We start from the raw sequence: 41,819 nt of genomic DNA on the forward strand, positions 1-41,819 counted from the left end.
AAACATCTGCTGGCATCAATTTTGATGTCCAAAATTTTGTTTCTCTAAATTAATAGAAGAAACTATGTTTCATTAACGTTTTGTTGTTCAGTTTTCAAGGTTCATTTTTCAATCGTTTTTCAGCGACTTCTCTATATTAACATCTCACTCAATCTCTGTCAACAACTTTTTTAAAAAGTTTTTTCAACATTTGTTTGTTAAGATGTCTTTTTATTTCATCGCATCAGCGACGTTTATAATAATACAACGAGACTGATATGAAAGTCAACACTTTCTGCAAAAATTTTTCGAGGTGTATTAAACACCCCGAAACCACTTTATTCCTTCATCTGTAAATCACTCAATACTACACGAATCAATCATATGAAGAAGAGACAAAATCTTTATCTACTTTATAATGTCGATGATAGATCAAGCCGCTCTTTGAAAGCTTAGATGCTGCAATGATATATCCTTTATCGATCAAATACTCAACAAATACTTCCAAATCCTTCGAATAATATTGCAACTCGTTATGATTATGTAATTCCTGTGTAGTCCATGTATCTTTTGATAACATCGTCTCTAATATATGCTGCGCCCCGTCATGTGTTCTCGAATTGATTAGGAACTCGATGGCTAAAAATAGAAGCTCCAGTCTTTTCTCCAAGCTTTCATTACTCATCACAAGTTCTTCATATAGTTTATAAATAGATGGCTCTAACTTTTTCACTTGCGACCACACTGTTACTTCTGGATATAAACCATTTTCAATTACTGCTAAGCGAGCTAAATGATGCAAGGAATCCACGACATGGTGATAGGAATCAAAATAATTCCCTCGATTGAAAAACTCTTTCCCTTCCAAATAACGACGAATCAATTTAGAAAATTGAATGCCTGTCTTTAATTTACGCCCCAAGAAAGGAAACTCTTGAAGCTTCAATCTTAAATTAGATAGATACTCATTACGATCGAACTTGATTTTGCCATGGAAAATCCAATCTACAATTCTTCTATCTAATCCAACATTCAATCTTTTATTTAATAACTCTTCCGTAATTACGTGCATGGCCATTTTTTTATCTTCATGTAAATAATGTTTAGTAAAAATGGGAATGTCCGCTTCTTTTACAACAATTAATAATACTGCGTCAAATGTATCCGTAACACTCATTGTTTCTTCTCGTTTCGTCACAAGAATAACACCTAAAGTATCTGACTGGCTTGCACGTTCTTGGTAGATCGGGCGCAAAATATGCTCCATGATAATCCTCCTAAATTACAATTACGATAATTTGTTTTTTCGACATCCATAAAAAGAATCCTTCTTTTATATATCTATTACTATATAGAAGAACTTATTTTGTTATTCAAAGTTCCGGATTATCTAATATGAATCTTTCCTTAAAAATTTCTATACTTTCTTATCCTCAAATGAAAACGTTCTATGTTATAGTAGAATCTAGATTGGGAGGCTAAAGTATTATGGCAAAGACATATAAAAATAAAATAAATAAAATTCGCTCATTCGCCCTATCATTAATCTTCATTGGTTTTGTTATTATGTACGGGGCAATCTTCTTCCGTGAAAATCAAATTTTGGTTATCATCTTTATGACGCTAGGATTATTATGCATAATTGGCAGTACGGCCGTTTATGGCTGGATCGGTTTACTTTCAACAAAAGCTGTACAAGTAGTGTGCCCGAATTGCAATAGACATACTAAGGTACTCGGCCGTGTGGATATGTGTATGTACTGTAACGAACCTCTTACATTAGACCCAACATTGGAAGGCAAAGAGTTCGATCAAGATTATAATAAAAACCGATAGATACAAGTCGACTCCTATACTGGGTCGACTTTTTTCGTTCACTATCTTATAAACTATGATTGTATTAGCAAAATAAAAAACCTAGCAACATACCGTTACTAGGTTTAGCCTTGACTACAAAACTTGTTTTCCCGCATTTTCAAGACATTCCTGACAAGTACCGTATAATTCTAAGCGATGTGAATGTACTTTATAGCCTGTTACATGCGATGCAAATTGCTCCACTTCGTTTAAACCTGGATAATGGAAATCGACAATCTTTCCACAGGATTCACAAATCATGTGATAATGGTCATTTGTAACGAAATCAAATCGACTTGCTGCATCTCCATATGTTAGTTCCTTCACTAAACCTGATTCACGGAATACACGTAGGTTATTGTAAACAGTTGCTACACTCATATTGGGAAACTTACCTTCTAGAGCTTTATATATTTCATCTGCAGTTGGATGTGTCATTGATTCAATTAAATATTCCAAAATAGCATGACGCTGCGGAGTAATTCTTACACCAGTTGTCTTTAACGTGTCTAGGGCATCTTTTAAATGCATATCAGACATCGCCATGCACCTCTTTCTACTTAATTCTTAGTTAATAATAGTTATAATTAGTGTACCCAATTTATTGAATGTAGTCAACAATTCCATATCTTCTCCTGTTATTTAAACGAGATGTATAATAAAAAATTATCATTATTAATTATTTAGCATTATTAATATAAGAAATATTCAGTATATTATCTCTGCGAGGATTTTCAATATACCTATTTTATTCTCAATAACCACGTAAAATATTCATCTTATTCTCAATATCCATATCCCCATTTAGATATTTTTCCAGGCTTGGTATAAAGATCTCTAAGCTTCTTTCTAAATATCGAGATGAGTGACTTGAGCAATGAGGAGAAATCGTTACGTTATCCAATTCCCAAAGCCTACTATCAAGCGGTAAAGGCTCTTGTTCAAAGACATCGAGTACCGCATGTTGAATTTGATTTTCCTCAAGGGCACGAATCAATACATCTGTCTCTACTAAATTCCCTCTACCAAAATTCATAAAGATCGCATTGTCGCGCATTACTTGAAAATGTTCATACCCTATTAAATGCTCCGTTTCTTCCGTGCTAGGCAAAACCGATATGACAATATCTGCTTTAGGCAAGTGTTCAGCTATATCATCAATACGATAAGTTTCATTCATATAGTCTGCTGGATTCCCACTTCGGTTACAGCCAATTGTATAGACTTCGAAAGCCTGCAGCAGTCTTCCGATTTCACCGCCAATCGCCCCTGGACCAATGATTAATGCCGTGCTTCCATTAAGTTCTGTTGGATGACCGCCTCTTTTGTCCCATATTTTGTTTCGTTGGTTATTATAAATAGTTGGCAATACACGTTTTATGGACAAAATATGTGCGAGAATCGATTCAGTCATCGGCTTTTTATGAATTCCCCGTACATTGGATACTAGGATGTCTCGCTCGGCAATAGCATTTTTCGGCATTTTTTCAACTCCAGCAGAAGCAACGAATATCCATTTCAAATTTTGCGCTTTATCAATATGCTCATCCTTTAAATCTTCACCGTATGTAACAATGACTTCTGCTGTTTTTATTTCTTTCTCAAGAATTCCCTTACGAAAGGCAAACTCTACTTCAGGAAATTGTTCTACTAATTGCTTTTGTAAATCCGGTCTAGAATCAAAAGTAAAATATACTTTCATTTTTCCCCCTCCAAATTAGATAAATTGTACGGCAGTTTCTCAGCGCAGACTTTCCAGGACTTCCTCAATATGGTTTTTCACTTTTACTTTACGCCATTCCTTTTCAACAATTCCTTCTTCGCTTATTAGGAAAGTCGCACGTTCTATTCCCATGAATTCGCGGCCATACATTTTCTTTAATACCCAAACTCCATATTTTTCAGCTACCTCATGATTTTCATCAACTAATAATGAGAAAGGCAAACCATATTTTTCTATGAATTTTGTATGCTTGCTTGCTTCATCAAGACTGACACCAAGGATTACTGTATTTAAATCAGAAAACTCTTCATAACGATCTCGAAAATCACATGCTTCCGTAGTACAACCTGGCGTCATATCCTTTGGGTAAAAATAGAGCACAACCTTCTTGCCTCGAAAATCTCGTAAAGAAACGTTCTCTTCTTTTTCATTTAATAATGTAAAGTCCGGCGCTTCCATATTTACTAATGATTCCATATATATTCCTCCCTTTTCTCTATCCTACAAAAGAAGAGTATGAGTTTCAAATTCTTTGGCATTCGCTTTCGATTAGGTCTACAATAGGATGTGAAATAAATGAGGAGGCTTTACAAATGAATCATACAAAATCTGAAAAAATTCAAATAGAGGCATTAGAGCATATCGTTGGTGGGGTAAATAGTCCATCACGTTCTTATAAAGCAGTTGGTGGTGGCGCACCTGTTGTAATGGCTAAAGGGAATGGAGCTTATTTTTGGGATGTTGATGGCAATCGTTACATTGACTACTTAGCAGCTTACGGCCCGATTATCACTGGATTTGGTCACCCACATATCGCAAAAGCAATCACTCAGGCAGCAGAAACTGGCGTTTTGTATGGAACTCCTACAGAACATGAAGTGAAATTTGCCAAAATGTTAAAGGATGCGATTCCTTCATTAGATAAAGTCCGTTTCACGAATTCTGGTACAGAAGCAGTCATGACAACTGTACGAGTTGCCCGCGCTTATACTGGCCGTACGAAAATCATTAAGTTTGCGGGGTGCTATCATGGACATTTCGACCAAGTGCTAGTTGCTGCCGGATCTGGTCCTGCAACGCTGGGTTCTCCAGATTCTGCCGGTGTGCCTGTTGCAGTAGCTACAGAAGTAATAACAGTACCTTTTAATAATAAAGAACAATTCCAATTAGCGATGGATAAATGGGGCGAGGAGGTAGCTGCAATCCTAATCGAACCAATTGTAGGAAACTTCGGTATCGTTGAGCCTAAACCAGGATTTTTGGAATATGTTCATGAAAGTGCAAAAGAAAAAGGCGCTCTAACAATTCACGATGAAGTTATTACCGCTTTCCGATTCCATTATGGTGCGGCACAAGATTTACTTGGCTTAACACCGGACTTGACGGCAATGGGTAAAATTATTGGTGGCGGTCTGCCAATCGGTGCTTACGGTGGTCGAAAAGAAATTATGGAAACTGTTGCTCCCCTTGGCCCTGCCTATCAAGCTGGTACAATGGCCGGGAACCCTGCGTCAATGCTTGCGGGAATCGCATGTCTTGAAGTATTAAAACAGCCTGGTGTTTATGATGAAATGGATCGTCTAGGTGCATTATTAGAAAAAGGCATTTTAGAGGCAGCAGAAAAACACGATGTTACCATTTCAGTTAACCGCTTAAAAGGGGCATTAACTCTTTACTTCACAAATGAAAAAGTTGAAAACTATGAGCAAGCCGAAAACTCTGATGGCGAAATGTTCGGTCGCTTCTTTAAATTAATGCTCTCTAAAGGGGTAAATCTTGCGCCTTCTAAATATGAAGCATGGTTCTTAACAACTGAACATAAAGAAGAAGATATTGTAGAAACAATTGCAGCTGTGGATTATGCCTTTTCACGATTAAAATAATTGATCACAACATTTGCTAATAATTTTATTTCTATATCAATACACTAAACTAGTTGACCAGAATAAGAAAATTAGGTAAAGTAATGTGATTTCCTCATGTTTTGAGGGGTAAAGTATTTAAAAAAGAGAGGGCGTATTTTTACATGCAATTAGGTGCCCGTGTTTTAAAAACAGGTGTGGCAATTGTATTTGCACTTTTTCTAGCAGAATTACTAAATTTACCTTCGCCTGTTTTCGCTGGGATTGCGGCTATATTTGCCATTCAACCGTCTATTTACCGTTCTTATTTATCCATCCTTGAACAAATTCAAGGGAATATTATTGGTGCAACAGTTGCCGTACTATTTGGTTTAATTTTTGGCCATCATATTGTCGCAATCGGGATTGCCGCCATCATCGTGATTGGATTAATGAGAAGATTCAAGTTGGATAGTTCGATTTCTTTAGCACTTGTTACAGTAGTGGCAATTATGATCTTCGAAGGAGATGACTTCCTAGAATTCGGTGTCATTCGATTTCTGACGGTGATGGTTGGGGTATTTGCAGCATTTATCGTTAATTTAGTGTTTCTTCCACCTCGATATGAAATTAAATTATTTACAATGATTGATTCATTACAAGATGATATTATTCGCTGGACGCGACTTGCAGCAAGGCAAGCATCCGAGCATACCTCGACTAAAGCTGCATTGAATAAGTTTCAGGAACAACTTAGTGATGTTGAAAAAATGTATGATTTCTACAAAGAAGAACGACATTACTCGAAGAAGAAGCGTTTTGTACAAGCTCGTAAACTCGTCCTTTATCGTCAAATGATTACGACAACAAAAAAAAGTTTAGAGCTTTTGTACCGATTGCATAAGCATGAAAATGAAATTGCCAATTTACCTGGCCAGTTCCGTGGAATGGTACAGGAACGCCTGGACTTTCTTCTTACTTTCCATGAACAATTACTTTTAAAATTCACTGGAAAGCTAAAACCAGAGCATTCGAAATGGATTGATGAGCAAGACAAAAAATATGTAGATGTAATGCAGAAGCTAATCCAACAGATTGCATTTGAAGAAAAGAGAGAGGGCGAAGAGGAGTTTTCAAGTTATCACCTGTTCTATATCTTCTCTCGACTACTGGATTACGAGGAGAATCTAGAACATTTAGATACTTTAATCGTCTCTTATAGAAGCTACCATGGCAACGAAAAAAACTCAGATCTAGAGCAAAGCTTCTATTAGAAAAACACAACTCGACCAATAAGAACTTGAGCTGTTGTACTTCTTTGCAGATTTCCATCTCCTTTAATCGAACTCCCCATGAGGAAACGTCATGGGGAGTTTTATTTTTTTAGTGGAGCTTATCTACATCAATCAACTGAATAAATCCCCGGTCATATTGTATGGTCCCTTCTTTCTTCCATTTACTTAAATAAGTAGTTACTTTTTGCCGACTACATCCAACCATATAGGAAATTTCTTCATGTGTTAACGGCATACTGATTGTAGCAATCCCATTTTCCATCTTGGCCAGTTTTATCAAAAACCAGCTAATTCTCTCTGGCACTGTCATTTTCGAGTGAACATATACTAATTGTTTTGTTTCTGCTAATTGCCTGACTAACGAAAAAAATAATGCTCTTTCAATAGCCGAAAGCTTATCCAAATGTTTTAATACCACGTCAATTGGATATGCAAGGAGGCTGGAGTCTGTTAACGCAACCGCATACTGGGTATGCTCTGAATAATTATTTAGCCGATCTAAAAAACCAAACATTTCCCCTTCTTGCAGGAGTACGATTGTGACTGGCTGTCCATCCTCTCCATCTTCAGCTAATTTTATTAGTCCTTTGTTTAAAAAATAAACAGAGTTGATGGGGTCCCCTGTTTGATATATTACCTGCCCTTTATTTATAAAAATTTCCTTACTATATTGTTCAAGCTCTTTCATCATTTCACAAACACCCCTTTAAATTTACTTTGTATAAACATTATTCTGAATATTTGTAACAAAAGTGACAGAAAGAATATAACACAAAACATAAAATGGAAACTAATTAAATCTTAGTATAACACTATGTTTTATCAGAATGGAGGGTTTTGTTTTGGCTGACGAACATATTATTCTAAAAAATGTTCATAAGGAGTTTCAGAGAAAAGATCACACTCCTACAATTGCGTTAGATGATGTTTCATTAACTATTAAAAAAGGGGAATTTATATCCTTATTGGGCCCGTCCGGTTGTGGAAAATCCACACTTTTAAATATTGTTGCAGGTCTGGAAAAAGAATCTTCAGGCTGCCTGCTAGTCAATGATAAACCTATTAAAGGTCCAGGCAACGATCGGATAGTCGTTTTCCAGGAATCTGGTCTATTTCCATGGATGAGTGTTTTGGACAATGTTATGTACGGTCTTCTTATAAAAAAAGTACCTAAGGAAGAAGCAAAAAGTCGTGCACTTGATTGGCTGCAAAAGGTTCACCTTGGGAAATTCGCTCATGCCATGCCCCATGAATTATCTGGTGGAATGAAACAACGTGTTGCCATTGCCCGGGCATTAGTAACTGATCCAGAGATTCTGTTAATGGATGAACCATTCGCTGCATTAGATGAACAAACTCGAATGGTACTACATAAGGAGCTTGATAAGCTCTGGCGCGAAACAGGAAAAACAATCATTTTTGTAACTCATAATATTCGTGAAGCTGTTGTATTATCAGATCGAATTGTATTAATGAAAACACGGCCTGGAGGAATAAAAAACATATTCCCTGTGCAAGCAGCTCGCCCAAGAAATTCTTCAGACAGCATTTTAATACATTTAGAGAGTCGAATATTAACAGAGCTGGAACAAGAAATGGAAAAAGTGCTGAAGGAGGAATTAGGTAGTGATTACGCTCTTAAGACGGACCATCTTCGTGTTGATCCTAATAACAATATGGGAAGCGATATCTAAATTTGACGTCTTCCCTGCTTTTATGTGGCCGCCATTAATCATTCCTAATGACACGGGTGGCGTTACAGTTGTAAAAACATTAGTAAACGGAATTATAAGTGGTCAATTATTGGATGCTACAGGCTCTTCCCTTATCCGATTATTTATTGGCTTCATCATAGCTGTCATTATTGGATTTGTACTTGGTTTCTTAATTTATAAATATAAAATTGTCGATGATACACTAGGCTTTTTTGTCACAAGCCTACAGGCAATTCCAAATATCGTCTGGATGCCATTAGCAATTCTATGGTTTGGACTTGGTGTCGGCTCTGTTATTTTCATCGTAATTTTAGGGGCTGCCCTTTCAATTACCATTACATCAAGTACTGCTTTTAAAAGTGTCCCTCCCCTACTCATACGTGTAGCCAGTACAATGGGGTCATCTGGTTTCCACCTGTTTAGAACAGTCATCTTTAAATCAACAATCCCTCAGCAGATTGCTGGTTTGCGTTTGGCCTGGGCATTAGCCTGGCGTGCGGTTTTAGCCGGTGAATTACTGGGTGGCAGTGGTGGACTTGGAACATTGCTTGATTTAGGCCGTTCCATCCAGGCAATGGATTTAATCTTCAGTATCATGATCATTATTGGTGTTATTGGTTCTTTTATCGATAACTTTATCTTCGTAAGAATTGAACGATTTGTATTAAGAAAATGGGGTATTCAAACTACCCACTAAGGAGAAGAATATGAAAAAGAACATGTTATTTTTAACTATTTTAACCCTTGTAATTTCCGTTCTGGCTGCATGTGGTGGCGGCGAAGAATCAAGTGCCGAAAAAGACTCGGTAACTGAAATTCGTATCGGGTACTTTCCAAATATGACACATATTGCAACAATCGTTGCTCTTGAAAAAGGCTTCTATACTGAACAATTTGGTGAAGACATTAAAATTTCTACTAGTACATTCAATGATGGTTCAGCATTTATGGAAGCAATGTCAACAAACTCAATTGATATCGGTTCAGTTGGACCAACACCAGCTTTAAACACATATGTGAAAAATCCAGAGCATGAAATAATTGCCGGGGCTGTTAATGGCGGTGCTGTACTTGTTGTTGGAAAAGATTCAGGCATTAATAGTGTTGAAGATTTAAAAGGTAAAAAAGTTGCTGTACCTACATTTGGTAGTACACAGGACGTTGGTTTAATGAAATCACTTCAAGATGCCGGGCTAACAGCAAGTTCTACCGGCAATGGCGACATTACCACTATGAAGCTAGCACCTGCTGATACAGCGGCTTTAATGTTAAAAGGTGAAATTGATGCAGCAGCTACACAAGAACCATGGGGCGTTAATATCGAAACAAATGGCAATGCGAAACTATTATTGGATGCATCTGAATTTGCTTGGGGCAGTGAATCCACGAATACAGTAGTTGCTGCTAGAAAAGCTTTCACTTCTAACAATCCAGAACTAACGAAAAAGGCTTTAATTGCTTACAATCAAGCTGTTGACTTCATTAACGAAAATCCTGAAGAAGCAGTTCAGCTATTCCTTGATCACGTAAAGGAACTTACAGGCAAGGATTTATCAAAGGATGAAGTAACAAAAGCCTTCGCTCGCTTAACTCCTACAATCGATGTGAAAGAAGAAATTTTAAAAGAGATGGCGACAATTTCCAAGGATGCTGGCTATATCTCTACAGATAACATTGATGGCTTAGTAAATCTATCTTACTTAGAAGAAGCCTTAAAAGAATAGGTACCAGACATTTAAGATTATTAATTAGTCAAGTTGTTGGAAAAGTTCTATAATTAATGGAAAAGCTAAAGCTAGGCAGTAAATCTTGCCTAGCTTTTATCAATTTACTTAAAGAGGTGTTTTGATGATGAAATTACATAACAATATTCTCGAATTAGTTGGAAATACGCCTATCGTTAAACTGAATAAATTACCTTCCGAAAATGGCGCTGAAGTTTATATGAAATTAGAATCCTTTAATCCTGGTGGCAGTGTGAAGGACCGTGCTGCATTGAATATGATTGTCCAAGCTGAAAAAAAAGGTAAACTAATTCCTGGTGTAAGTACAGTAATCGAACCCACTTCCGGGAACACCGGCATTGGTCTTGCAATGGTTTGTGCGGTAAAAGGCTACCCTTGTATTATTACAATGCCGGACAATGCCACAAAAGAGCGGGTGCAGCTGATGCAAGCTTATGGGGCTGAAGTTCATTTAACACCTGCCAATCTACGTATGAAGGGATCTATTGACGAAGCAAAACGTATTGCAGATGGCATACCAGATAGCTTTATTCCCCTGCAATTTGATAACCAAGCAAATGCCGATGCCCATCGTACGACGACTGCAGTAGAAATTTTGGAAGCATTCGATGAACAGCTGGATGTTCTTGTTTTAACTGCGGGGACTGGCGGGACGGTGACCGGAACGGGAGAAGAGTTAAAAAAACGCCTTCCGAATTTAAGAATTTATGTAGTAGAACCTGCCGGGTCCCCGGTATTAGCCGGCGGTACTCCGGGACCTCATAAAATTCCCGGTACAGGACCAGGATTTATCCCGAAAATTTTAAACCGTGAAGTTTTTGATGAAATCCTTCATATTGATGATGATGATGCACAGATAATCGCAAGACGGCTTGCTTCAGAAGAAGGAATACTAGTCGGTGCTTCTGGTGCAGCTTCAGCCTACTTTGCCATCGAATTAGCAAAAAAGCTTCCTTTATCTGCAAAAGTTCTTTGTTTGGCACCTGACACGGGCGAACGATATTTATCATCTGATTTATTTCCAATCGAGTAAAGAAAGAAAAGGTGAGCCAGATTTAGCTCACCTTTTCTAATTTTTCATCTTCGGATCTAGCGCATCACGCAATCCATCCCCCATTAGGTTAAATCCTAGCACCGTTAACATAATAGCTAGTCCTGGAAAAATCATCGTCCATGGCGCGGTCATTAAGTGCACACGTGCATCCGAAAGCATTTTCCCCCACTCCGGCTGTGGTGCTTCCGCTCCTAATCCTAAAAAGCTTAAAGCTGCCGCTTCGATGATGGCAGTTGCAATCGCTAACGTCCCTTGAACAATAACCGGTGAAAATGAATTCGGTAAAATATGTCTCCACAATATTCGAGAATCCTTCATGCCGATTGCTCTTGCAGCAACGATGTATTCTTCTTCTTTCACACTTAACACTTTTGAACGGATTAAGCGGCCAAAGTTCGGAATATTGATAATGGCAATCGCTATTAATGCATTTTGCAGTGAAGGACCTAGGATGGATACAATTGCAATAGCTAATAAAATACTTGGGAAAGCTAGCATGATATCAAATATTCTTGAAATAATTGTATCAACAAAGCGTCCGTAGAAGCCTGCAATAACTCCTAAAAACGTTCCTGCAACTACAGACAATATAACGGATAAAAACCCGACTGCCAAAGAAATTCTCGCGCCATAAACGACTCGCGAAAAAATATCCCGCCCAAAATCATCTGTCCCTAGCCAGTATTCACTAGAAGGGGGGGCTAATCGCAAACTTGGATCCTGTAACTTCTGTTCATTTATTCCTTCTGGTGCAATCAATGGACCAAATATAGCAAGTAAAACGAAGAACACAACAATTCCTGTACCGACCAGGGCTGCTTTACTTTTTCTAAAGCTTCGCCATGCCACTTTCCATGGTCCAACTACTTTCTCTTCTTTAGACTTTAAGTCGACTGAATTAGAAACCAGCTCAGACATGAATCCAACTCCCTTCTAGTTATACTTAATTCTTGAATCTATAGCCGAATACAAAATATCGACAACAAGATTAATGATGACAAATATAAAAGCAACAATCAGAATTCCAGATTGAATTACCGTGTAATCTCTGTAGCCGATCGCCTCATAAATATAGCGGCCGATTCCTGGCCAACTAAAGATTGTTTCTGTTAAGATCGCGCCACCTAAAAGTAGACCTGTTTGTAATCCAATAATCGTGATTATCGGAATTAATGCATTTTTCAATGCATGTTTATAAACGACTTTGCCCATTCGTTGACCTTTCGCACGGGCAGTTCGAATATAGTCTGAACGTAGAACCTCCAACATTGAGGAACGCGTCATTCGTGCAATAATGGCCATCGGAATTGTTGCTAATGCAATTCCAGGTAAGATTAAATGTTTAATTGTGACCCAGAATTGATCAAAGCGACCTTGGATTAACGTATCAATTAAATAGAGATGGGTTATGGCCTGTACTGGATCGCGGACCTCTTCTCTACCTGAAGTTGGAAGCCATTTTAATTCAAGACTAAATGCCCATTGCTCCATCAAGCCAAGCCAAAAAATCGGCATTGATACACCAATTAACGCAATGACCATGGCAATATAGTCAAACCATGAATTTTGAAACCATGCGGAGATAATGCCTGCATTCATGCCGATTACTACCGCAATAATCATAGCAAAAACTGCTAGTTCAATCGTAGCAGCTAAATAAGGCCATACTTCCTGAGAGATAGGTTGGCTTGTACGAAGCGACTCGCCAAGATCCCCCGTTAGTAACCCCTTTAAGTAATCAAAATATTGAATATACCACGGCTGGTCAAGACCAAGCTTTTCCCGTAATGCTTTAGTCGCTTCTTCCGTTGCTTGCTGTCCTAATATCACTTGGGCTGGATCGCCTGGTATCGCACGGATAATCAAAAATACGATAAAAGTCATTCCCAATAACACAGGAATTAAATGAAAAATCCGCTTACCTATGTACCGAAGCATAACGTCACCTCTTTAAATTTTTTTGGTGCCTGGCACACAAACAAATCTGAATTGTTTATGTACCAGGCACTTATTTTTATTCCATTGATACGTTTATTAAACTTTCGGAGCCTGTTGGGTGCGGTAAGTAGCCAGTAACACCTTTTTTCCCGGCTAGTAATGGGATGGAGTGTGCTAAAGGAACCCACGGCGCATCTTCATGAATAATTTGTTGTGCTTGTTTATATAATTCAGTACGCTTTTCTTCGTCAATTTCAGATTGTGCTGCAATTAACAACTCGTGTACTTCATCGTTAGAATAGTATGCATAGTTGTTACTGCCAATCGTATCTTTGTCCAACAATGTGTAAATGAAGTTGTCTGCATCTCCATTATCGCCTGTCCATCCCAATAGGAATGCATCCGCTTCTCCATTCTTGGCTTTTTCTAGATATGTCGCCCATTCAAAAGTGACAATTTTTGAAGGGATGCCAACATCACTTAAGTTTTTCTGAATAGCTTCGGCTACCTTTTGTCCATCCGGCATATATGGACGTGGTACAGGCATTGCCCAAAGTTCAATTTCAGCACCATCATAACCAGCTTCTGCTAATAATTCCTTCGCTTTTTCAGGATCATATTCATATCCTGTAATTTCGTCATTATAGCCACTAATTGATGAAGGCATTGGGTTTACTGCCACTTCTGCACGGCCTTGGAAGAAGGCATCGACAATTGCTTGTTTGTCTATTGCATGATTCACTGCTTGTCGTACTAGCTTATTGTCAAATGGCGGACGTGTATTTGTTAAACCTAAATAACCAATATTCATAGATGGACGTTCAATCAACTGTAAATCCCCATTAGATTCTACGGACGCAGCATCTGAAGGATTAACGCCATCTGCCAAGTCAATTTCACCCGTCATTAGGGCATTCAGTCTTGCTGAGTTATCTGGAATTGCCCGGAAGATAATTGTATCTAATTTAGGTAAACCCTCTTGCCAGTATTCTGTATTCTTTTCAACTGTAATGGAATCATTGCGTTTCCATTCAACAAACTTAAACGGACCCGTTCCTACTGGATTGTCTCCAAATGTCTCGCCTGCTGCTTCAAATGCAGTTGGAGAAGCAATAGCAAATGGACTCATCGCTATATTCTTTAAGAATGGTGCTTGTGGGCGAGAAAGGGTGAAGACAACAGTTTTATCATCTACTGCTTCTACACTTGCAATAATATCTTCTCCTTCCGCTTTAAACATTGAGTGGAAGTAATAGAACTGTTCTTCAGCTCCACCTTTCCAGCGTTCCACGTTTTTCACAACAGCCTCTGCATTGAAGTCTGTTCCATCGTGGAATTTAACACCTTCTTGTAGATGGAAAGTATATGTTAGACCATCTTCACTAACTTCCCACTCTTTAGCTAAGCCAGGATTAATTGTTGTGTCTTGTTCTCCAAAGTTCAATAATGTCTCGTAAATATTTTCTGTTACTTTGAAAGATTCACCATCAGTCACAATTGCAGGGTCTAGAGATACTGAATCTCCACCACGACCAAATACTAAAGTTTGAGGAACTACTTCTTCTGTTTCTTCTGTTGTTGTTCCGTCAGTTGTTTCTTCATTTGTTTCTGTTGGCTCTTCAGTTGTTCCTTCATCGCCACTACACGCGGCTAGCATCACTGAAAGAGCAAGCAACAAAAATAGTCCTAGAGACCACAGCTTGCTTTTCTTCATAAATACCCTCCCTATTTCCCTTAATGTATATGTCATTGCTGCGCATCATTAGAAAATCATGATTGATTGCCTTTTAGCCATATCCATGTTTTCCTCACACTGATTTCGAAAAATAATAGACTTCTAATCAGTACTATATAAATGACACGCAACAGAGTGACCCGGTTTAACTTCTACCAATTCTGGTGTATTCATTTTGCAAGTAATCGTTGCATAAGGACATCTGGCTTGGAACTTACACCCGCTATCTGTTACTGAATTTGAAATATCACCTGTTATAATCATTTTTTCCCGCTCATAGGTAGGATCGGGAATCGGTACCGCAGATAATAATGCTTTTGTATATGGATGCAGCGGCTCGGCATATAAGGATTCACTTTCCGCTAACTCTACAACACTACCTAAATACATAACCGCCACTCGATCGCTGATATGGCGTACTACCCCTAAGTCATGGGCTATAAAAATATAAGTAAGCTTTAAATCTTCCTGAAGCCTTTGCATTAAATTAAGCACTTGCGCTTGGATAGAAACATCCAGTGCAGATACTGGTTCATCCGCAATAATAAGTTTCGGGTTTGTCATTAGGGCCCTTGCAATTCCAACTCGCTGTCTTTGTCCTCCACTAAATTGATGTGGATAGCGCTTCGCATGGTAGCTATCCAACCCAACAATGTCCAAGTATTCGGCGATCTTTTCTTTTCGTTCTTGTGCATTTCCAATCCCATGAACGATTAAAGGTTCCTCTAAAATTTTTTTCACTGTATGTCTAGGATTTAAGGAAGCGTAAGGATCCTGAAACACCATTTGAATATCGCGTCTTTTTTTCCTCATCACTTTTTTAGATAACTTAGAAAGATCTTCTCCATCAAACTCAATAGAACCTGAAGTTGGCTCAAGCAGTCGCATAATTGTTCGTCCAGTTGTTGATTTTCCACAACCGGATTCCCCCACAATACCGAGCGTTTCCCCTTCAAATACTTCAAAAGAGACATTATCTACTGCTTTGACGTGGGTTACTTTCTTTAAAGAAGCAGTACGTTTCGGAAAATATTTCTTCAGATTATCGACCTTCAACAACACGTTCTGCAATATCGATTCCCTCCGTTTCCTGTAGGAAGCATCTTGATTTATGGATGATTGCTTCGCTAACATCAAATAATGGTGGATTTTCTGTCATACACCGTTCCGTTGCATATTCACACCGCGGGGCAAATCGACATCCCATTTGTATAGATCCAGGCTTTGGAACGTTCCCCTTAATGGAATACAGGGATTCCTTCTTATAGCGCATATCTGGAACCGATTGAAGTAAGCCCTTTGTATATGGATGCTGAGGGTTTTTAAAGATTTCCTCTACGGGAGCCTCTTCTACTATTTGACCTGCATACATGACCACCACTCGTTCACAAACTTCCGCAACAACCCCCAAATCATGAGTAATCAGTAAGACTGCGGTTCTGAATTGATTATTTAGTTCTTTCATCAGTTTCAAAATTTGAGCTTGGATGGTAACATCAAGTGCCGTTGTTGGTTCATCGGCAATTAATAACTTCGGATTGCATAGTAAAGCCATCGCAATCATGACACGCTGTCTCATTCCACCTGATAATTGATGCGGATAATCTTTCATCAACTCTTCTGCTCTTGGTAACCCAACCAACTTCATCATTTCAATCGCTTTACTAGCCGCTTCCTTCTTTTTCATTTTTTTGTTGTGCAACAAAATTGCTTCGGTTAATTGGTTGCCAATTGTGTATAGCGGATTTAAGCATGTCATCGGTTCTTGGAAAATCATTGCCATTTCTTTCCCTCGAATTTTCCTCATCTGCTTTTCCGTTTGTTTTGTCAAATCTAGTTCGCCAAGAAGTATTTGACCTGACGTAATTTTTCCTGGAGGAGAAGGAACTAACCCCATAATCGATAATGAGGTTACACTCTTGCCGCACCCGGACTCTCCCACAATAGCTAATATCTCCCCTTCATTAATATGAAAGTTAATATGATCAACTGCTGGAACTCTCCCATCCTCTGTGAAAAAAGTTGTTTCTAAATCTTTTACTTGCAGTAGTACGTTTCTTTCCATCCTGTCCCTCCTTACTCGAAAATGACTTTGAAACTATTATCATTTTTCTTTTTCTATTACTTTTGTATAAATTGATAGATTGGAATCTAGTAATTCTTACTTTTTATGCTAAAAAAATTGAAACTATCACAAAATTATTTCGACAAAAAAAATACCTTTCAGCAATTTATCACACTAAATCGCTAAATTATTCTCGCTCATAACGAAGTAAATACGTAGAGAATAGTGAGGTCAAGACAGGATATTAGACAAAATAAAAATGCTCAGAAAAGTCGAAATTTGACTTTTCTGAGCATTTTTTGTCATAAACTTTTTAATAACCTCGCGAATAATATTAGTAATATTTTTTTAAGAAAAACCAAAAGCTTCTGTCACTTGGCAAAGAAATACTTTTTTAATCTAGTTTTTGAATTTGGAATAAATCATAATACACGCCTTGCTTTTTCATTAAAGTTTCATGATTGCCTTCTTCTACTAATTCACCATGATCAATTACGAAGATTTTGTCGGCATGAGTAATAGTAGATAATCGATGGGCAATAATGATTGTTGTTCGATTGCTTGCCAACCGATCTAAAGAATCCTGGATTAATGCTTCACTTTCTAAATCAAGGGCTGAGGTTGCCTCATCCAATACTAAAATAGGTGGATTTTTTAGGAACACACGAGCAATCGCAACACGTTGCTTCTGACCACCAGAAAGTTTAACCCCGCGTTCACCAACCTTGGTATCATAGCCATCTGGTAAAGTCATTATAAAGTCATGGGCATTCGCAGCCTTTGCAGCAGCAATTACTTCCTCGTCTGTTGCATCGGGTCTTCCCATTAATATATTCTGTTTAACAGAATCACTAAATAAGATATTATCCTGAAGCACGATCCCGATTTGTGCACGAAGGGAGTGAATAACAGCATCTTTTACATCGATGCCATCAATTTTGACTGCACCATCCGTCACATTATAAAATCGAGGGATTAAACTAACGATTGTCGATTTTCCTCCCCCACTCATTCCTACAAAGGCGGCTGTTTCACCAGGCTTGATATCTAAGTTAATATTTTTCAATATCATTTGCCCGTCTTGTTCATATTGAAAATTCACATCCACAAACGAAACTTGTCCCTTAACAGGTGGTAACTCACGAGCATTCATCTTATCTTGAACGTCATATTCTTCATCCATTAATTCAAACATTCGATCCATTGATGCAATCGATTGAGTTAAGGTTGTCGATGAGTTTACCAAACGGCGCAGTGGACTATATAAACGTTCAATGTAGGCGTAAAAAGCTGCCATTGTTCCGACCGTTAACTCTCCCTGTATTACTTGGTATCCTGCAAAACCAATTACAAGCAAAGGAGCAATGTCGGTAATGGTATTAACCACTGCAAAGGATTTTGCATTCCATTTCGTATGATCTAGAGCACGATCTAGAAACTCACCATTTTCTTTATCAAAGATTTGTTGTTCGTGCTTTTCTAATGTAAAACTTTTAATGATGCTCATTCCACTTACTCGTTCATGTAAATAGCTTTGAACATGCGCCAATGCCTGCGAGCGCTTTCTTGTTAGATCTCGCAGCTTCCCAAAGAAATACTTCACACTAAACCCAAAGAACGGGAGTGCAATGATTGCCACTAAAGTTAACTTAACATCCATTGTAAGCATAATCCCAATAGCTATTAAAATGGTTGCTACATCAAGCCATAGGTTCATTAACCCGATCATGATAAAGTTCTTTGTTTGTTCTACATCATTGATAACACGAGAGATGATTTCGCCTGCACGTGTATTCGCATAATATTTTAGGCTTAGCTTTTGTAAGTGACCGAATAGTTCCTGACGAATATCGAATAACACCTTGTTTCCAACGTGTTGAGCAAAATATTGACGATAATATTCAATTGGCGGACGAATGATAAAGAACAAAATCACCGTTCCACCTAACCAATAAATTAGTTGCCTAATTTTTTCACTATCCGTTAAGTCTGGTGCCCCAATAATATTATCGATGACGATTTTGATTAAGATTGGAATAAACAGTGGAATCGCAAATTTTAATATACCAATAGCAATAGTTAGTAGAATTTCCCAGCGGTAGGGCTTCACAAAGCGCATATAACGTTTAATACTACCCAAATATCTTCACTTCCTTTATAAGCAACACTAGTTGTCTGTAAATGTGCCCGGTTTTGGACACCTGTTTAACACTATACTCTAGTTTGGGGGCAATTACATCTAACGTGTTTACATCAATGCTATAGTTTTTCTAATAAAAATTCTTATTAAGAATTTTAGGTGGGTGGACTAAAGGCACGCGCTTATTGGTCCCGGGAGTGATGTCGCATGGACGCGGCGTTCTCGCTCCATCTTTTCCTATTTACCCATATTTAATTACGTTTATCCTAAGAGCTAGATATTAAATTTAATTATAATTGCATAGAGTTTTAAATTTTTTAGTACTAAAAAAGTCCACTGGCAGGCAGTAGACTTTAATCTTTATTTTTCTTTTGATTGCATTTCTTTATTAAATAAGTAGCGATTGGTCCAGACTTCAATAAAATCTGGCGCAAAGGGGCCTCTTTTTTGCTTGATCCAGCTAACAAGTTTATTGACATTTCGCTTTAGAATTTTATCGATTACTTCTGGGTAGCCCATTTCTTTTTTGTGTTGCTCATACTCATCTTCATCTAACAATGTATAGGACATATCAGGAAATACTTTTATATCTAAATCATAGTCGATATATTTTATCGCATTATTATCAAATACATAGGGCGAGCTCATATTACAGTAATAATACACGCCATCTTCACGAAGCATGCAAATGATATTGAACCAATGCTCGGCATGAAAATAACAAATAGACGGTTCTCTCGTCAGCCAAGTTCGCCCATCGGATTCCGTCACAAGAGTACGTTCATTTGCGCCTATAAATATGTTCTTCGTTCCTTTTAAAACCATCGTTTCTTGCCAGACACGGTGGATGCGACCATTATGTTTATAACTATGTATTTGTATCGTTTCTCCTTCTATAGGTATCGTCATTGTATTGCCCACCTTTTCGTCTCTATGTATGTATCAACATCGCTTGGTGAAATTTATGTCCCATGTAAAATTTCAATCTTCTAGCAACTATTAGGTTTATTATAGCAATGGTTATCAAAAACTTGTAGCTTGAAGAACATATTTTTCAAATAACTTTGGAAAAAACAGATTATTATGTAATTTGATATGTAATTTATACATTTGCTTATCTAAAAAATTAAGGTATAGACATTAAATGTCTATACCTAAAAGTGAATTCACTTTATTTATACTCGAGTTAGGGTGACTTTCTTAGAAGTCGTTGTTGTTATTGTTGTTATTGTTGTTATTGTTGTTGTTGCGTTGGTTGTTTTGTTGATTTTGTTTTTGGTTTTGTTGACGAGCTTGTTGGAAATCTTGGTCTACAGCAAACTCTTCATTGTTGTTGAAGTTGTTGTTGTTGTTATTGTTGTTGTTGTTGTTGTTGTTACGGTTATTACGGTTGTTGTTGTTATTGTTGTTGTTAGCCATTTGTTATCACCTCCGTGAAATTATTGTGGACGGAAGGAAACGAGTTTATTCGACATTTTAAAATTAAGTTAATTCAGAACATTCAAAATCTTCAACATTGGTACTGGCATAGGCAAAGTTTTTATTTGTTCAATTGTAAGAAAGACTACATCATCTGGCAGCTCCATTTTTTGTAGAACTTGTACCTGCATACATTCCATTTCCCATGTTAGATGTGAGAAGATATGCTTAAACCTGAGTAATTCTTTATCTTCATATTCAAGGATTTCAACATTATAATTTTGCTGGAAGGTTTCATCGCTAATGCCGTTTTCATTGATCTCAATCATCGGAAATTGCCACATATCCGCCAATAACCCTGTACTTGGGCGCTTTTCAACTAAGTATCGTCCTTCCTGGTCAACTGCTACGAAAACATTAAATTTTACTTTTTTTGTTTTTACTTTTTTCGATTTAATGGGCAATTGATCTGCATTTCCTTCATTAAAAGCAGTGCAATAATCTCTTACTGGGCACAGTAAACACTTTGGAGATGTTGGTGTACATATCATCGAACCCAAATCCATCAATGCTTGATTGAAATCGCCTGGATATTGTTCATCAATTAACATCTCCACTGCTTCTTCAAATACTTTTCTAGTTTTAGGCAAGGCAATATCCTCTTCAATATGCAATACCCGACTTAGTACACGCATAACATTACCGTCTACGGCATGCTCCGCCTTTTGATAGGCAATGCTTAAAATTGCACCTGCCGTATATGGTCCTACCCCTTTTAGCTTCGAGATGTCATGGCGATTATCAGGGACTATCGAGTTATATCTTTCCACGACTTCCTTCACACCTGCTTGTAAATTTCTTGCGCGGGAATAATAACCAAGACCTTCCCACATTTTTAATAATTCCTCCTGAGGTGCATAGGCAAGATCTTGTATAGTTGGATACTTCTCTAAAAAGCGATTGTAGTAAGGAATTACTGTATCGACTCTTGTTTGTTGGAGCATTACCTCTGAAACCCATATTTTATAAGGATCGGATGTGTGTCTCCATGGCAAATCACGTTTCTCATTGTTGAACCATTCCACTAAATGGTGTCGAAATTCTTTTTTATATTGATATTTCATTCTATCCTCCGATAAAATTCGATTTTAAATTATAAAATTCGGGTATATTAGTATTATCAAGTTAATGATATTGGGTATTCAATTTAAATAAACCTGGCAAATTTATGGCCAAATCCTCCAAATACGAGGAGTTGATAATTTTGGATTCGGGCACTCATCTAGTCATGGGCGTTGCTTTGGGCGGGTTAGCTTTAGCAGACCCAGTTGTAGCGAATAATACGATGGGATTCGCTGCCGTCATGGCAGGTACGATTATTGGTTCACAGGCGCCAGATATTGATACAGTATTAAAATTGCGAAATAATGCCGTTTATATTCGCCATCATCGCGGAATTACACATTCTATTCCAGCTGTCATTTTATGGCCTATAGCGATTACTGCCATATTAAGCTTCATATTCCAGGATGCGAACATCTTACACCTATGGCTCTGGACTTTCCTTGCCGTCTTTCTACATGTATTTGTAGATATTTTCAATGCCTATGGTACACAAGCCCTCAGACCATTTTCAAAGAAATGGGTGGCACTCGGTGTAATTAATACGTTTGACCCCATCATTTTCGGAATCCATTGTATTGGAATTTTACTTTGGGCATTTGGCTTCAATCCAGTAACAACATTCTCTTTCATGTATTTAATCATCTTTGGCTATTACATTTTACGTTTTGTATTGCAGGGGGCAGTAAAAAAAGCAGTTCATCATGCTATTCAAGACGAAGACTATGTAATCGTTGCACCAACAATGCGTTTTTTCAATTGGCGTGTTGCAGCTAAATCAAAAACCCATTATTACGTTGGTCGTGCATACGGTAGAACCATCAACATCTATGACAAATTTGAAATTCATCCGCTTCCTAATACACCACTTGTTGAAAAAGCACTCAAAGATTCAAATTTAAGTGCATTCCTATCATTCTCTCCACTATATCGATGGGAAATTTCAGAGCTTGAGAGCGGGTTAACTGAAGTTCGATTAATTGATCTAAGATATCGTAGTAATGATCATTATCCATTTGTTGCAGTAGCTCATCTTGATGAAGAACTTAACATTGTCAATTCTTACACTGGCTGGATCTTTAGCGAAGACAAACTACAACAAAAGCTCCAAATCGGCGCAAGTGACTAAAAGAAAAGCGGAAGGTGCTCGTTCAGCTCCGACAACAACTGGAAGAATCGATAAAAGGACGCTTTTGGTCCTTGCAGACGATTCTAGTTGCGCGAGGAGCTAGCACCTGCAGCTAGACAACGAAAAGCGGAAGGTGCTCGTTCAGCTAGCACCTTCAGCCACACTTTTTTTAAATTTATAAGGAGTTGTTCCATTTAGGAACAACTCCTCTTCTATTATATAGAGTGCGTCTATTGAAGCGTATCATCATTCTCTTCTAAAAGATGTGCATACTTTGGGTTTCTTCCGGCAAATTCATGTATTTTATCGCCATAACTTGTAATCCATTGCTGAATAATTTTTTCTGTATATTCTGCTCCTCGATAATCATAGCCTGCTTTAGCATAAGTAGATTCAAAATCGGACCACAACAACTCTATCCAAGTACGTGCCTTATGGACAGAAAGATTCGGATTTTTCTCAGCAAGAATCTGAGTTAATTGTTCTATTGAATGATTCGCGTTCATGTTATTTCCCTGCCTTCATTGGTAAAAGAATTGAAATCGGCAATGCTTCTTCAAAACGATTACCGCCTAATCGATAGCCCCAAGCAAAGCGGCCTTTCAGATATTCTACTTTAAAAAACTCCCCTGGCGCACCATCAATACGATACATTTCACCCTTAATGATTGTATTTGGATCAATCAGATAGGCTGCAGCCATAGTTGCTTTTCTTTCATAAACTGCATATTCATTTACGATGCCCAGCTGTTCTGCTTTTCTCGCTTTTTCTTTAAGCTTCGCAATTTCGTCTCTTAGTTCGTGTTCAGTCATTTCCGCGTAGCTTTTTTCAGTCATTATTTTCCGTCTCCTTTTCATCTAAAAAGCGGTCGATTACTTCTATTGGAAAACCTTTTTGATATAAGGCTTGTTTTGTTTTCATTCGAAGGTCATTCCCTGTAAGCTTTGAAGCATGTTTTTTCCAAAGCTTATCCCCTTGAATTTCAATCATTTCATACCAATCATCATCTTCTCGCTCCAACTTAATTTGGTCAAGTATTTCGTTTGCAATCGAAAAAGAATATCCTTTTCTAAGTAAGACATCCTGGATTTTTTGCTTTATTTGTATGGGGGTTTTATTTTGGTTTGCCCGTATCGCCTTTTGTGCGAGTTCCATTGCTATAGACAGCTGCTCTTTATGTGTAAATGAATTGAGTACTTTGTTTTGTGTATCTTTATTGATTCCCTTTTTAATTAAATCTTGCTTGATGGCTCTTGGCCCTTTTTTGGCGGTCTTCTTCTTTGTTTCCAAAAGTGCCTTTGAATAGGTTTCATCATTTAAAAAACCTAGCTTTTCCAGTTTTCTAATTGCCTCTAATACGACGGATTCGCCAAAACCTGCATCAAGCAGTTTTTTTTTCACTTCGAATTCACTACGCATTTGGTAGCTTAAAAAGTTCAATGCTCGATTAAATGCTTTTGAAATTTCATCTTCATAGGTAATTTCATCAATATCAAATTGTTCGAGTACTTTTCCTTTCGTTAAGCCAAACTTAATAAGTGTTGATTCATCTACTGCAAATGCATATGTATCATTCAAATATATATTATAACGCTCTGGATTGTTTTTTTGTCGTCCTATTTTAGAAATGACTTGCATACAAACACTCCTTCTAAAGCTAGTATACATGTTTTTTTCGTATGTTTCATTTGAGAAAATTTTAGATATTAATCGTTATACTATATCAACCGAAAATATTATTTTTTAGCATAAAGAAACTGATTTCGCACAATATAAGCATAAAGGAGGCTAAAATTCTTTATGTGGAAACATCACATTTTGGGTTTAACTTTGTGCTCAATTGTTTTTGCTATAGTTTTTATTTTGGTTAAACCAGATGTTGCAAATGCGAACGCGTATCATTGGGGCTTCACTAAATCCAAGGATGGAATGCCTGCAGATGCTGGAGCTCAATTCGAGACAATATTAAAAGAAAACGGTGCTTTTTATAGAGGAGATCCTAATAAAAAAATGATCTATTTAACCTTTGATAGCGGTTTTGAAAATGGATATACAGATTCTATATTAGACACTTTAAAGAAAGAAGAAGTACCAGCGGCCTTTTTCCTGGCTGGTCATTATTTGGAAAGTGCAGATGACTTAGTAAAGAGAATGATCGACGATGGCCATATAATTGGCAACCACTCTTATGGTCACCCCGATATGTCAAAACTGTCGGAAGAAGGCATGTTGAAAGAATGGCACAAATTCGATAAAACCCTAGAAGAAAAAACCGGATTAAAACGTACATATTACGTTCGTCCTCCCAAAGGGATTTTTAGCGAAAAAATGCTGCAACTGGGTAATGAATATGGCTATACCCATATTTTCTGGGATACTGCTTTTGTTGATTGGCATGCAGACGCAAAAGTTGGATGGCAATATGCATATGATGAATTAATGAATCAATTGCATCCAGGTGCACTGATTCTCATGCATACGGTTGCCGAGCATAATGCTGATGCACTTCCGAGGTTTATAAAAGCTGCCAAAAAAGAAGGGTACACATTTGGTTCGTTAGATGATCTAGTGATGGAACAAATGCTGAATTAAGTAAAGGGATTCTCGTTTCGAGAATCCCTTTGTTGTTATTTGAACATTTTTTTCAGGTTGGCCATTTCGATTGCAGATACTGCAGAATCATAACCTTTGTTACCCGCTTTTGTCCCCGCTCTTTCAATCGCTTGTTCGATGTTTTCTGTTGTTACGATTCCGAAGATTACCGGTACATTCGAATTTAAGGATACACTTGCTATCCCTTTTGCCGCTTCATTATTTACATAGTCATAATGAGTTGTTGCACCGCGAATGACAGTACCTAATCCGATAACAGCATCGTATTCACCAGTTTCCACCATTTGTTTTGCGATAAATGGCACTTCGAAAGCTCCGGGCACCCAAGCTAAATCAATGTTTTCTTCGTTAACACCGTGTCTTTTTAGACCATCTAGAGCTCCATCAACTAATTTTGAAGTGATAAAGTCATTAAATCGTCCCACTACAATTCCTATTTTTAAATCTGTCCCGATTAAATTTGCTTCAAATAATTTTCCCATTTTACAAACTCCTCCTAAGTAATACTTCTCTTTTTATTCACCTATTAGAATATTTCGATCTTGTTTTTCAAAGTAGCTGACCAAATCTTCGATGGATATGATTTTTAATTCGTGTTGAGCAGCAAAATTCATCAAACCGTCTAAACGTAGCATGTTCCCGTCATCGCCCATGATTTCACATATTACTCCAGCAGGATAACTACCACAAGCTTTTGCTAAATCAACTGCTGCTTCGGTATGGCCCCTTCTTTCCAGTACTCCATTTGCTTTTGCTATTAATGGGAATACATGACCAGGTCTTCTAAAATGATTCGCTGCACTATTTTCATTGATCATTTGAAGAATGGTAAAAGAACGTTCGTATGCACTGATGCCAGTTGTTGTATCAATATGATCTACACTTACTGTAAATGCAGTTTGATGATTATCCGTATTGTGTTCCACCATTGAAGGCAATTCTAACTTTTTTGCAAGTCCCTCTTCTATGGGTGTACAAATTAACCCACGTCCAAATGTAGCCATAAAGTTAATATTTTCGGGAGTTGCAAATTCCGCTAGAACTACTAAATCCCCTTCATTTTCACGATTTTCATCATCCACTACAATGACGATTTTTCCTGATTTTAAGTCGAGTAAAGCTTCTTCGATTGTATTTAGCATCTTGAACCACCACCTTTTTAGAATCCATTCTGTCTTAAAAAATCCATTGTTAAATTTGAACTTTGTTCAGTCTTATTTAAATGATGCAAAACATACTTTCCAAGCATGTCTGTTTCAATATTGACCATCTCTCCAACACCTTTTCGACCTAAAATTGTCTCTGTGAAAGTATGAGGTATGAGTGAAACCGTGATACTGCTATCTGTTACTTGAAAAATCGTAAGACTAGTTCCATCAATTGTAATTGAGCCCTTTAGAATGCAATTAGTTAAAAGCTGTTTTGCTAATTCAATTTCGATATAAACAGCATTGGAAACAGGTCTCTTACTTTTGATGGTTCCTACTCCATCCACATGGCCTGAAACAAGATGTCCTCCAAATCTGCCATTTGCACTCATTGCTCTCTCCAAATTAACAAAGTCACCCAATTTAAGCGTATGGATCGTTGTTGCCTTGACCGTTTCCGGCATGACATCCACTGTTATTTCTTCTTTGTTAAAACTGGTGATTGTTAGACATACACCATTTACCGCAATGCTATCGCCTAAATGTGCATCTGAAACAATTTTTGACGTTGCAATCGTTAGCTCCATGCTATTCACATCTTTTTTAATGCCCGTCACTTTTCCTTGATCTTCAATAATGCCCGTAAACATCTACTCACCTCTTTCAAACTGGAAAAATAAAAACTCCTTAGCATCCTAAGGAGTTTGGGAGTATTCATGGCATAGTTAAATAAACTCTTTGAAAGTACCATTTTCAAAAAGTGCCATAATTTATCCTTCTCCCATCCAGACTATACTGTCGGCTTTGGACTCTCACCAAATCCTGCTCAAAAGAGCTCACGGGCTTAGAAGATCTACTTCATCACCGTCGATTGGGAATTTCACCCGACCCCGAAGGACATTATTTACTTAAGCATTTTAAATTAAATAAAAAATCCCGTCATTTTGGTTGACGGGATTAGAAAGCACATGAAAAAGATTATAGGAAAATAGACCAATCAAAATTAAAATTTTTATGGTTTTTCTATAATAATGCTCCTTCTCCCATCCAGACTATACTGTCGGCTTTGGATTCACACCAAAATCCTGCTCATAAGAGCTCACGGGCTTAGAAGTTTTACTTCATCACCGTCGATTGGGAATTTCACCCGACCCCGAAGGAATTATTTATTTAATTTGTAACAACGATATCACGAATCCAAAATTTTATCCACTCTACAATATCGCGGACAATTTTTGAGTTCCTTATATCACTTGGCACTATATGAAATATTTATCCATTGGCTTTAGATTTCTCCTTCGCTATAATGGTTAGATGAACTTATTAAAGGACGTGAACGCTTTTGAGCGATAAAGTAATGATGGAAATCGGACAAAAATTTCCTTTAACCATAAAAAGATTAGGAATTAATGGCGAAGGAGTTGGCTTTTATAAACGCAATGTCGTGTTTGTAAAAGGTGCACTGCCAGGCGAAGAAGTAACCGTAAAAGTGTCAAAGGTGCAACGCAATTTTGCCGAAGCTGATATTTTAAATGTTCGGAAAGCTTCAAAAGAGCGACAAGAACCAAGCTGCCCTGTTTATAACGAATGTGGCGGCTGTCAGCTACAGCATCTAACATATGATGGGCAACTAAAAGAAAAACGCGATATGGTCGTACAATCACTAGAAAAGTACGTAAAATCCGTAGCAGAAACGACTGACATTCGACCAACAATTGGAATGGACAATCCTTGGCATTATCGAAACAAAAGCTCCTTCCAAGTACGTAAAGAAGGTAAACGTGTTTATGCAGGACTTTATGCAGAAGGAACAAACAAACTGTTGAATATCAATGACTGTGCTGTTCAGCATCCTTTAACATCGAAAATAACTGTAGCAACACGAAAAATATTGCAAAAACTAAATATCTCCATTTATGATGGAAAAACTTTAGACGGATTAGTAAGAACAATCGTTGTTCGTACTGCTATCCACACTAACGAAACACAAGTATGTTTAGTTACGACAAGAAAAGATATACCGCATAAAGATGAACTAATCGAGCGTATGCTAAAAATCGATCCAAGTATTGTTTCTATTACACAGAATATTAATCGTGAGAAAACATCACTTATTTTTGGTGATGAAACAATTACTCTTTCTGGAAAAGAAACAATTCACGAAAATCTTGGTGAACTAGCATTTGATTTATCTTCTCGTGCTTTCTTCCAGCTAAACCCGGAGCAAACTGTACATTTATATGATGAAATCAAAAAAGCTGCACAGTTAACTGGTAAAGAAAAAGTAGTAGACGCTTATTGTGGTGTAGGAACAATCGGTTTATGGTTGGCACATCAGGCAAAAGAAGTACGTGGTATGGATGTAGTTCCTGAAAGTGTTGATGACGCTAAGAAAAATGCACGCAATCATGGATTTAAGCATGCACGTTATTATACTGGAACAGCAGAAGAGTGGTTAGCAAAATGGAAACATGAAGGATTTATTCCCGATGTTGTAACGGTAGATCCTCCGCGTACAGGACTTGCTCCAAGCTTTATCAAAACAGTAATGAAAATCAAACCTAAACGTTTTGTCTATACCTCTTGTAACCCTTCTACCTTCGCAAAAGACTTACAAGAACTAACGAAAATTTATAATGTGGACTATGTCCAACCTGTTGATATGTTCCCTCAAACAGCACGAGTTGAAATTGTAGCGAAATTAACTCTGAAGAATAAATAATGAACAAAAAGGAACCGTCTTATTTGTAATTGAGGCGGTTCCTTTACTTTTGTGTATGTTAATAAAAAAGCGGAGTAATTAATAATTGTAAAGAAATATGTGTGAACATATGGGCTATTACCGCATACTCGAATCCCTTTTTCCAATAAAGATAACCAAAGAATATGCCACCGATTCCATTAAGTAAAAAACAGCGCACAATTAATAAAGGTGTTAGTTCCCCAAACATCATTTTCGTAGCAGGTAAATGACCCGCTGCAAACATGAAGGAAGCAATCATAAGAGCAATCCAATAATAAATATCCGGCAATCTTTTTTTATTGCGTTTAAAGAGCTTCATCATAATCCATACGAGCATGCTCATGAAGAATAATCTCAGCATGATTTCCTCAAATACGCCGCCATAGAAAATCCCTGCTAGTAAACCCATTAAAGAAAATCCAGTTTGGAGCTCACCAAGGATTTCTATTTTGTTTTGGAAGTAAAATCGGTCCATCACGACTAAAACAAACGCCGCAATTAATCCCAATAAAACTGATAGTAAAACAATTCTAGCCTCTACCTTGATCTTTTCTTTTTGAAAAAATGCGTCCAGGAGTTTTAACGAAAAGCCTGTTTTTCTAGCCAGTTTAATCCCTATAAAGGATAAGACAAATGCAATAACCGATATTTGTACTGAACTTGCTACTAATAATAAGGAATAAGGTATAGGCATAGTCTCCAGCAATCTCTCGTATTCTTGTGGCAATGTGTCTTGCAAGATTTCTATTTGGTAAGGTAATACAAATAACCCGCCAATCAAACAGATGACCGCCAAAAACAGCGATATTTTTAAATCAACCTTTTTCATTTACCACACCCCTTTTCTCACGTACAACACTATAAAAAAGAGATAAATAAAATAACTATCAATGGTAAAAAAACAATAATATATCCGAGCGGATTGGCGAAGTTGAGGGTCCAGCCCACACCAAATCGCTTTTCAACGAAGATAGAAGGGTCATTTTTGTTAAAATAGAACATTCCACCCCTCCAGTATTGATCTTCATTATGATCCATAATCCGAGCTTCAACTGCAGTCTCCACTTCTTTATCCGAACGTCCTACTTTGATTGCAAAGATTAGGGTTCCTATCAATACTAATAGCAAGAAACCAAATGGAATAAAAATCTTCACAGTTCCTTCTCCGATTTCTGGGTGAATCATCATTAATTGGAAATAGCTCATTAACATCGTAATGCCCAATAGGACAATATATAATAACCAACTTGAATATTTTCTTAGAGATAATTGTCTATTACGAGACGATTGCAGTGAAGTTGCACTAAGCTTTATGCCTGATTTTTTAGTTGCTATGTGGATGCCTAAAAACATTAGCTGCATCGTCAATAACACCAGTGACAACTGCATTACTGAAAGTGGCGTTTTGTCTGTAAATGCATCCGCTTCTCCACCTGGCCCCCAGTGTGTCGGAATTCGATCAGGCAAAATGCCATAGTTCATGAATGTGTAGATCATCAATCCAATAGTCGAAAGTATTGGTAATAGATAAACATACCAAGATAACATCTCATCCTGTTTACGAACCGATAAATCGGTAACTTTCATCGGTTTTAAATTCTCCAACCATTTATTTTGCTGTTTTAGCTGTTTCGTTTTCCCGTGATAATATAGATAGAAGGATAAACTTATAAAAATTAGTGAAAATTCGATAATCGCACCGGCTAGCGCAATTTGGTTATCCGGTCGTTCATTACTCAATATCCAAGCAATATAAGATCCTAAAATGATAATTGATAAAAATGCCACACTCATTGAGTAGTGTTTTCTATATTTCTTAATCGTTTTGTCCGCAATATATTGCTCTGGTATCGAGACACCGAACGCGACAGTTCGGTTAACTAGATAAGGGATCAATGTCTGAATAACTGCAATAAATAACGTAATGATGAAAAAAATTAAAAAAGACATGCCAATTCCTCCTTTACCTTTCTTTCATTTCTTCTAATATTGTGCTGACAAGTTCTTGCACTTCCTTTTTATTCACACCCAACACTAAAGCTTCAGCTATAACTGGTTTTAGTTCAGTAATAATTTGTTGCATTTTTTCTTCGGTTATCTGCTCCATTGGTGAAATAATGGCACCGGATTTAGGGATAATACTGATAATTCCTTTTTTCTCCAGCTCATGATAGCTTTTATTGACTGTGTGCATATTCACACCAAGATCGGCGGCAAACGCCCTTACTGATGGCAATGAATCGCCTGGAACAATCTCTCCTCGTGCAATACCTTCTATTATTTGGTTTGTAAGTTGTGTATAGATTGGTATATCTGATTCCGCTTCAATTCGGATAATCACTTTATCCCCTCCAATCTGTTATATGTTCATTATAACAAAACTGTTCTACAATCAATATAACACAACTGTTCTATAATTCATAGAACAAATTAAAATTTATTGCTTACAAATAAAAAAGGAGGAGAGCTTAAAAGCCCCTCCTCCGATTTACTATATTAACTTGAAATATTTCTAACTAACGTACTCCTCCAAGTTATTTATATGTTCTCGTGCTTGCAACGGCTTTCTCCCAGCCATCAACTAGTTCCTGTCTCTTCTTTTCTTCCATTTTAGGTTTATAGGATTGATCTATCGCCCATTGGGATGCAATTTCATCCTGATTTTCCCAGAATCCAACAGCTAATCCCGCTAAATATGCAGCACCAAGCGCAGTTGTTTCATTCACCTTTGGTACTTCTACTGGAACATTTAAAATGTCACTTTGGAATTCCATTAAGAAGCTATTCTTCACAGCTCCCCCATCCGCACGTAAAGTTTTTAAGGAAATACCAGAATCCTTTTCCATCGCATCCAGCACAGCTTTTGTTTGATAAGCCAGTGATTCCACCGTAGCACGGACAAAGTGATCTTTTGTCGTTCCTCGAGTTAACCCAAATATCGCTCCCCTAGCTTCACTATCCCAATAAGGTGTTCCTAATCCAACGAAGGCCGGAACAACATAAACTCCATCTGTTGAGTCAACATTTCTGCAATACTTCTCACTCTCAGCAGCATCATTAAACATTCTCAAACCATCCCGTAACCATTGAATTGCCGAACCAGCTACAAAGATACTTCCTTCAAGTGCATATTCTACCTTGCCATTTAAGCCCCAAGCCAAAGTAGTTAATAGGCCATGTTCTGATTTTACCGGTTTTTCCCCCGTATTCATTAACATAAAGCAACCAGTACCATACGTGTTTTTGACCATACCTTTTTCGAAACACGCCTGACCGAATAAAGCTGCTTGCTGATCTCCAGCCACTCCTGCGATAGGTACCTCTTGACCAAAGAAATGCTCTTTATCAGTTGTTGCATATACCATGGATGAAGCACAAACTTCAGGCAGCATCGATTGAGGTATATCCAGAATTGATAATAACTCATCATCCCATTTTAAATCATAGATATTGTACATTAGTGTACGTGACGCATTGGAATAATCGGTAACATGTGCTTTGCCGCCAGACAGTTTCCAGATCAACCATGTATCAATTGTACCGAATAGCAATTTGCCTTCGTCGGCTAATTGTCGTGCTCCTTCTACATTGTCTAAAATCCATTTTACCTTTGTTCCTGAAAAATAAGCATCTATTAATAATCCAGTTTTTGAACGGAAAAGTTCGTTATATCCCTTGTTTTTTAACTCTTCGCAAATCTCGTTTGTTTGACGTGATTGCCAAACGATTGCATTGTATATAGGAGTGCCTGTTTCTTTATTCCAAACAACCGCTGTTTCCCTTTGGTTTGTTATTCCTATTGATGCAACGTCCCCCGCATTAATATTGGCTTCAGATAAACAAGTGGCAATCACGGCTAAAACAGAACCTAAAATTTCGTTTGCATTATGCTCTACCCAGCCAGGATTCGGGAAAATCTGCGTAAATTCTTTTTGGGCGCTATGGACAATTTCTCCCTGTTTATTAAAAAGGATTGCTCGTGAACTAGTTGTTCCCTGATCAATTGACAAAATATATTTTCCCATCTTTTCTCCCCCACATAATAAATCTATTTATCAAGACATTTTATTTTATTTTTCTAAGATGCAAATTAGCTTATTACTTTTTTCGGACTAACAAAGAAGGCAACTCCAAATACAAGTACTGAAACAACTAAGACAATCCAAAATTCGGTTGTCAATGAATTATTAAATACTGCTTTATGGAATAGTGCACCTAGTGAGCCACCAAGAAGTGGGCCAACAACTGGTATCCACGAGTACTTCCAATTTGACGAACCTTTCCCTGCAATTGGAAGTACTGCATGGGCGATACGTGGCCCTAAATCACGGGCAGGGTTAATTGCATACCCTGTCGTCCCCCCAAACGCCATACCGATTGCCACGATTAAAAGACCTACCGCAATTGGATTTAACCCCTCTGTAAATGCTCCTGCTCCAATAAATTGAAGTCCAAGCAACAAGACAAAAGTTCCAAGAAACTCACTTAAAAGATTAGAAAAAGTGTGCGGAATTGCTGGCCCTGTTGAGAAAACCCCTAATTTCGCGCCCGGATCATTTGTTGCTTTCCAATGAGGTAAATATTGAAGGAATATAATACACGCTCCTATAAATGCCCCGATTAATTGTCCCAGGATATATAAAGGGACATCACTCCAAGCAAAATCGCCAACCCATGCCAATGCAACCGTTACAGCCGGATTTAAATGCGCACCACTAATGGTTCCAACCGCGAAAATCCCTAACGTAACACCTAACCCCCAGGCAAGAGTAATAACAACCCAACCAGCATCCTTTGCATAGGACTTTGTTAGATTTGCTCCCGCACAAACTCCCGCACCAAACAAAATTAAAATCATTGTTCCTAACACTTCTCCCCAGAACGGCGTCATCCCAACATCTCCTTTGTTTAAATTAAAAAAGAAACACAAATTTTATATCGAGATTTATAAGGGCAATAAGTGTTTCTTTTTATGTACTTAAAAAAATTCAAATGCCTTGCAATGGTGGAAGCGTTGTCATTTTCACTAATAATTACGCTGTATCAATTTTATTTATTCATAAAGAAAAAAAATAAAGTTTAGGAAGGTTTAACGCTTATTATTTTATTGAAAGAATCATATCTCCTTAAAAATTAAGGAAAAGGTATACGAAGATTAACAACAAAACTTTTGTGATACTGAAATAGTTTTATCTACTAAAATTGATAATATTCCAATATACTCTACCTTTAATCCGTACAGATTCCTCCAATTTTCTGCTAGATTCCTTTTTTTCCTTATAGTTAATTGAACAATCGACAACGATTTTTAATTGATACCCTTATCATTATTGTGTATAATCGTTTTGTTTTAATAAATTAAATATTTTGGGGGTTATAAAGAATTGGGTAAAGCATTGATTATTGGTGCTGGCGGTGTTGCTAGCGTTGTGGTGCACAAATGTGTACAGAATTCAGAAGTATTCGAAGAGATTATGATCGCGAGTCGAACAAAATCTAAGTGTGATGCTTTAAAGGAAAAATTAGACGGTGGAAAAACGATTATCCATACTGCACAAGTTGATGCGGATAATACTGACGAACTAATTGAATTAATCAATGGATTTAAACCAGATGTGGTAATTAATGTAGCTTTACCATATCAAGACTTAACAATTATGGATGCATGTTTAGCTACAGGTGTGCATTACGTTGATACAGCTAACTATGAGCCACCTGAAACAGCTAAGTTTGAATATAAATGGCAATGGGCTTACAAAGAGAAGTTTGAAAAAGCTGGCTTAACTGCACTTTTAGGTAGTGGATTTGATCCAGGTGTAACAGGCGTATTCTCTGCATATGCATTAAAACATTACTTCGATGAAATTCATTACATCGATATTTTAGATGCAAACGCTGGTGATCACGGCTATCCTTTCGCAACAAACTTCAACCCAGAAATCAACATCCGCGAAATTACAGCAAACGGACGTTACTGGAAAGAAGGCGAGTGGGTAGAAACAGCACCACTTGAACATAAAGAAGTTTATAACTTCCCAGAAATCGGTCCTAAAGATATGTACCTTCTATATCATGAAGAACTAGAATCTTTAGCGAAAAACATTACCGGAATTAAACAAATTCGTTTCTGGATGACATTCTCGCAAAAATATATCACTCACTTAAATGTTTTAGAAAACGTGGGCATGACTTCAATTGAACCAATCGAATATGAAGGTCAAATGATTCAACCACTACAATTCTTAAAAGCTGTTTTACCAGATCCAGCTTCACTTGGACCACGTACAAAAGGTAAAACAAATATCGGGATCATCGCTCGTGGTATTAAAGATGGCGAAGAGAAAACTTACTACGTTTATAACGTTTGTGATCATGAAGAGTGCTATCGCGAAGTTGGCTCTCAAGCTATTTCATACACAACAGGTGTTCCAGCCATGATTGGTGCAATGCTTGTAATGAATGGAACATGGCAAAAACCAGGTGTATATAATGTAGAAGAGTTCGATCCAGACCCATTCATGGAAGCTTTAAATAAATGGGGACTTCCATGGCAAGAAAGCTTTAACCCTGAACTGATCGATCTTAACTTTGATGAAAAAGAGGCAAAGTAAATGAAAGCTATCGATTGGAAAGCAGCGCCGTCTCCTAGTTATGTAGTGGATGAACGTTTGCTCTTACGTAATTTTGAAATATTAAAATCTGTACAAGATCGTACAGGCTGTGATATTTTACTTGCACTTAAAGGGTTCTCAATGTTTTCAACATTCCCTATGGCACGTAATTATCTAAAAGGCATTACTTCAAGTTCTTTATTTGAAGCTCGTCTTGGTTACGAGGAATTCGGTAAAGAAGTTCATGCATATGCACCGGCATACGCTGAATATGAGATCGATGAGTATTTAAAATATGTAGATCACATCGTTTTCAACTCATTCGATCAATTTCACAAGTATAAAGAAAAAGTACAAAGTGTAGAGGGTAAACATGTATCGATTGGTCTACGTGTAAATCCTGGTTACTCAGAAGTAGAAACACCTTTATATGACCCATGCTATATCAACTCACGCTTAGGAATTCCTGTGGATTCTTTCCGCCCAGATGAGCTTGATGGAGTAGAAGGTATTCACTTCCACGCGATGTGCGAACAGGGTTCAGATGTGCTTGAACGTATTTTAGTTCACTTTGAAGAAAAATACGGTGAGTACTTACACCAAATGAAATGGATTAACTTCGGTGGCGGTCACCATATCACTCGTGAGGATTACGACGTAGATAAGCTTGTTTCATTGATTAACTACATGCAAGACAAATACGACGTAAAAGTTATCTTAGAGCCAGGTGAAGCAATCGCTTTAAATACTGGTTACTTAGTAACAACGGTACTTGATGTTGTGAAAAACGGTATGGAGATCGCTATTCTTGATACTTCTGCGACATGTCATATGCCAGACGTTCTAGAAATGCCTTACCGCCCACAAATTATCGGTGCAAGCACGCCAAACGACAAACCGCACACATATCGCCTAGGTGGTATGACGTGTCTAGCTGGAGATGTAATCGGTGACTACTCATTTGATGAACCTCTTAAAGCTGGAGACAAAATAGTATTTACAGATATGGCGCACTACACAATGGTAAAGACCCACATGTTCAACGGGGTAAACCTACCAAGCATCTGTTTATACAACGAAGAAGAAGGCGTAAAAGTCATTCGCCAATTCGGCTACGAAGACTACCGAAACAGATTATCTTAATTGCTTGGGTGCCATTCCTTTGTATGAGGAAGAATCTATATAGAGAATTGCGTCCATGCAACGGAAATCAATTTAGCAAAAGCAAAAAAAATCAAATTTCTCATTGAGAAATTTGATTTTTTTATTTTTCCCTACCTCTTTATTAATTCAACTCTACTTTTAATTTCTTGCCGAAGAAGAGAATAATGAAATAAATAATAAATAGCATTATAGATATAAACAATAAAAAGCTTACAGTATCTACTAATTGTAAGTAAAGACCCCCAATAAATGGGCCAGCTAAACTACCTAGACTGAAGAATATTCCACATAATAGGTTGCCTGTTGGCAGCAATTCTTTCGGTGTTAAATCTGCCATGTACGTAATCCCTAAAGAGAACAACGAGCCAAGGAACATTCCTGACACCAAGAATGTACACATTACTAAAATTTCGGAATGCTCTACTTGACTGCCAAAACCGAATAATACTGCACCACTTAAAATGCCGATTAATATCACTTTTCTTCTGCCAATTTTATCCCCAATTACCCCAATAGGAATTTGCGTAATAATAGCACCTATCGAGAAGGCTGCCAAAATAACGGAAACCATTGTTACATCAAAATCCTTGCGAAGTGCGTATACCGGAAACAGAGCGTTTAAGGATGTCTCCAATACTCCATAAACAAATGGTGGCAAAAAAGCTACCCATGCATATTTAAAAGATAATTTATAGCGTGTGAAGCTATTCGATCCAACACTATCCCCTTTTAAAACTTCGGGCTTTTCATTGTGAATAAAGAAAACAAATGACCAAGCAATTAAACAAAGTAATGACGAAACTATAAACGGTAGCGTTTCCGAAATCTTAACTAAATTAACCATCAATGGCCCCACAGCAAAGCCTACACCAAAGGACAGCCCGTAGATGGACATGCTTTTCCCCAGGTTACCTTCTGGTGCAGAGGTAGTCAGCCACGTTTGTGTCGCAAAATGAAGACAGTGATCTCCAATACCAATAAGCAAACGCAATATAAACCAAAACATTACATTTTGCCAAAATGGAAATAATAACAGTGAAATAAAAACGACAGCTCCACCGACAATTATAATCGGTTTATAGCCGAACTTCCTTAGCGGTTGTTCAATAAATGGTGAAATCAATAAAGTACCTATGTATAATCCCGTCGCATTTAAACCATTCAGTGTAGACGAGACTCCATCCGTTTCAAAGATAACCGATATGAGGGGCAATAACATTCCCTGCGAGAATCCTGAAATTGAAACGATGATGATTAGTGTCCAAAACCTTCGTCTTTCATAATTATTTGTTGCTATCATGATATCCTCCACCTTAAAACTCATCGCGTAATAATACCGTAATATATTATCACACCAATTTGGAAATGGCTTCAATATTTTGCAAATTAAAAACCCTAGCATCCCAACCATTGTTGGACGCTAGGGTTTAAAGTTCAGTTTCCTCCATATTTGCTTGTATAAACATTATATCGGCTTACCTGACAGCCGAAAACTTGTTTAAACTCCCTCCTTCTTTTTTTAGAGTGAGTATCATTTTTTCGACCATCTCCCTTCGATGTGATATATTTAATTTATCACATTGTTTTAATATTGTAAATATTCAGAATTAAGTTTTTTTTACAATTGAACCCTTTGTCCTATCCGCAACATTTTTCTTATATTGTTTGAACTCTATTTATAAATTCGCTATGATGGTCATGATGAAAGAGGTGGAATTATGTCGAACTCTATTACAGATAAAAACAAACAAGTGAATTACTTAAAAGAACGTCTTCAAATTTTTGTGGAAGTACTAGATGCCATTGATCCAGAAACTGCTGATATTGAAGATATCGATAAACTGATTCAAATGCTTGATGATGTTGAAGATAAAATGGATCAATTCAATAACCGCAATGATTTTACAAAAGAGTAAAATTTCAAAGGAGATGTCCCCGAACAAAAATGGGGGCGTCTCTTTTTCTTTAATTTCATGACCATTATAAACTTCGCCTATTTTTTGTTTAATTTCTATGACTCTTTTTTTCATGAATCGAACAAGGTATAATAAGTGTTGGAAATCAAAATATTCTGGGGGGAATATCCATGTCTCAAGTTGCAACTTCTTATTTACAAACACTAGAGAAAAGTCTTTATGACTTAGTAAGCGAAACTTCAACAAACTTACCGAAAGATGTTCGTCGAGCGATTAAAAAAGCAAAAGATGCTGAAAATTCTGGTACACGTGCAGCAATGAGCTTAGACACAATCGCGAACAATATCGTGATGGCAGAAGATAATGTATCACCCATCTGCCAAGACACTGGGCTACCTACTTTTAAAGTAAAGACTCCAGTAGGCGTAAACCAGCTAGAGATTAAAGCTGCAATTAAAAATGCAGTTGTACAAGCTACAAGCGATGCGAAATTACGTCCAAACTCTGTTGATTCATTGACTGGCAAAAACAGTGGAGATAACTTAGGTGACGGTCTTCCAGTTGTGAAATTTGAGCAATGGGAAAAAGACTACATCGAAGTAAAATTAATTCTTAAAGGTGGCGGCTGTGAGAACAAAAATATCCAATACAGCTTACCTTGTGAATTAGAAGGTCTTGGCCGTGCTGGTCGTGACCTAGATGGTATCCGTAAATGTATCTTACATTCAGTATGGCAATCACAAGGACAAGGCTGTTCTGCAGGATTCATCGGTGTAGGTATTGGTGGAGACCGTTCTTCAGGCTACGATCTTGCGAAAGAGCAGTTATTCCGCCATGTTGATGACGTAAACCCAAATGGAGATTTAGCAAAACTAGAAGATTACATCGTAGAGAAAGCGAATACATTTGGTATTGGTACAATGGGCTTCGGTGGTGAAGCGACTTTACTTGGTTGTAAAATTGGCGTTATGCACCGCATTCCAGCTTCATTCTACGTTTCAGTAGCTTATAACTGCTGGGCTTACCGTCGTATGGCAATCGACATCAATGCAACTTCAGGTGAAATCACAAATTGGCATTACCAAGAAGGTGAAAAAATCACTTTCCGTGATGAGCCAAAAACTGAGCAACAATCAGAAAACAAAGTAGTCGAACTTACTGCTCCGATTACCGAAGAACAAATCCGCGAACTTAAAGTGGGTGACGTTGTTAAAATCAATGGCCGTATGTATACTGGTCGTGACGCAATTCACCATCACTTAATGAGTCACGATGCACCAGTAGATTTAAATGGACAAGTGATCTACCACTGCGGTCCTGTAATGGCAAAAGACGAAGAAGGAAATTGGACAGTAAAAGCAGCTGGACCAACTACTTCTATTCGTGAGGAACCCTACCAAGGCGATATCATGAAAAAATTCGGTATCCGTGCTGTAATTGGTAAAGGTGGCATGGGTCCTAAAACTCTTGCAGCGTTACAAGAACACGGTGGCGTATATTTAAATGCAATTGGTGGAGCTGCACAATACTATGCTGATTGTATTAAGAGTGTAGATGGTGTTGATTTGCAAGAGTTCGGAATTCCTGAAGCAATGTGGCATTTAAATGTTGAAGGATTCACTGCTGTTGTCACAATGGACTCACATGGCAACTCTTTACATGCTGATGTTGAGAAATCATCATTAGAAAAACTTGCTCAATTCGCAGAACGTGTTTATTAATTAAACCCATAATCGAGTAGGAGGGAGTGATTAACTCCCGACCTCTCACACCACCGTACGTACGGTTCCGTATACGGCGGTTCAATTAAGATGAATAACGCAATGATTCATAACGAACTTGCAGACTTTCCAGCCCTTGGCTTCCCCAGTAGGAATTGCCAAGGGTTTTGTGTAATACGGGGCTATTTGAAATGCGCCAATACCCTTTTCGGGTATTTCCCCATTCGTAGGCTTTTCCGTATGGAACCTTTTGTCGAATGAGGTTTCTGACTCTTGTTCGGGGATTCTTCCAATTCTTCCAAATACACATACGTAGCCTTCTCCTAATCCAACTATCTAGCAGTTTAAAGATTGTAGGTGTATCTGCAAGCGCAAAATAACCACACCATCCTATTAAATATTGATTTAGCTTCTGGATACGATATTCTATTGGAAATGGCATCTTTCTGGAGGTAACTTCTCGTATTTTCTTCTTCATTCGTTGTAGGCTTGCTTTTGCGATACGAACCTTTGGTTCTTTATGATTAGTAAAACTGAATCCTAAGAACTTTCGATTCCATGGGCGGTCAACTGCCGACTTCTTTTCATTTACTTTTAATCGAAGTTTTCCTTCTATAAATCGCTGTACACTCATCATTGTACGTTCTCCTGCACGTTTACTCTTCACATAAATGTTACAGTCATCTGCGTACCGAACAAACTTATGTCCACGTTTCTCCAGTTCCTTATCGAGTTCGTCTAATACAATATTTGAAAGAAGTGGACTTAAAGGTCCACCTTGTGGCGTACCTTCTTCCGTACGTGAAACGACTCCGTTCATCATGACACCTGCTGTGAGATATTTGCGGATGAGTTTTAATAATCGTTTATTTTCAATTCGTTTTGCTAATGTTGCCATTAGCCGGTCATGATTGACCTTATCAAAGAATTTCTCTAAATCCATATCCACAACCCAACGACATCCCTCTTTTAAATAACCCTTTGCTTTACGGACTGCATCATGGGCGCTCCGATTTGGACGGAATCCATAACTGTGGTCTGAAAATGTTTTGTCATATTCCTTCGATAAAATCTGCGAGATAGCTTGTTGAATCAAACGGTCTGTCACGGTTGGGATACCTAGTAAACGCACACCACCATCTGGT

The 41,819-nt window shown here is 37.7% G+C and carries 41 protein-coding genes and 2 riboswitches; of the genes, 14 read left to right on the forward strand and 27 right to left on the reverse strand.

The features are described 5' to 3' along the window. Positions 1 to 355: 355 nt before the first annotated feature. On the reverse strand, positions 356 to 1,246 hold the full coding sequence (locus tag ACFQU5_RS16135; RefSeq protein ID WP_390290011.1) for a nucleotidyltransferase-like protein: 891 nt from the start codon (positions 1,244 to 1,246) through the stop codon (positions 356 to 358). Positions 1,247 to 1,467: 221 nt separating this feature from the next. On the opposite strand from ACFQU5_RS16135, the gene ACFQU5_RS16140 reads away from it, so the two are divergent. Further along, entirely contained in the window at positions 1,468 to 1,815 is a 348-nt protein-coding gene (locus tag ACFQU5_RS16140; RefSeq protein WP_390290014.1) for a YgzB family protein, read from the forward strand. Between the two features lie 114 nt (positions 1,816 to 1,929). Here the strand turns inward: ACFQU5_RS16140 and perR are convergent, their stop codons facing one another. From perR to bcp, 3 genes are all read right to left on the reverse strand, one after another. Next, complete coding sequence (gene perR / locus ACFQU5_RS16145; protein ID WP_390290017.1) at positions 1,930 to 2,376, reverse strand: peroxide-responsive transcriptional repressor PerR; 447 nt, start codon at positions 2,374 to 2,376, stop codon at positions 1,930 to 1,932. A 214-nt stretch (positions 2,377 to 2,590) separates the two neighbouring features. Continuing rightward, entirely contained in the window at positions 2,591 to 3,538 is a 948-nt protein-coding gene (locus ACFQU5_RS16150; protein ID WP_390290020.1) for a D-2-hydroxyacid dehydrogenase, read from the reverse strand. A gap of 39 nt (positions 3,539 to 3,577) precedes the next feature. Beyond that, a complete protein-coding gene (gene bcp, locus ACFQU5_RS16155) occupies positions 3,578 to 4,036 on the reverse strand; it encodes a thioredoxin-dependent thiol peroxidase (protein ID WP_390290024.1) in 459 nt (152 codons plus the stop codon). Positions 4,037 to 4,152: 116 nt separating this feature from the next. Between bcp and ACFQU5_RS16160 the strand changes: the two genes are divergently transcribed. Continuing rightward, positions 4,153 to 5,442, forward strand: a complete 1,290-nt coding sequence (locus tag ACFQU5_RS16160; RefSeq protein ID WP_390290027.1) for a glutamate-1-semialdehyde 2,1-aminomutase — start codon at positions 4,153 to 4,155, stop codon at positions 5,440 to 5,442. Between the two features lie 143 nt (positions 5,443 to 5,585). Then, on the forward strand, positions 5,586 to 6,674 hold the full coding sequence (locus tag ACFQU5_RS16165; protein WP_390290030.1) for an FUSC family protein: 1,089 nt from the start codon (positions 5,586 to 5,588) through the stop codon (positions 6,672 to 6,674). Positions 6,675 to 6,783: 109 nt separating this feature from the next. Here the strand turns inward: ACFQU5_RS16165 and ACFQU5_RS16170 are convergent, their stop codons facing one another. After that, complete coding sequence (locus tag ACFQU5_RS16170) at positions 6,784 to 7,386, reverse strand: Crp/Fnr family transcriptional regulator (protein ID WP_390290033.1); 603 nt, start codon at positions 7,384 to 7,386, stop codon at positions 6,784 to 6,786. 136 nt (positions 7,387 to 7,522) lie between these two features. Here ACFQU5_RS16170 and ACFQU5_RS16175 point away from each other — a divergent pair, with 136 nt between their 5' ends. The 4 genes from ACFQU5_RS16175 (at position 7,523) to cysK (ending at position 11,188) form a co-directional block, all read left to right on the forward strand. After that, positions 7,523 to 8,389, forward strand: a complete 867-nt coding sequence (locus ACFQU5_RS16175) for an ABC transporter ATP-binding protein (RefSeq protein WP_390290036.1) — start codon at positions 7,523 to 7,525, stop codon at positions 8,387 to 8,389. After that, a complete protein-coding gene (locus ACFQU5_RS16180; RefSeq protein ID WP_390290039.1) occupies positions 8,322 to 9,107 on the forward strand; it encodes an ABC transporter permease in 786 nt (261 codons plus the stop codon). The genes ACFQU5_RS16175 and ACFQU5_RS16180 overlap by 68 nt, the downstream gene beginning before the upstream one ends. Before the next feature lie 10 nt (positions 9,108 to 9,117). Beyond that, on the forward strand, positions 9,118 to 10,134 hold the full coding sequence (locus tag ACFQU5_RS16185) for an aliphatic sulfonate ABC transporter substrate-binding protein (RefSeq protein WP_390290042.1): 1,017 nt from the start codon (positions 9,118 to 9,120) through the stop codon (positions 10,132 to 10,134). 127 nt (positions 10,135 to 10,261) lie between these two features. Then, positions 10,262 to 11,188, forward strand: coding sequence for a cysteine synthase A (gene cysK / locus ACFQU5_RS16190; protein WP_390290121.1), 927 nt, complete (start codon positions 10,262 to 10,264; stop codon positions 11,186 to 11,188). Between the two features lie 36 nt (positions 11,189 to 11,224). Here cysK and ACFQU5_RS16195 read toward each other — a convergent pair whose 3' ends face one another. From ACFQU5_RS16195 to mutY, 9 genes are all read right to left on the reverse strand, one after another. After that, complete coding sequence (locus ACFQU5_RS16195) at positions 11,225 to 12,127, reverse strand: ABC transporter permease (RefSeq protein ID WP_390290045.1); 903 nt, start codon at positions 12,125 to 12,127, stop codon at positions 11,225 to 11,227. Positions 12,128 to 12,142: 15 nt separating this feature from the next. Then, positions 12,143 to 13,147 (reverse strand): ABC transporter permease, encoded by a 1,005-nt coding sequence (locus tag ACFQU5_RS16200; protein WP_390290048.1) that lies wholly within the window; start codon positions 13,145 to 13,147, stop codon positions 12,143 to 12,145. Between the two features lie 76 nt (positions 13,148 to 13,223). After that, positions 13,224 to 14,861: an ABC transporter substrate-binding protein gene (locus ACFQU5_RS16205; protein ID WP_390290051.1), complete on the reverse strand. Its 1,638-nt coding sequence runs from the start codon at positions 14,859 to 14,861 to the stop codon at positions 13,224 to 13,226. Between the two features lie 123 nt (positions 14,862 to 14,984). Further along, positions 14,985 to 15,953, reverse strand: a complete 969-nt coding sequence (locus tag ACFQU5_RS16210; protein WP_390290054.1) for an ABC transporter ATP-binding protein — start codon at positions 15,951 to 15,953, stop codon at positions 14,985 to 14,987. After that, complete coding sequence (locus ACFQU5_RS16215; RefSeq protein WP_390290057.1) at positions 15,925 to 16,947, reverse strand: ABC transporter ATP-binding protein; 1,023 nt, start codon at positions 16,945 to 16,947, stop codon at positions 15,925 to 15,927. Before ACFQU5_RS16215 ends, ACFQU5_RS16210 begins: the two co-directional genes overlap by 29 nt. Positions 16,948 to 17,341: 394 nt before the next feature. Then, positions 17,342 to 19,087 carry an ABC transporter ATP-binding protein gene (locus ACFQU5_RS16220; protein ID WP_390290061.1) on the reverse strand — a complete coding sequence of 582 codons (1,746 nt, stop codon included), beginning with the start codon at positions 19,085 to 19,087 and terminating at the stop codon, positions 17,342 to 17,344. 360 nt (positions 19,088 to 19,447) lie between these two features. Further along, on the reverse strand, positions 19,448 to 19,996 hold the full coding sequence (ntdP, locus tag ACFQU5_RS16225) for a nucleoside tri-diphosphate phosphatase (protein WP_137729923.1): 549 nt from the start codon (positions 19,994 to 19,996) through the stop codon (positions 19,448 to 19,450). Positions 19,997 to 20,287: 291 nt separating this feature from the next. Further along, positions 20,288 to 20,506, reverse strand: coding sequence for a hypothetical protein (locus tag ACFQU5_RS16230; protein ID WP_390290065.1), 219 nt, complete (start codon positions 20,504 to 20,506; stop codon positions 20,288 to 20,290). Between the two features lie 68 nt (positions 20,507 to 20,574). After that, entirely contained in the window at positions 20,575 to 21,630 is a 1,056-nt protein-coding gene (gene mutY / locus ACFQU5_RS16235) for an A/G-specific adenine glycosylase (protein ID WP_390290068.1), read from the reverse strand. Between the two features lie 140 nt (positions 21,631 to 21,770). On the opposite strand from mutY, the gene ACFQU5_RS16240 reads away from it, so the two are divergent. After that, positions 21,771 to 22,757 (forward strand): metal-dependent hydrolase, encoded by a 987-nt coding sequence (locus ACFQU5_RS16240; RefSeq protein WP_390290071.1) that lies wholly within the window; start codon positions 21,771 to 21,773, stop codon positions 22,755 to 22,757. Between the two features lie 230 nt (positions 22,758 to 22,987). Here ACFQU5_RS16240 and ACFQU5_RS16245 read toward each other — a convergent pair whose 3' ends face one another. The 3 genes from ACFQU5_RS16245 to recX are packed head-to-tail and all read right to left on the reverse strand — an operon-like array spanning position 22,988 to position 24,396. Then, a complete protein-coding gene (locus tag ACFQU5_RS16245) occupies positions 22,988 to 23,263 on the reverse strand; it encodes a YfhJ family protein (protein ID WP_390290074.1) in 276 nt (91 codons plus the stop codon). Between the two features lies 1 nt (position 23,264). Next, a complete protein-coding gene (locus ACFQU5_RS16250) occupies positions 23,265 to 23,594 on the reverse strand; it encodes a YfhH family protein (protein ID WP_390290077.1) in 330 nt (109 codons plus the stop codon). Further along, a complete protein-coding gene (gene recX / locus ACFQU5_RS16255; protein WP_390290079.1) occupies positions 23,587 to 24,396 on the reverse strand; it encodes a recombination regulator RecX in 810 nt (269 codons plus the stop codon). The genes ACFQU5_RS16250 and recX overlap by 8 nt, the downstream gene beginning before the upstream one ends. Positions 24,397 to 24,558: 162 nt before the next feature. On the opposite strand from recX, the gene ACFQU5_RS16260 reads away from it, so the two are divergent. After that, a complete protein-coding gene (locus tag ACFQU5_RS16260) occupies positions 24,559 to 25,350 on the forward strand; it encodes a polysaccharide deacetylase family protein (RefSeq protein WP_390290082.1) in 792 nt (263 codons plus the stop codon). Positions 25,351 to 25,385: 35 nt separating this feature from the next. Here the strand turns inward: ACFQU5_RS16260 and ribH are convergent, their stop codons facing one another. From ribH to ribE, 3 genes are read right to left on the reverse strand one after another with little or no spacing between them, the layout of a single operon-like run. Then, entirely contained in the window at positions 25,386 to 25,853 is a 468-nt protein-coding gene (gene ribH / locus ACFQU5_RS16265; protein ID WP_390290085.1) for a 6,7-dimethyl-8-ribityllumazine synthase, read from the reverse strand. Between the two features lie 33 nt (positions 25,854 to 25,886). Further along, the gene (ribB, locus tag ACFQU5_RS16270; RefSeq protein ID WP_408063439.1) at positions 25,887 to 26,513 is read right to left on the reverse strand and encodes a 3,4-dihydroxy-2-butanone-4-phosphate synthase; all 627 of its coding nucleotides are present in this window, start codon (positions 26,511 to 26,513) and stop codon (positions 25,887 to 25,889) included. Positions 26,514 to 26,530: 17 nt separating this feature from the next. Continuing rightward, entirely contained in the window at positions 26,531 to 27,169 is a 639-nt protein-coding gene (gene ribE, locus ACFQU5_RS16275; protein ID WP_390290088.1) for a riboflavin synthase, read from the reverse strand. A gap of 119 nt (positions 27,170 to 27,288) precedes the next feature. Next, a riboswitch (FMN riboswitch) is annotated at positions 27,289 to 27,421 on the reverse strand. Between the two features lie 129 nt (positions 27,422 to 27,550). Next, a riboswitch (FMN riboswitch) is annotated at positions 27,551 to 27,684 on the reverse strand. Between the two features lie 195 nt (positions 27,685 to 27,879). On the opposite strand from ribE, the gene rlmD reads away from it, so the two are divergent. Continuing rightward, positions 27,880 to 29,241, forward strand: coding sequence for a 23S rRNA (uracil(1939)-C(5))-methyltransferase RlmD (gene rlmD, locus ACFQU5_RS16280; RefSeq protein WP_390290124.1), 1,362 nt, complete (start codon positions 27,880 to 27,882; stop codon positions 29,239 to 29,241). A gap of 58 nt (positions 29,242 to 29,299) precedes the next feature. On the opposite strand, the gene ACFQU5_RS16285 is transcribed toward rlmD, so the two are convergent. The 5 genes from ACFQU5_RS16285 to ACFQU5_RS16305 all read right to left on the reverse strand — a co-directional run bounded on the left by ACFQU5_RS16285 (position 29,300) and on the right by ACFQU5_RS16305 (position 34,153). Beyond that, positions 29,300 to 30,091: a CPBP family glutamic-type intramembrane protease gene (locus ACFQU5_RS16285; protein WP_390290091.1), complete on the reverse strand. Its 792-nt coding sequence runs from the start codon at positions 30,089 to 30,091 to the stop codon at positions 29,300 to 29,302. A gap of 29 nt (positions 30,092 to 30,120) precedes the next feature. Next, positions 30,121 to 31,212 carry a DUF1648 domain-containing protein gene (locus tag ACFQU5_RS16290; RefSeq protein ID WP_390290094.1) on the reverse strand — a complete coding sequence of 364 codons (1,092 nt, stop codon included), beginning with the start codon at positions 31,210 to 31,212 and terminating at the stop codon, positions 30,121 to 30,123. A 13-nt stretch (positions 31,213 to 31,225) separates the two neighbouring features. After that, a complete protein-coding gene (locus tag ACFQU5_RS16295; protein ID WP_390290097.1) occupies positions 31,226 to 31,603 on the reverse strand; it encodes a GntR family transcriptional regulator in 378 nt (125 codons plus the stop codon). A gap of 193 nt (positions 31,604 to 31,796) precedes the next feature. Then, on the reverse strand, positions 31,797 to 33,287 hold the full coding sequence (gene glpK / locus ACFQU5_RS16300; RefSeq protein WP_390290100.1) for a glycerol kinase GlpK: 1,491 nt from the start codon (positions 33,285 to 33,287) through the stop codon (positions 31,797 to 31,799). Between the two features lie 65 nt (positions 33,288 to 33,352). Then, positions 33,353 to 34,153 (reverse strand): MIP/aquaporin family protein, encoded by an 801-nt coding sequence (locus tag ACFQU5_RS16305; protein WP_390290103.1) that lies wholly within the window; start codon positions 34,151 to 34,153, stop codon positions 33,353 to 33,355. A 493-nt stretch (positions 34,154 to 34,646) separates the two neighbouring features. Here ACFQU5_RS16305 and ACFQU5_RS16310 point away from each other — a divergent pair, with 493 nt between their 5' ends. Beyond that, the gene (locus ACFQU5_RS16310; RefSeq protein ID WP_390290105.1) at positions 34,647 to 35,873 is read left to right on the forward strand and encodes a saccharopine dehydrogenase family protein; all 1,227 of its coding nucleotides are present in this window, start codon (positions 34,647 to 34,649) and stop codon (positions 35,871 to 35,873) included. Next, positions 35,874 to 37,016: a carboxynorspermidine decarboxylase gene (nspC, locus tag ACFQU5_RS16315; protein WP_390290108.1), complete on the forward strand. Its 1,143-nt coding sequence runs from the start codon at positions 35,874 to 35,876 to the stop codon at positions 37,014 to 37,016. Between the two features lie 142 nt (positions 37,017 to 37,158). Here the strand turns inward: nspC and ACFQU5_RS16320 are convergent, their stop codons facing one another. Then, a complete protein-coding gene (locus tag ACFQU5_RS16320) occupies positions 37,159 to 38,337 on the reverse strand; it encodes an MFS transporter (RefSeq protein WP_390290111.1) in 1,179 nt (392 codons plus the stop codon). Positions 38,338 to 38,755: 418 nt separating this feature from the next. Here ACFQU5_RS16320 and ACFQU5_RS16325 point away from each other — a divergent pair, with 418 nt between their 5' ends. After that, positions 38,756 to 38,953, forward strand: coding sequence for an SE1561 family protein (locus ACFQU5_RS16325; protein WP_137729942.1), 198 nt, complete (start codon positions 38,756 to 38,758; stop codon positions 38,951 to 38,953). A gap of 170 nt (positions 38,954 to 39,123) precedes the next feature. Continuing rightward, the gene (locus ACFQU5_RS16330) at positions 39,124 to 40,674 is read left to right on the forward strand and encodes a fumarate hydratase (RefSeq protein WP_390290115.1); all 1,551 of its coding nucleotides are present in this window, start codon (positions 39,124 to 39,126) and stop codon (positions 40,672 to 40,674) included. An 85-nt stretch (positions 40,675 to 40,759) separates the two neighbouring features. On the opposite strand, the gene ltrA is transcribed toward ACFQU5_RS16330, so the two are convergent. Then, positions 40,760 to 41,819, reverse strand: a 1,060-nt coding sequence (ltrA, locus tag ACFQU5_RS16335; RefSeq protein WP_390290118.1) for a group II intron reverse transcriptase/maturase, incomplete at its 5' end; no start/stop codon positions are given.

The organism is Ureibacillus sp. GCM10028918 (assembly GCF_042666115.1).
Taxonomy (GTDB): domain Bacteria; phylum Bacillota; class Bacilli; order Bacillales_A; family Planococcaceae; genus Ureibacillus.

What these genes read in the sequence shown, in the direction of transcription:
- ACFQU5_RS16135 (WP_390290011.1), bottom strand. Translation starts at nt 1,246, where the DNA reads ATGGAGCATATTTTGCGCCCGATCTACCAAGAACGTGCAAGCCAGTCA.
- ACFQU5_RS16140 (WP_390290014.1), top strand. Translation starts at nt 1,468, where the DNA reads ATGGCAAAGACATATAAAAATAAAATAAATAAAATTCGCTCATTCGCC.
- perR (WP_390290017.1), bottom strand. Translation starts at nt 2,376, where the DNA reads ATGTCTGATATGCATTTAAAAGATGCCCTAGACACGTTAAAGACAACT.
- ACFQU5_RS16150 (WP_390290020.1), bottom strand. Translation starts at nt 3,538, where the DNA reads ATGAAAGTATATTTTACTTTTGATTCTAGACCGGATTTACAAAAGCAA.
- bcp (WP_390290024.1), bottom strand. Translation starts at nt 4,036, where the DNA reads ATGGAATCATTAGTAAATATGGAAGCGCCGGACTTTACATTATTAAAT.
- ACFQU5_RS16160 (WP_390290027.1), top strand. Translation starts at nt 4,153, where the DNA reads ATGAATCATACAAAATCTGAAAAAATTCAAATAGAGGCATTAGAGCAT.
- ACFQU5_RS16165 (WP_390290030.1), top strand. Translation starts at nt 5,586, where the DNA reads ATGCAATTAGGTGCCCGTGTTTTAAAAACAGGTGTGGCAATTGTATTT.
- ACFQU5_RS16170 (WP_390290033.1), bottom strand. Translation starts at nt 7,386, where the DNA reads ATGATGAAAGAGCTTGAACAATATAGTAAGGAAATTTTTATAAATAAA.
- ACFQU5_RS16175 (WP_390290036.1), top strand. Translation starts at nt 7,523, where the DNA reads ATGGAGGGTTTTGTTTTGGCTGACGAACATATTATTCTAAAAAATGTT.
- ACFQU5_RS16185 (WP_390290042.1), top strand. Translation starts at nt 9,118, where the DNA reads ATGAAAAAGAACATGTTATTTTTAACTATTTTAACCCTTGTAATTTCC.
- cysK (WP_390290121.1), top strand. Translation starts at nt 10,262, where the DNA reads ATGAAATTACATAACAATATTCTCGAATTAGTTGGAAATACGCCTATC.
- ACFQU5_RS16195 (WP_390290045.1), bottom strand. Translation starts at nt 12,127, where the DNA reads ATGTCTGAGCTGGTTTCTAATTCAGTCGACTTAAAGTCTAAAGAAGAG.
- ACFQU5_RS16200 (WP_390290048.1), bottom strand. Translation starts at nt 13,147, where the DNA reads ATGCTTCGGTACATAGGTAAGCGGATTTTTCATTTAATTCCTGTGTTA.
- ACFQU5_RS16205 (WP_390290051.1), bottom strand. Translation starts at nt 14,861, where the DNA reads ATGAAGAAAAGCAAGCTGTGGTCTCTAGGACTATTTTTGTTGCTTGCT.
- ACFQU5_RS16215 (WP_390290057.1), bottom strand. Translation starts at nt 16,947, where the DNA reads ATGGAAAGAAACGTACTACTGCAAGTAAAAGATTTAGAAACAACTTTT.
- ntdP (WP_137729923.1), bottom strand. Translation starts at nt 19,996, where the DNA reads ATGACGATACCTATAGAAGGAGAAACGATACAAATACATAGTTATAAA.
- ACFQU5_RS16230 (WP_390290065.1), bottom strand. Translation starts at nt 20,506, where the DNA reads ATGGCTAACAACAACAATAACAACAACAACCGTAATAACCGTAACAAC.
- mutY (WP_390290068.1), bottom strand. Translation starts at nt 21,630, where the DNA reads ATGAAATATCAATATAAAAAAGAATTTCGACACCATTTAGTGGAATGG.
- ACFQU5_RS16245 (WP_390290074.1), bottom strand. Translation starts at nt 23,263, where the DNA reads ATGAACGCGAATCATTCAATAGAACAATTAACTCAGATTCTTGCTGAG.
- ACFQU5_RS16250 (WP_390290077.1), bottom strand. Translation starts at nt 23,594, where the DNA reads ATGACTGAAAAAAGCTACGCGGAAATGACTGAACACGAACTAAGAGAC.
- recX (WP_390290079.1), bottom strand. Translation starts at nt 24,396, where the DNA reads ATGCAAGTCATTTCTAAAATAGGACGACAAAAAAACAATCCAGAGCGT.
- ACFQU5_RS16260 (WP_390290082.1), top strand. Translation starts at nt 24,559, where the DNA reads ATGTGGAAACATCACATTTTGGGTTTAACTTTGTGCTCAATTGTTTTT.
- ribH (WP_390290085.1), bottom strand. Translation starts at nt 25,853, where the DNA reads ATGGGAAAATTATTTGAAGCAAATTTAATCGGGACAGATTTAAAAATA.
- ribB (WP_408063439.1), bottom strand. Translation starts at nt 26,513, where the DNA reads ATGCTAAATACAATCGAAGAAGCTTTACTCGACTTAAAATCAGGAAAA.
- ribE (WP_390290088.1), bottom strand. Translation starts at nt 27,169, where the DNA reads ATGTTTACGGGCATTATTGAAGATCAAGGAAAAGTGACGGGCATTAAA.
- rlmD (WP_390290124.1), top strand. Translation starts at nt 27,880, where the DNA reads ATGGAAATCGGACAAAAATTTCCTTTAACCATAAAAAGATTAGGAATT.
- ACFQU5_RS16285 (WP_390290091.1), bottom strand. Translation starts at nt 30,091, where the DNA reads ATGAAAAAGGTTGATTTAAAAATATCGCTGTTTTTGGCGGTCATCTGT.
- ACFQU5_RS16290 (WP_390290094.1), bottom strand. Translation starts at nt 31,212, where the DNA reads ATGTCTTTTTTAATTTTTTTCATCATTACGTTATTTATTGCAGTTATT.
- glpK (WP_390290100.1), bottom strand. Translation starts at nt 33,287, where the DNA reads ATGGGAAAATATATTTTGTCAATTGATCAGGGAACAACTAGTTCACGA.
- ACFQU5_RS16305 (WP_390290103.1), bottom strand. Translation starts at nt 34,153, where the DNA reads ATGACGCCGTTCTGGGGAGAAGTGTTAGGAACAATGATTTTAATTTTG.
- nspC (WP_390290108.1), top strand. Translation starts at nt 35,874, where the DNA reads ATGAAAGCTATCGATTGGAAAGCAGCGCCGTCTCCTAGTTATGTAGTG.
- ACFQU5_RS16320 (WP_390290111.1), bottom strand. Translation starts at nt 38,337, where the DNA reads ATGATAGCAACAAATAATTATGAAAGACGAAGGTTTTGGACACTAATC.
- ACFQU5_RS16325 (WP_137729942.1), top strand. Translation starts at nt 38,756, where the DNA reads ATGTCGAACTCTATTACAGATAAAAACAAACAAGTGAATTACTTAAAA.
- ACFQU5_RS16330 (WP_390290115.1), top strand. Translation starts at nt 39,124, where the DNA reads ATGTCTCAAGTTGCAACTTCTTATTTACAAACACTAGAGAAAAGTCTT.